Source organism: Thiomicrorhabdus sp., assembly GCF_041583835.1.
GTDB lineage: Bacteria > Pseudomonadota > Gammaproteobacteria > Thiomicrospirales > Thiomicrospiraceae > Thiomicrorhabdus.
Genome location: NZ_JBFHFC010000011.1, coordinates 1 through 57,671, shown reverse-complemented (window position 1 = coordinate 57,671; position 57,671 = coordinate 1). Strand labels below are relative to the sequence as shown.

The 57,671-nt window shown below is 48.9% G+C and carries 56 protein-coding genes (1 of these 56 running past the window's edge); 31 read left to right on the top strand and 25 right to left on the bottom strand.

From position 1 onward, the window contains the following. Nucleotides 1-860: the 3' portion of a GNAT family N-acyltransferase gene (locus ABY044_RS07480; protein WP_373019611.1), read on the top strand. 877 nt of this gene lie to the left of the window's left edge; 860 of the gene's 1,737 nt are visible here — the last part of the coding sequence; its start codon lies beyond the left edge, outside the window; the stop codon is at nt 858-860. A 207-nt stretch (nt 861-1,067) separates the two neighbouring features. Beyond that, entirely contained in the window at nt 1,068-2,351 is a 1,284-nt protein-coding gene (locus ABY044_RS07475) for a diguanylate cyclase (protein WP_373019601.1), read from the top strand. 24 nt (nt 2,352-2,375) lie between these two features. Here the strand turns inward: ABY044_RS07475 and fetB are convergent, their stop codons facing one another. Genes fetB through uvrD form a run of 3 tightly spaced genes read right to left on the bottom strand, consistent with a single transcriptional unit; the run spans nt 2,376 to nt 6,042 of the window. Continuing rightward, on the bottom strand, nt 2,376-3,170 hold the full coding sequence (gene fetB, locus ABY044_RS07470; RefSeq protein ID WP_373019600.1) for an iron export ABC transporter permease subunit FetB: 795 nt from the start codon (nt 3,168-3,170) through the stop codon (nt 2,376-2,378). Continuing rightward, nucleotides 3,167-3,787, bottom strand: a complete 621-nt coding sequence (locus tag ABY044_RS07465) for an ATP-binding cassette domain-containing protein (RefSeq protein ID WP_373019599.1) — start codon at nt 3,785-3,787, stop codon at nt 3,167-3,169. The genes fetB and ABY044_RS07465 overlap by 4 nt, the downstream gene beginning before the upstream one ends. Nucleotides 3,788-3,795: 8 nt before the next feature. Continuing rightward, nucleotides 3,796-6,042 carry a DNA helicase II gene (gene uvrD / locus ABY044_RS07460; protein WP_373019610.1) on the bottom strand — a complete coding sequence of 749 codons (2,247 nt, stop codon included), beginning with the start codon at nt 6,040-6,042 and terminating at the stop codon, nt 3,796-3,798. Nucleotides 6,043-6,436: 394 nt separating this feature from the next. Here uvrD and trxA point away from each other — a divergent pair, with 394 nt between their 5' ends. From trxA to hemE, 5 genes are all read left to right on the top strand, one after another. Continuing rightward, complete coding sequence (gene trxA / locus ABY044_RS07455; RefSeq protein WP_279420499.1) at nt 6,437-6,751, top strand: thioredoxin TrxA; 315 nt, start codon at nt 6,437-6,439, stop codon at nt 6,749-6,751. Nucleotides 6,752-6,878: 127 nt separating this feature from the next. Next, a complete protein-coding gene (gene rho / locus ABY044_RS07450; RefSeq protein WP_373019598.1) occupies nt 6,879-8,135 on the top strand; it encodes a transcription termination factor Rho in 1,257 nt (418 codons plus the stop codon). 176 nt (nt 8,136-8,311) lie between these two features. Continuing rightward, nucleotides 8,312-8,560 carry a type B 50S ribosomal protein L31 gene (locus ABY044_RS07445; protein ID WP_028485686.1) on the top strand — a complete coding sequence of 83 codons (249 nt, stop codon included), beginning with the start codon at nt 8,312-8,314 and terminating at the stop codon, nt 8,558-8,560. A 220-nt stretch (nt 8,561-8,780) separates the two neighbouring features. Then, nucleotides 8,781-9,587: a thermonuclease family protein gene (locus tag ABY044_RS07440; RefSeq protein ID WP_373019597.1), complete on the top strand. Its 807-nt coding sequence runs from the start codon at nt 8,781-8,783 to the stop codon at nt 9,585-9,587. A gap of 159 nt (nt 9,588-9,746) precedes the next feature. Beyond that, entirely contained in the window at nt 9,747-10,811 is a 1,065-nt protein-coding gene (hemE, locus tag ABY044_RS07435; RefSeq protein WP_373019596.1) for a uroporphyrinogen decarboxylase, read from the top strand. A 106-nt stretch (nt 10,812-10,917) separates the two neighbouring features. Here the strand turns inward: hemE and ABY044_RS07430 are convergent, their stop codons facing one another. The 3 genes from ABY044_RS07430 to mutY are packed head-to-tail and all read right to left on the bottom strand — an operon-like array spanning nt 10,918 to nt 13,469. After that, nucleotides 10,918-12,120 (bottom strand): EAL and HDOD domain-containing protein, encoded by a 1,203-nt coding sequence (locus tag ABY044_RS07430; protein ID WP_373019595.1) that lies wholly within the window; start codon nt 12,118-12,120, stop codon nt 10,918-10,920. 33 nt (nt 12,121-12,153) lie between these two features. Further along, nucleotides 12,154-12,423 carry an oxidative damage protection protein gene (locus ABY044_RS07425; RefSeq protein ID WP_373019594.1) on the bottom strand — a complete coding sequence of 90 codons (270 nt, stop codon included), beginning with the start codon at nt 12,421-12,423 and terminating at the stop codon, nt 12,154-12,156. Continuing rightward, nucleotides 12,420-13,469, bottom strand: coding sequence for an A/G-specific adenine glycosylase (gene mutY / locus ABY044_RS07420; protein ID WP_373019593.1), 1,050 nt, complete (start codon nt 13,467-13,469; stop codon nt 12,420-12,422). The genes ABY044_RS07425 and mutY overlap by 4 nt, the downstream gene beginning before the upstream one ends. 114 nt (nt 13,470-13,583) lie before the next feature. Here mutY and trmB point away from each other — a divergent pair, with 114 nt between their 5' ends. After that, on the top strand, nt 13,584-14,306 hold the full coding sequence (gene trmB / locus ABY044_RS07415; RefSeq protein ID WP_373019592.1) for a tRNA (guanosine(46)-N7)-methyltransferase TrmB: 723 nt from the start codon (nt 13,584-13,586) through the stop codon (nt 14,304-14,306). An 85-nt stretch (nt 14,307-14,391) separates the two neighbouring features. Here the strand turns inward: trmB and ABY044_RS07410 are convergent, their stop codons facing one another. Both ABY044_RS07410 and hemW read right to left on the bottom strand, forming a co-directional pair. Then, nucleotides 14,392-16,767 carry an AsmA family protein gene (locus ABY044_RS07410; RefSeq protein ID WP_373019591.1) on the bottom strand — a complete coding sequence of 792 codons (2,376 nt, stop codon included), beginning with the start codon at nt 16,765-16,767 and terminating at the stop codon, nt 14,392-14,394. Beyond that, nucleotides 16,764-17,912 (bottom strand): radical SAM family heme chaperone HemW, encoded by a 1,149-nt coding sequence (hemW, locus tag ABY044_RS07405; RefSeq protein WP_373019590.1) that lies wholly within the window; start codon nt 17,910-17,912, stop codon nt 16,764-16,766. The genes ABY044_RS07410 and hemW overlap by 4 nt, the downstream gene beginning before the upstream one ends. 280 nt (nt 17,913-18,192) lie before the next feature. On the opposite strand from hemW, the gene ABY044_RS07400 reads away from it, so the two are divergent. Together ABY044_RS07400 and ABY044_RS07395 are read left to right on the top strand one after the other, a co-directional pair. Next, nucleotides 18,193-18,579, top strand: a complete 387-nt coding sequence (locus ABY044_RS07400; RefSeq protein ID WP_373019589.1) for a hypothetical protein — start codon at nt 18,193-18,195, stop codon at nt 18,577-18,579. 156 nt (nt 18,580-18,735) lie between these two features. After that, nucleotides 18,736-20,133 (top strand): MBL fold metallo-hydrolase RNA specificity domain-containing protein, encoded by a 1,398-nt coding sequence (locus ABY044_RS07395; RefSeq protein WP_373019588.1) that lies wholly within the window; start codon nt 18,736-18,738, stop codon nt 20,131-20,133. A gap of 85 nt (nt 20,134-20,218) precedes the next feature. Here ABY044_RS07395 and rdgB read toward each other — a convergent pair whose 3' ends face one another. Beyond that, nucleotides 20,219-20,821, bottom strand: a complete 603-nt coding sequence (gene rdgB / locus ABY044_RS07390; RefSeq protein ID WP_373019587.1) for an RdgB/HAM1 family non-canonical purine NTP pyrophosphatase — start codon at nt 20,819-20,821, stop codon at nt 20,219-20,221. Between the two features lie 153 nt (nt 20,822-20,974). On the opposite strand from rdgB, the gene ABY044_RS07385 reads away from it, so the two are divergent. From ABY044_RS07385 to ABY044_RS07345, 9 genes are all read left to right on the top strand, one after another. Further along, nucleotides 20,975-21,844 carry a YicC/YloC family endoribonuclease gene (locus ABY044_RS07385; protein ID WP_373019586.1) on the top strand — a complete coding sequence of 290 codons (870 nt, stop codon included), beginning with the start codon at nt 20,975-20,977 and terminating at the stop codon, nt 21,842-21,844. A 144-nt stretch (nt 21,845-21,988) separates the two neighbouring features. Beyond that, the gene (locus ABY044_RS07380; protein WP_373019585.1) at nt 21,989-22,204 is read left to right on the top strand and encodes a hypothetical protein; all 216 of its coding nucleotides are present in this window, start codon (nt 21,989-21,991) and stop codon (nt 22,202-22,204) included. A 187-nt stretch (nt 22,205-22,391) separates the two neighbouring features. Next, the gene (locus ABY044_RS07375) at nt 22,392-24,803 is read left to right on the top strand and encodes a penicillin-binding protein 1A (RefSeq protein WP_373019584.1); all 2,412 of its coding nucleotides are present in this window, start codon (nt 22,392-22,394) and stop codon (nt 24,801-24,803) included. Nucleotides 24,804-24,850: 47 nt separating this feature from the next. Next, a complete protein-coding gene (locus tag ABY044_RS07370) occupies nt 24,851-25,735 on the top strand; it encodes a fructosamine kinase family protein (RefSeq protein ID WP_373019583.1) in 885 nt (294 codons plus the stop codon). A gap of 102 nt (nt 25,736-25,837) precedes the next feature. Continuing rightward, nucleotides 25,838-26,485, top strand: coding sequence for an adenylate kinase (adk, locus tag ABY044_RS07365; RefSeq protein WP_373019582.1), 648 nt, complete (start codon nt 25,838-25,840; stop codon nt 26,483-26,485). 205 nt (nt 26,486-26,690) lie between these two features. Beyond that, on the top strand, nt 26,691-27,290 hold the full coding sequence (locus ABY044_RS07360; RefSeq protein WP_373019581.1) for a helix-turn-helix domain-containing protein: 600 nt from the start codon (nt 26,691-26,693) through the stop codon (nt 27,288-27,290). A gap of 219 nt (nt 27,291-27,509) precedes the next feature. Beyond that, entirely contained in the window at nt 27,510-27,848 is a 339-nt protein-coding gene (locus tag ABY044_RS07355) for a P-II family nitrogen regulator (protein WP_373019580.1), read from the top strand. Nucleotides 27,849-27,867: 19 nt separating this feature from the next. After that, a complete protein-coding gene (locus ABY044_RS07350; RefSeq protein WP_373019579.1) occupies nt 27,868-29,121 on the top strand; it encodes an ammonium transporter in 1,254 nt (417 codons plus the stop codon). 138 nt (nt 29,122-29,259) lie between these two features. Then, complete coding sequence (locus ABY044_RS07345; protein WP_373019578.1) at nt 29,260-29,712, top strand: N-acetyltransferase family protein; 453 nt, start codon at nt 29,260-29,262, stop codon at nt 29,710-29,712. 100 nt (nt 29,713-29,812) lie between these two features. On the opposite strand, the gene ABY044_RS07340 is transcribed toward ABY044_RS07345, so the two are convergent. The 9 genes from ABY044_RS07340 to purU are packed head-to-tail and all read right to left on the bottom strand — an operon-like array spanning nt 29,813 to nt 39,882. After that, nucleotides 29,813-31,135 carry an FMN-binding glutamate synthase family protein gene (locus tag ABY044_RS07340; RefSeq protein ID WP_373019577.1) on the bottom strand — a complete coding sequence of 441 codons (1,323 nt, stop codon included), beginning with the start codon at nt 31,133-31,135 and terminating at the stop codon, nt 29,813-29,815. Between the two features lie 44 nt (nt 31,136-31,179). Further along, nucleotides 31,180-31,857, bottom strand: coding sequence for a protein glxC (locus tag ABY044_RS07335; RefSeq protein WP_373019576.1), 678 nt, complete (start codon nt 31,855-31,857; stop codon nt 31,180-31,182). A 33-nt stretch (nt 31,858-31,890) separates the two neighbouring features. Continuing rightward, a complete protein-coding gene (locus tag ABY044_RS07330) occupies nt 31,891-32,790 on the bottom strand; it encodes a glutamine amidotransferase family protein (RefSeq protein WP_373019575.1) in 900 nt (299 codons plus the stop codon). 12 nt (nt 32,791-32,802) lie between these two features. Then, the gene (gene glnT, locus ABY044_RS07325; protein ID WP_373019574.1) at nt 32,803-34,137 is read right to left on the bottom strand and encodes a type III glutamate--ammonia ligase; all 1,335 of its coding nucleotides are present in this window, start codon (nt 34,135-34,137) and stop codon (nt 32,803-32,805) included. A gap of 3 nt (nt 34,138-34,140) precedes the next feature. Next, nucleotides 34,141-34,614, bottom strand: a complete 474-nt coding sequence (locus ABY044_RS07320) for a hypothetical protein (RefSeq protein WP_373019573.1) — start codon at nt 34,612-34,614, stop codon at nt 34,141-34,143. Continuing rightward, the gene (locus tag ABY044_RS07315) at nt 34,611-37,496 is read right to left on the bottom strand and encodes a glycine cleavage T C-terminal barrel domain-containing protein (RefSeq protein WP_373019572.1); all 2,886 of its coding nucleotides are present in this window, start codon (nt 37,494-37,496) and stop codon (nt 34,611-34,613) included. The genes ABY044_RS07320 and ABY044_RS07315 overlap by 4 nt, the downstream gene beginning before the upstream one ends. Then, a complete protein-coding gene (locus ABY044_RS07310) occupies nt 37,486-37,767 on the bottom strand; it encodes a sarcosine oxidase subunit delta (RefSeq protein WP_373019571.1) in 282 nt (93 codons plus the stop codon). Before ABY044_RS07310 ends, ABY044_RS07315 begins: the two co-directional genes overlap by 11 nt. A gap of 9 nt (nt 37,768-37,776) precedes the next feature. After that, nucleotides 37,777-39,018: an FAD-dependent oxidoreductase gene (locus tag ABY044_RS07305; RefSeq protein WP_373019570.1), complete on the bottom strand. Its 1,242-nt coding sequence runs from the start codon at nt 39,016-39,018 to the stop codon at nt 37,777-37,779. 12 nt (nt 39,019-39,030) lie between these two features. Further along, entirely contained in the window at nt 39,031-39,882 is an 852-nt protein-coding gene (gene purU, locus ABY044_RS07300) for a formyltetrahydrofolate deformylase (RefSeq protein ID WP_373019569.1), read from the bottom strand. A 276-nt stretch (nt 39,883-40,158) separates the two neighbouring features. Here purU and ABY044_RS07295 point away from each other — a divergent pair, with 276 nt between their 5' ends. The 11 genes from ABY044_RS07295 (at nt 40,159) to ABY044_RS07245 (ending at nt 48,658) form a co-directional block, all read left to right on the top strand. Continuing rightward, a complete protein-coding gene (locus ABY044_RS07295; RefSeq protein ID WP_373019568.1) occupies nt 40,159-41,001 on the top strand; it encodes a MipA/OmpV family protein in 843 nt (280 codons plus the stop codon). Next, the gene (locus ABY044_RS07290) at nt 41,001-41,525 is read left to right on the top strand and encodes a hypothetical protein (RefSeq protein WP_373019567.1); all 525 of its coding nucleotides are present in this window, start codon (nt 41,001-41,003) and stop codon (nt 41,523-41,525) included. Before ABY044_RS07295 ends, ABY044_RS07290 begins: the two co-directional genes overlap by 1 nt. Before the next feature lie 43 nt (nt 41,526-41,568). Then, nucleotides 41,569-42,786, top strand: coding sequence for a beta-ketoacyl-ACP synthase (locus ABY044_RS07285; RefSeq protein ID WP_373019566.1), 1,218 nt, complete (start codon nt 41,569-41,571; stop codon nt 42,784-42,786). Continuing rightward, nucleotides 42,783-43,568: a beta-ketoacyl synthase chain length factor gene (locus ABY044_RS07280; RefSeq protein ID WP_373019565.1), complete on the top strand. Its 786-nt coding sequence runs from the start codon at nt 42,783-42,785 to the stop codon at nt 43,566-43,568. Before ABY044_RS07285 ends, ABY044_RS07280 begins: the two co-directional genes overlap by 4 nt. After that, on the top strand, nt 43,565-44,005 hold the full coding sequence (locus tag ABY044_RS07275) for a hypothetical protein (RefSeq protein ID WP_373019564.1): 441 nt from the start codon (nt 43,565-43,567) through the stop codon (nt 44,003-44,005). Before ABY044_RS07280 ends, ABY044_RS07275 begins: the two co-directional genes overlap by 4 nt. Nucleotides 44,006-44,025: 20 nt before the next feature. Further along, nucleotides 44,026-44,754, top strand: coding sequence for a 3-oxoacyl-ACP reductase FabG (gene fabG / locus ABY044_RS07270; protein ID WP_373019563.1), 729 nt, complete (start codon nt 44,026-44,028; stop codon nt 44,752-44,754). Between the two features lie 118 nt (nt 44,755-44,872). Then, a complete protein-coding gene (locus ABY044_RS07265; protein WP_373019562.1) occupies nt 44,873-45,445 on the top strand; it encodes a hypothetical protein in 573 nt (190 codons plus the stop codon). A 56-nt stretch (nt 45,446-45,501) separates the two neighbouring features. Next, a complete protein-coding gene (locus ABY044_RS07260; RefSeq protein WP_373019561.1) occupies nt 45,502-45,903 on the top strand; it encodes a hypothetical protein in 402 nt (133 codons plus the stop codon). Between the two features lie 4 nt (nt 45,904-45,907). Next, nucleotides 45,908-46,603 (top strand): YdcF family protein, encoded by a 696-nt coding sequence (locus ABY044_RS07255; RefSeq protein WP_373019560.1) that lies wholly within the window; start codon nt 45,908-45,910, stop codon nt 46,601-46,603. A gap of 2 nt (nt 46,604-46,605) precedes the next feature. Next, entirely contained in the window at nt 46,606-47,358 is a 753-nt protein-coding gene (locus ABY044_RS07250; RefSeq protein WP_373019559.1) for a glycosyltransferase family 2 protein, read from the top strand. A gap of 82 nt (nt 47,359-47,440) precedes the next feature. Beyond that, entirely contained in the window at nt 47,441-48,658 is a 1,218-nt protein-coding gene (locus tag ABY044_RS07245) for an NAD(P)/FAD-dependent oxidoreductase (RefSeq protein WP_373019558.1), read from the top strand. A 15-nt stretch (nt 48,659-48,673) separates the two neighbouring features. Here ABY044_RS07245 and ABY044_RS07240 read toward each other — a convergent pair whose 3' ends face one another. From ABY044_RS07240 to ABY044_RS07215, 6 genes are read right to left on the bottom strand one after another with little or no spacing between them, the layout of a single operon-like run. Then, nucleotides 48,674-50,995, bottom strand: coding sequence for an MMPL family transporter (locus tag ABY044_RS07240; RefSeq protein ID WP_373019557.1), 2,322 nt, complete (start codon nt 50,993-50,995; stop codon nt 48,674-48,676). Continuing rightward, the gene (locus ABY044_RS07235; protein ID WP_373019556.1) at nt 50,988-51,563 is read right to left on the bottom strand and encodes a LolA-related protein; all 576 of its coding nucleotides are present in this window, start codon (nt 51,561-51,563) and stop codon (nt 50,988-50,990) included. The genes ABY044_RS07240 and ABY044_RS07235 overlap by 8 nt, the downstream gene beginning before the upstream one ends. Next, nucleotides 51,553-52,455, bottom strand: coding sequence for a hypothetical protein (locus ABY044_RS07230; RefSeq protein WP_373019555.1), 903 nt, complete (start codon nt 52,453-52,455; stop codon nt 51,553-51,555). Before ABY044_RS07230 ends, ABY044_RS07235 begins: the two co-directional genes overlap by 11 nt. Beyond that, a complete protein-coding gene (locus ABY044_RS07225; protein WP_373019609.1) occupies nt 52,455-52,784 on the bottom strand; it encodes a hypothetical protein in 330 nt (109 codons plus the stop codon). Before ABY044_RS07225 ends, ABY044_RS07230 begins: the two co-directional genes overlap by 1 nt. Before the next feature lie 2 nt (nt 52,785-52,786). After that, the gene (locus tag ABY044_RS07220; protein WP_373019554.1) at nt 52,787-54,187 is read right to left on the bottom strand and encodes an AMP-binding protein; all 1,401 of its coding nucleotides are present in this window, start codon (nt 54,185-54,187) and stop codon (nt 52,787-52,789) included. Nucleotides 54,188-54,195: 8 nt separating this feature from the next. Then, entirely contained in the window at nt 54,196-54,456 is a 261-nt protein-coding gene (locus tag ABY044_RS07215) for a phosphopantetheine-binding protein (protein ID WP_373019553.1), read from the bottom strand. A gap of 336 nt (nt 54,457-54,792) precedes the next feature. Here ABY044_RS07215 and gpt point away from each other — a divergent pair, with 336 nt between their 5' ends. Continuing rightward, nucleotides 54,793-55,278, top strand: coding sequence for a xanthine phosphoribosyltransferase (gene gpt / locus ABY044_RS07210; protein WP_373019552.1), 486 nt, complete (start codon nt 54,793-54,795; stop codon nt 55,276-55,278). Nucleotides 55,279-55,413: 135 nt separating this feature from the next. Here the strand turns inward: gpt and ABY044_RS07205 are convergent. Continuing rightward, nucleotides 55,414-57,671, bottom strand: a 2,258-nt coding sequence (locus tag ABY044_RS07205; RefSeq protein WP_373019551.1) for an autotransporter domain-containing protein, incomplete at its 5' end; no start/stop codon positions are given.

Here is a 57,671-nt window from a genome sequence, read left to right as displayed (position 1 = left end):
CACTGAAAAAGACGCTTAAAAAGGCTCAACTGCTAGGCCAGACTCAGGACGGCAAAAAAATCTATTTGTACGATTTCGAAGCCGACTCGCCGGTGATGCACGAAATCGGCCGACTGCGCGAACTCACTTTCCGTTCGGTCGAAGAAGGCACCGGAACACCGATGGATTTGGATAAATACGACAGCCAATACCGTCATTTGGTGCTGTGGGATGAAGAGGAATTGGAGATTGTCGGCGCTTACCGCATCGGCGAATGTAAAAATCTGGTCGAAAAATACGGCATCCAAGGACTTTACACCAGCACCCTGTTCGACCTGAAACCGGAAATCGAAGCCTACTTGCCGAATGCCATCGAGCTGGGACGCAGTTTCGTACAACCACGATACTGGGGGAAACGCAGCTTGGATTACCTTTGGTACGGCATCGGCGCTTATGTCGCACAGCATCCCGAAATCAAATACCTGTTCGGTCCGGTCTCTTTAAGCGACGCTTACCCGCAAAACGCCCAGGAACTGATTATCGGTTTCTACCAGCAACAATTCGGTTCCAACCAGGATCTGGCAGCCGCCAAACGCCCGGTAAACCTGCGCAAGGAAAACCTGGAAATCGCGACAAACGTTTTCAGCGGCGAGTACAAGGACAGCTTCAAGAAATTGAACGCATTGTTGGAACTGGAAGGCGTTAAAGTGCCGACGCTGTTCAAACAATATGCCGAAGTGGCGGACGATAAAGGTTGTCGATTCATCGACTTCAGCATCGATCCGGATTTCAATGCCTGCATTGACGCTTTGATTCTGGTCGAACTCGACAAACTGAAACCAAAGAAACGCGAACGCTATTTGAATCCGATCGGAGTTTGATAGAAACGCCCGGCTTCAATAGAACCACTTCAATATCCAAACAACCCGGTCAAATGTCAGGCCGAGTTGTGCCGATTTAATTCCGAGATCGCATTCAAGCAATTGAAATTAATATTGATAACGATTCCGTTCCAAGGCGCTTGACCTGAATCCAATTTCCACTATAGTTATAAGATAAATATACATTTCATCCGAAGCCGGGGACAAATGAGAGAACTCATAAAACTTCGTTCAAGCAAACTCATTTTTGTCGTCTTTCTGTTGACCTTGATTCTTGTCAGCACCCTTGTCTTCACGGCTCAGGAAATCACCACCACCACACTCAAAAACGCCTCAGACGTAATCAATACGCAGTACCAAAAACAGCACAACTTGATGAATCTACACATCGCGGGCCAAAAACGCACCGTAGACATTCAACGGATTTTGCTGGCTGACGACCCTTTCGAAAAAGACGCCGCCCTCATGAGCTTTTACGAAGATGGCAAATTCTATACAGAGTACCGAGATAAATTGGCTCAACTTCTTAAAAACAACCCGCTTGAGCAAGAATGGCTCGACGAAATCAGCTCTATGGGAAAAGAAACCGGGCCGCTCCAAAATCAGATTGCCGACATCGCCATGAACGGCGATCGCCAAACCGCCAAACAACGACTGTTAACCGAAGGGCTCGAAAAACTGAATCGCTTCAGCGATAAGGTCAATGAATTTTCACTCAGCCAAGCCGAAGAGATCAAAAAATCGATCGCTCATGCCAACCATCAAGTCGACCGACTGATGCAAACCATCATCTTTTTAGCGACGGCACTGATCATTATCAGCATGCTGTTCTCGGTATTTTTAACACGTCGATTCAAACATGTTTATCGCAAGCTGAAAGAATCCAACGATACGCTGGACCAACAAGTAAAATCCCGAACTCAAGAACTGCTTGAAACCCAAAATGAATTACTTCAACAGAATAGAATTTTGGAACAGCTCTCGACCACCGACCCCCTCACCCAACTTTCAAACCGCCTCAAAATTGAACAGGTACTTGAAACTCAATACGACGACTTCCGAAAAACAGGCAAAATGTCGTGCCTGATGCTGATTGATTTAGATCATTTTAAAGAGGTTAACGATAACTACGGCCACCACGTCGGAGACGAAGTCTTACAGGAATTTGCCGAGCTGTTAAAACGAAGCTTTACCGATAATGCCCACATCGGTCGCTGGGGCGGTGAAGAGTTCATCGTAATACTGGAAGGTGTCGATGACGACAGCATGATACAACAAGCGGAACAATTAAGAACCGAAGTTGAACGCCACACTTTTCCGAGCATACCGAAAATCACCATCAGCGGCGGGATCGCCTGTATGCAAGATGCTAACGGTATTTCCGACTTAATCCACAAAGCGGATTTGGCGCTCTATGTTTCTAAAAACAAAGGGCGAAACCGCATTACCAGACAAAGCCCCGACATGCTTAATTATCCGGGTTGCTGCTAAAATCGATACTGATCGAATAATCCGCTAGCGGGTTTTACTGAGTTGTTCGAGCATTAACCTCTGACGTCCGTCAAACAGTCGACGACACGCCAGATTAACCGCAATCAACGTTCCGAAACCGGTCGAACTCGCCACTAGAAACATCACCATAATCTGATACTTCACCGCTTCCGACGGATCGGTTCCGGCTAGAATCTGCCCGGTCATCATCCCCGGCAAAGAAATGATACCCGCCGCAGCCAACATATTAATCACCGGCATCATCGCGGTATGCAAACTCTGTTCGCGAACGAACTGCATCGCTTGTTTAGCGGTTTTGCCTAATGCCAACTGCGCTTCAATCTGCGGCTTGAACTGTACGGCATTGCGCGTCAGACTATCGACTCCCAAGGCAATCGCGGTCATGCTGTTTCCCAACAACATTCCCAAAAGCGGAATCGCATATTGCGCCTGATACCAGGGCTGAGGCTCGATGATCAGCGTCAACACGCCCACCAGCAGAATCAATGACGTCAGAGAGATCGAAAATAATCCGATCCACAGACTGTACCCGCCCTTGAAGCTGTAATGTTGGCGCTTGGCAATTTCGTAGGCGGCGGCCATCAACATCACCAAACCAACCAGGGCGACCCAGATCCAATTGTCGGCATAGAATACCCAGCTCAGCCACACCCCCATGAAAAGCAACTGAACAACCATACGCAGGTTGGCCCACCAGAATTGTTTGACATGAGTGAAACCGTTCAACCACAGCAGACCGCCCAGCAGGATAATCAAAACAGAAAGGGTCGCCAGATCGACATAACTTAGAAAAATCATCGGCTTTCTCCCTTCAGTCTTTCGTACAATTCAAGGATGTTCCAGCGTTTGCCGTCCGAAGCCAGACGCTTACTTTGCATTTCGTCGTGACTGACCCAAAGTACCGTTGCCCGATGTTCTTTCACATATTCTTGAAGTAACTGTTCAACCTGGGCCGTACTCTCTGGATCGAGGTTTGCCGTGATTTCGTCCAACAGTAGAACTTTGGGCAGGTAAAGCAAGCCGCGTAATAACGCCAACCGCTGCTTTTCACCACTGGACAGGCTATTGATAGTGCGCTTCAAGTGCTCCGCACGCAAACCAATCGATTGCAACTGTTCTTCCGAAGGCAAAACATCGAAATGTTCTTCAACGGTCTCCCGCCACCAGGCCGTTTCGGCCGGAAAATACATCACCTGTCTGCGCCAATGTTCGGGACACATCGAATCCTGTGCCTGCGCATCCAGACTCACTTCGCCGCTATGCGGGATCAAGTCGGCCAACGCCCGCAATAAAACCGATTTCCCGGTTCCCGACGGCCCGAACAAAATTACCCACTCTTCCGCCGCCAGTTTAAAACTGACCTCGGCCGACATACCGAAGGCTTTGAGGCGATTAACTTCCAGAAGATCGCTCATAACATGACTCAGCACTTGTCCAATTTAGCGTAAGCCATTACCAACCACTTGGAACCGACGTCGTCAAAATGCACGTTAACGCTCGCATGATCGCCGCTGCCCTGAATCGTCAGCACAATGCCCTCGCCGAACTTAGCGTGCCTGACGCGATCGCCGATTTGATAACCGCTCTGATTCTCGGCCGCCAGCGCCGCACTGATATTGGCATTCATCGACGATTCCATGGTCGGCCTGACCGAACCGGACAAACGCACAAAATCGACGCATTCGGCCGGAATTTCCTTAATGAAACGCGATGGCGTCGGATAAAACTCGGAACCGTGCAGACGTCGACGGTTTGCAAAGGTGATAATCAACTGCTGCTCGGCACGCGTGATGCCAACATAAGCCAAACGGCGTTCCTCTTCCAATCGCGACGGGTCTTCCATCGACTGTTGCGACGGAAACAGTCCTTCCTCGACGCCGATCATGAATACCAACGGAAATTCCAATCCTTTAGCGGCGTGCAACGTCATCAACTGCACCGATGATTCCCATGCATCCGCCTGTTGCTCACCCGCTTCCAAAGCCGCTTGCGCTAAAAACTCGGACAGTGGATCGGTATGCACGGGCTGATCGCCGATGGTAACGCCAGCGGCCGCCTGGTTCGCCTGTTCTTCACTTTCCACACCCTCAATGCTTTCCTGTGGTTTGGACGCCTTAAACTGACTGACGGCGTTGATTAATTCGTCGATGTTCTCAAGACGGCTCTGGCCTTGCTCGGACGTATCCTTTTCGAAATGCGCCTGCAAACCGGATCGAGAAATCACGTGCATGACCAGATCCTGTAAATCCCGGTCTTTTGTGTTTTGCGCCATGTCGTCAATCAAATCCATAAAACCGCTCACGGATGTTTTGGCTCGCGCCGTCAACCCCTGTTCCGTAAGACGTTTCGCCGCTTCCCACATGGAGATCTGCTGATCGCGAGCCACATCACGAATGCCGTCCGCCGTTTTCTGTCCGATACCGCGCGGAGGATGGTTATACACACGCTCGAAAGCGGCATCGTCGTCACGGTTCAACAATAGACGCAAATAACTTAAAACATCCTTAATCTCGGCTCGATCGTAGAAACGCAAACCGCCATAGACCCGATAGGGAATCTGAGCATGCATCAACCCCTGCTCCATGACGCGTGATTGAGCATTGGAACGGTACAGTACCGCAACGTCGCTACGTGAACCGCCCTGCTCGCACCAAGCCTGTACCTGGTTGCAGACATAATTGGCCTCGTCCATTTCGTTAAAGGCCTCGTAAATACGAATCGGCGCACCTTCTTCTCCGGCACTCCACAACTGCTTGCCCATACGGGTGGTATTGTGTGAGATCAACGCATTGGCTGCCTTAAGGATAGTGCCGGTGGAACGGTAATTTTGTTCCAGACGCACAATCTTCACATTGGCGAAGTCTTCGTCGAACTGGCGAATGTTTTCCACCTTAGCGCCACGCCAACCGTAAATCGACTGGTCGTCGTCACCGACCACGAATAGTTTTCCGGAACCGCCGGCCAGCACACGCAACCAGGCATACTGCAACGAGTTGGTATCTTGAAACTCGTCCACCAAAATGTGTTTAAAACGCGCCTGATAGTGCGCCAGTACTTGAGGGTGTTTCAGCCATAGCTCATGGGCACGCAAAAGCAGCTCGGCAAAATCGACCAAACCGGAACGTTTGCACTGTTCCTCATAGGCCGCATAAATCTGCACCATCTTTGCCACAAACGGGTTATGGCCCGGATCAATGTGTTGAGGACGACGCCCTTCCTCTTTTTCACCATTAATAAAGGACTGTACTTGACGGTGCGGCCACTGCGCCTCATCCAACTCCATGCTCTTCAACAGACGTTTGATAACGCGCTTCTGATCGTCCGAATCCAAAATTTGAAAGTTCTGCGGCAGACCGACTTCTTGATAATGCTGACGTAAAAGACGATAAGCGATACCGTGAAAGGTTCCCATCGTCAGACCTTGAGCCTGCTGCCCGATCAACGCTTCGATACGGCCGCGCATTTCGTTAGAGGCTTTATTGGTAAAGGTCACGGCCAAAATATTGTAGGCCGACAACCCCAGCACTTCGATCAACCAGGCAATACGGTGAACCAAAACCCGGGTTTTACCGCTCCCGGCCCCAGCCAAAATCAAGGCGTGTTGATCATCGACCGTAACCGCTTCACGCTGGGCATCGTTCAAATCATTTAATATATAGGAGATATCCATAAATCCAGCCATTTTAGACCGCTTTAAGCGGCCTATCGCATCCAAAATCTAATCAAAAAAATCAATTGCCAATATCGTACGCTAATTTAAAGTCCTTTTGGTAAAGCAAAGCCCATATTGCGAAAAATCATGCCTAAAAAATATTAACATTTACTTAAATCAGGCCTTGCAATTTGAATTCTATTAATGTAATAATTAGGTAATTCTAAAATTCAAGACACTATATGGATGTCTCATTCCTCTTTTAAATTTCGAATTTAAAAAATGGACTTCCATCATCGATTCAGATAATTTCCATACGAATCTAATTTGACTTCTCCCAGAATGGCTAAAGGCAACAGGGATGAATCAGCATACTCGTATAGAATAAAAATATATATTTAGGAGTTAAAATATGATTTCAACCAGCGATGCGAATTTTGAAGCTGAAGTACTACAATCCGACATTCCAGTTCTAGTCGATTTTTGGGCTGAATGGTGTGGACCTTGTAAGATGATCGCTCCGATCCTAGATGAAATTTCCGGCGAATACGACGGGAAAGTAAAAGTTGCAAAATTAAACATCGATGAAAACCCTGCAACACCTCCAAAGTACGGTGTGCGTGGTATCCCGACTCTAATGTTGTTCAAAAATGGTGAAGTTGATGCGACTCAAGTGGGTGCATTATCAAAATCTCAACTTTGCGCTTTCCTAGACGGAAACCTATAAGATTGGCGGTGTCTCGATAATTTATCGAGGCACCTGATTTTCCCGATTCAACCTCCTTTCCATTTTTACCTTCTTCTTTAACCCCTTTGAATAATCCTTATTCACAATAAAGACCCAGATTTAACATATGAACTTAACAGATTTAAAACAACAATCCGTCGCCTCTTTGATTGATCTTTCTACCAGCATGGGTTTAGACAACCTAGCTCGCTTACGTAAACAGGACATTATTTTTGCCATCCTGAAAGCGCATGCGAAAAAAGGGGAAGATATCTACGGTCAAGGGGTTCTAGAAATTCTACCGGACGGTTTCGGCTTCCTTAGAACCGCTGACGGTTCCTACCTAGCCGGACCGGACGACCTTTATGTATCCCCTAGCCAGATCCGTCGTTTCGGGCTGCGCAAAGGGGATACCATTCAAGGTAAGATCCGTCCGCCAAAAGAAGGCGAACGTTATTTCGCGCTATTAAAAGTCGAGAAAATCAACTTTGAAGAGCCGGAAGTCGCCCGTAAGAAAATCGCTTTTGAAAACCTGACTCCGTTACATGCTGAAGAGCGCATGAAAATGGAAATCGGTAACGGCAGTACCGAAGACATTACACCTCGTATCATCGATATTGCAGCTCCTTTCGGTAAAGGTCAGCGTGGTTTGATCGTCGCTCCGCCAAAATCCGGTAAAACCGTTATTTTGCAGCAGATGGCACAATCCATCGCGGAAAACTATCCGGACTGCTACTTGATCGTTCTTTTGATCGACGAGCGTCCTGAAGAGGTAACGGAAATGCAGCGTACCGTTCGCGGCGAAGTTATTTCTTCGACATTCGACGAACCTGCAACCCGTCACGTGCAAGTTGCCGAGATGGTTATCGAAAAGGCCAAACGTCTTGTAGAGCACAAAACCGACGTCGTTATCCTGTTGGATTCGATTACGCGTTTGGCACGTGCCTACAACACCGTTACTCCGGCTTCGGGAAAAATCCTTTCCGGTGGTGTCGACGCCAACGCCCTGCACCGTCCGAAGCGTTTCTTCGGTGCGGCGCGTAACATCGAAGAAGGCGGTTCTTTAACCATTATCGCTACCGCTCTTGTTGATACGGGCTCTAAAATGGACGAGGTTATCTTCGAGGAATTCAAAGGTACCGGTAACATGGAACTTCATCTTTCTCGCAATATTGCAGAGAAACGTGTATTCCCTGCGATCAACCTGGAGAAATCAGGAACGCGTAAAGAAGAGTTGCTGACTTCTCAGGAAGAACTACAGAACATTTGGATTCTTCGTCGCTTCCTACAATCCATGAACGAAGTCGAGGCTATTGAAACCCTGATCGACCAGATGAAGGTAACCAAAACCAACGGCGACTTGTTCAGTGCGATGAAACGCTAAATTTAGATAACCGATGGGTTACGGCGCTTTAAAAGCCGCAACCCGTACCGATAAAAGAGTATTTTTTGCAATAAATTCAAACAGAAACTTAAATTTTTTCTGAAAAGAGATTTGCAATTTTCATTTTTATCACTATAATTCACTTTTTTTGAAAAACTAATTAATGGACCGTCATCATGCAAGCAGACATTCATCCAGAATATAACGAAGTCGTTTTCCAGGACATCTCTACTGGAGAAACATTCTTGACTCGTTCTACTATTGAAAAAACTTCTGGCGATACAATTACTTTAGACGGTAAAGAATATCCGCTAGTTCGTGTAGAAGTTTCTAGCGCTTCTCACCCTTTCTACACAGGTAAGCAAACACTTGTTGATACTGAAGGGCGTGTTGAGAAGTTCAAACAAAAATACGCACGTCGTTAAGCAAAACTTTTTTAAAGTTCGCTTTTCGGATAAAGCGCTGCAATCCAAAGCTTTCAAGCCGCGGATACAGCGCTTTTTTTATGTCTGAAATTTTCTCTTCTTCCGATCATCCCACTTCTTTTGCCCACAATGGCCTTGTAATTGCTACCTTTTCGTACACCGGATCTGCAAACAAAGGTCTTTTTGTATTTAACCGAAAATAGCCATACAATTATTCGATATGAAGACAATCCTTATTCTCTGTTTATCCATCGGCCTATTCGCTCTATCCAACACGAGCCAAGCGGATGACTGTGCGCCAAAATCGGACCTCACCTGGGCTAAAGCAACCTATGCAGAAAGCGGCGATACTGTTGTCATACAAGGCTCTCGCTTCCGTTTGATCGGCATCCAGGCACCCCAGATTCAGCAGAAACAGAAATTCTATACACCCGGTCAACCTCTGGCAAAAGAGGCTCAACTCTTTCTTAACAAACTGTTAGCCAATAACAATCTCGAAGTCGGAATTGAATACGATACAACCAAAGTAGATGCGTTTAACCACCAACTCGCCCACCTTTTCCTGAAAGACGGTACCAACATTCAAGAAAAACTAGTGGAGAGCGGTTACGTCCTGGCTTTTACCAGCCACCAGAACACATTGCATGCTCGCTGCTATTTTGCTGCCGAACAAAAGGCCCGCAAGAACGGTTATGCACTATGGGATATCGCGAAGAAAAATCCGGAACTGCATTTTCCGGTCGTCGAAAGCTCCGAACTCCGCAAAGAAGATGACGGCTTCCGCATCATCAGCGGCGTGGTTGAAAAGGTCGAACAATCCAGCACCAACTACATCATCAACCTCGACACCACCGGTATACGGGTTTCCAAAAGATATTGGGATCGTTTTGATTTCGATTCCCTCAAAGCGCTACTAGGCAAAAAAATCGAAGTCCGAGGGCAATCTTTCTTCTACAAAGGTGCAATGTTTGTCGTGATCGACAATCCCTATGCGATCAACCTACTCAATCCGTTAAACCGGCCATAGACTCTTTCTTGCCCTCTAAATTGACCGGCCCGGCGTTTTTTAGTTTCGGTGACCGCCTATTTCCGTTAAAATAGTCCGATTAACTTATTCGGATTAAACCGGATTATCCTAGGATGATCATGAGCTTAATCACCCCCTAATGGAATAAAGGAATTCTCAATGGCAGATCTTCAAAACGACCGTTTTTTACGTGCACTTCTTAAAGAACCCGTTGACCGCACTCCCGTCTGGATGATGCGCCAAGCCGGTCGCTATCTGCCTGAATACCGCGCAACCCGCAAACAGGCCGGATCGTTTATGGATTTGTGCCGCAATAAAGAACTGGCTTGCGAAGTAACCTTGCAGCCGTTGGAACGTTTCCCGCTGGATGCCGCTATTCTGTTTTCCGATATCCTGACTATTCCTGACGCAATGGGGCTTGGCTTACGCTTTGAAACCGGCGAAGGCCCTGTGTTCGACAAGCCGGTGCGCACCATGGCTGACGCCAAGAACCTGTTCGTACCGGATATGGGCTCGGACTTAGGCTATGTAATGGATGCCGTCAGCACGATTCGTAAAAACTTGAACGGTCGCGTTCCTTTGATCGGTTTCTCCGGTAGCCCGTGGACGTTGGCAACTTACATGGTTGAAGGCGGATCGAGCAAAACCTATTCTAAAATCAAAGCGATGATGTACGACGAGCCAGCGACCCTTCACCATATTCTGGATGTTTTGGCGGATTCGGTAATCGCTTACCTGAACGCACAAATCGAGTCCGGTGCGCAAGCGGTTCAGGTATTCGATACTTGGGGTGGTGTATTGACGCCGAGAGACTACCAAGAATTCTCGTTGCGTTACATGCATAAGATCGTAGACGGCCTGAAACGTGAAAACGAAGGTCGCAAAGTGCCGGTCATCCTATTCACCAAGGGCGGCGGACAATGGTTGGAAAAAATGGCGGCCACCGGAGCGGACGCATTAGGTCTGGATTGGACGACGGACATCGACGAAGCCCGCGCACGCGTCGGCGACAAAGTTGCGCTGCAAGGAAATATGGACCCAAGTATCCTTTATGCCAAGCCGGAACGCATTCGTGAAGAAGTGGCGACCATCCTTGCTAAATACGGCAAAGGTTCCGGACACGTCTTCAACTTAGGTCACGGCATCCACCCGGAAGTCGATCCTGAGCACGCTGGTGCGTTTATCAATGCGGTTGTTGAGCTAAGCCCTCAGTACCACCAATAAAACGTGTTCCACACCATAAAAAAAGCCCGGTAAAATCCGGGCTTTTTTATTTTCGAATCACGGGCAGAGTTACTGACTCGCCCTCAATCCGTCATTGAGCAAACCGCTAAAAAGAAACCTCTTCGGAAAACTGCATCGCCTTAAGATACAAGTTAGACAATTCGATTGCCGACAGACCTTCCGGAACATCGAATTCGGTCGACCCTTGCTCGATACCTTTAACTATTTTAAGCGCATAACCCAAATTACCCTCATGGTTTAACAGCGCATCGCGCATCGTCGCCGACAAGCTTAACCTTTCAAGCAACTCTTCCATATCGCTGTCCATAATCGCATCCAAACTGGAGAACAGCCCGGCGGTAAAATAGGTATCGACCGAAAATCCTTTTATCTTGCCTCCGGCCAATTCACAAAATTTTGCTCGCGTTAAAGCGGTTTTAAAGAGTTCAACCGGCTTATCGTCCATCCCCGACAGCACTAGCATACTGGTCCAACTCTTCAGCCTTTCCAGTCCGAAACGCATCACGGCATCATGGATTGAATTCACCTCAAATCCATTACGGTTGGTTTCAGAAGCGAATTTAAGCAGCTTCTGGCTTAAACTGACATCCTGGCTAATGATCTCCGACAACCTGCGCATATCAACATCAGGATCGTAGACATTTTTTAGAAGCGATAAAACACCGAGTTTATTGGTAGGGAGACGCTTTCCGGCGATGATTTTCGGCTTGGCGAAAAAATACCCTTGGAAATAGTCGAAACCGAGTTTTTTACAGTATTCGAACTGATTGCAGTTTTCGACTTTCTCAGCCAGCAATTTAATGCCTTTGGCTTTGAGTTTAGCACTGTGTTCAATTAAATCCTTGGCACCGACCTGTAAAATATCTACCTTGATAATATCGGCAAAATCTTCCAGCACCTTAAGCTCGGGATTAAACACGTAATCGTCTAAAGCGATGGTAAAACCCTTGTCTCGCAGCATGCCCAAACAGTGAATTAACTGCGGCGTCACCTCGACGTCTTCAAGAACTTCAATAACGATATGCTTACGGGGGAAAAAGGATTCATAATCCGGATTCAGCAACCCTTCGGTAAAATTGATAAACGCCTTTTGCTCACCGACAACGTCTCTAAGACCGATATCCCCGAAAGCATTAAGCATGACTTGAGCGGAGGCTTGATCTCCGCCAAGAATGACTGCCTGATTGTCCTTGTCATTCCCTCGAAATAACAATTCATAAGCAAACAACTTCATCTCTTTATCAAAGATAGGTTGCCTTCCTACATATACATCTACCAAATGGGCCATATCGTCTTTTACCGAGCCAGTTGATTCTATGCGTTACAACGCTTTGAACTCATCCGGCATATCAATGTCTTCGTCATTAAACAAAAACTTCTGCATCTCTTCCTGCAAAAAGCTTCGGGCCTTAGGATCCAAACTTGATAAACGATATTCGTTAATCAAAATAGTCTGCTGAGCCAACCACTGTTTCCATGCTTCTTTAGAGATGTTATCAAACACTTTCTGACCTAACTCACCCGGGAAAGGAAGGAAATCCAACCCTTCCATTTCTTCGCCCATTTTTGCGCACTTGACCATTCTTGTCATAATTCTCTCTCCAATTGTCCCAGCAAACTCTTCACCGGGGCAGGCAGGCCCAATTCGTTAGCCTGCTCAAGGTTATGCCACTCACCAAGCCAATCCGCAGGAACTTCTTGCACCTGCTCGAGCTTTACCGGCTCAATATCCAAATGATAATGGCTAAACGTGTGGCGGAATGATTCCCATTTTACCAAACTCTGCCTGGAACCTACACGACTTTGCAACGTCGGTCCCAGAGCCCTCTCAAGCTCATCGATAGAATCGTACTGCGGCAAGCTCCACAATCCGCCCCAAATCCCGCTTTGCGGTCTTTGCTCTAACCAAATTTGATTACGCTCATTAAGCAACATCAATAAATTGGCCTGCTTAACCGGCTTGGTTTTCTTAGGTTTTGAATAAGGGAAGTCCGTCACTCGATTCTGCTGCAAGGCGGCACACCCGGCCGCTAGCGGACAGGCTTCGCAATCGGGCTTGGAACGGGTACACAAAGTCGCCCCCAAATCCATGATCGCCTGGGTATAGTCGTCAAAACGTTGTTCGGGCGTGAACAATTCAGCCTGCTCCCACAAACGGCTTTCAATCGCCTTTTCGCCCGGCCACCCTTCCACTGCAAGGTAACGGCTCAAAACCCGCTTAACGTTTCCGTCTAAAATCGGATAACGTTTTTTGTGCGCGATCGATAAGATGGCACCGGCCGTCGATCTTCCGATGCCGGGCAATGCAACAATTTCGTCGAACTCGGCCGGAAACTCTCCGCCATATTCTTGCTCTATCATCTGTGCCGCTTTATGCAGGTTGCGTCCCCGGGCGTAATAACCCAACCCGGACCAATGCGCCAAAACCTCATCCTGAGAGGCATTCGCCAACTGCCGTAAACCGGGAAAAGATTGCATGAATCGTTGGTAATAGGGGATGACCGTTTTCACCTGGGTTTGCTGGAGCATGATTTCGGAAACCCAAACGCGATAAGCGGTTTTATCCTGCTGCCAAGGTAAATCATGGCGGCCATGTATATCGAACCAGGCTAATAATTTTTCGGAAAATTCGTGCATCTTAAAACTGTTTTCAATCCCAAAAAGAGCCGCTACTGCGGCATAAAAGATACGGTATACTATACCGAAATTTTACTTTTCACTTTTATTTAGATACTAAATAGACCCAGCCTCATGACAGATTCCACTAACGATACTCAAAACCAATCCACCACACCAGAGCAACGACGCATCAAAAGTTTCGTGTTACGCCAAGGACGCATGTCGCAATCGCAGCAACGCGCCATGGACAACAACTGGCCTAAATACGGATTGGAAGTCACGGATAAATTACTCGACTTAAGCGAACTATTCGGTCGTGAAGCGCCGACGATTGTAGAAATCGGTTTCGGCATGGGTAAAAGCCTGGCGGAAATGGCCGAAGCCAACCCTCAGCAAAACTACATCGGTATCGAAGTGCATAGACCGGGTGTCGGCGCTTTACTGAAACTGGTCGAAGAGAAAGGCCTGACCAATATCCGCGTTTTCAATCACGATGCGATCGAGGTCTTGGAAAAATGCATTCCAAAAGCAAGTTTGGCGGCAGTCTACCTGTTCTTCCCCGATCCATGGCATAAGAAACGCCACAATAAACGTCGTATCATCCAACCGCAATTCGTCAAAACTATTGCAGGCCACCTAAAACCGGGTGGACATTTCCATATGGCAACGGACTGGGAAGATTATGCAGAACACATGATGGAAGTGATGAGCGCGGCGGAAGACTTCCGTAATACTCAGGCTGAAGGCGAATACACGCCGCGCCCAGACTACCGCCCGCTGACTAAATTCGAACAACGCGGCCATAACCTGGGACACGGCGTTTGGGATTTGATTTTCGAGAAAGTCAGCGCTTAATCAAGCGCTCCTTTTACATATCGATCCTGTTCTTCCGGCGGCAAATTCGGAATACTCCGAAAATCCGCCCGAAAACGCTTGTTAACTACTGCAGCAAAGCCTTCAGCTGATTCACCAGCTTCTGCTGATTTGCCGGATCGTTAAGCAGGCTTTGCAAATTAACACTCCACTGCGCCTGCTCCAAAGGGCCTTTATAACGCAACGGCACTTTCATGCCTTTCAAATGCGCTAAAGCTTTCGGCGGATTCGTCACCAGCACTTTCAGATTCGAATCGATCGTCGCCTTATTCAAATCCAGAATACCGGCACCGTTTCCTTTAAAACGCGGAGCCGTCACGCTTAACGTTTTCGCTTTATAAATCCCTTGTTTAACGGAGCCCTTGAGTAGGATGTCGTTATAAGCCATCTTATCGTCGGCAGTGACGGTTTTACCCGACAACAACTTATCAAGATCAACGCCGTAAAAATGCCCTTTATCCAAAGACATATTCAGATCACCGTTCATATTCTGAGTAAGTGCTTGCGGATTGCTTCCCAAAGTCGACAAATTAAACCGGGAACTCATACGACCGTCTAAAGGCTTGGTCTGCCAGCCGTCTTGCAACAACATCCCCATCTCCACTTGCTGCAATTGACCTTGCCAGCGGAATGCCGGCGTCGTGCCGTTAACATCCATCTCTATTTTCGAACTCAATTGCCCTTGATACAGTTCCGCATCAAACGGCGCCAGTTTCAATTTGCCTTTTTGAGCCTGTAATTCCACCGTCAAGTTTTGCACCTTGACGCCGGAAGCCACCAAGTCTCCAATGACCAGCTTGCCGTTTGCATTGAGTTCTCTCAATGTGGAAATCGGCACCGCTAGCGGCAGATACGTTTCTCTTTGCGTATTGCTGCTCGCAATCTCTTTCGAAGGCCTTGTATCCGCCGTTTTCGCTTTTTCAGTATTCGGCACCTTAGTTTGCTTTTCGGCCAACATCGAGTAGGCACGATAATCGTCGAGGTTTAATTGATCGATACTGAAATCGTAAGCGTACTCGACTTTAGGCGTCGCTTTACGCCATAGTCGTCCTTTCAAAGTCGAATTGTCCCAAGTTAAAGCAACATTGTTTAAATCAAGCTTGTCCTCCGACAACTCCCAATCAACCTGCCCCTTAATTTCAGTTAAGGCCTTAGGGTTAACGAATTCGGGCATCCTGACACCCAAATGCCGCCCCCAACTCTGAACATTAAAACCATTTACGGTCATGGTCCCGTACAAGTTCGCCTGTCCACCATACTGCCCGGAAAACGAAGTCGTAATTCTTGAACCCAACGCATCCAACTGCACCCGACTGACCTGAATCTGATTATCGACCAAATTCAAACCGAACATCTCACCCTTGGTGACCAAACGCATTTCCGGTACTTTATACTCTTCCGGCAGACTCAGCTTAAACACGCCCTGCCAATCCGTCACCTGCCAGCGCGAAAAGTCCTTGTTAATATCCATAAATGCGGTCAAATCAAATTCGTAATGACGTTTTCTCAACGTATTGTGATAAGCAAAATCGGTACGAACCTGAAACGGCCGCCCTAACGTGACATCGAACGCCAACAGGTTCAACCCGGAAATCACTGCCTGATGATTGGATACGGCATCCTGCACCTCAAAATGGCCTTTTTTAACGACCACACTTTGAAAATGCCAACCAAATGCCTCTTCTTCGACTGGCTCGATGGCTGTGTCCACTTCCGCCACGGCATTTGAGGAATCCGCCTTTGCGGATTGAATGGAAGATGTTACGTCCGGCAAATCTTCTGCAGCCGGCAAGGCTTGTTTCTGTGCCGTACCGATTTCAGATTCCTGTGCGGAACCCTCTACCGATTGCGCGACACGAAACAGTTTTGGTAAATCCTCCAAAGTCGCATTGGCAAAACGCCGTTCAAACGTGTCATCGGCCATTCGACTATTAGGGGCGGTCAGCTGTGCCAATCTGTGCCAATTGTTGCCGTCTTTATCGATCAGCAACACGACACTCGGCTCAATCAACTCCAAACCGATCACGGACAAGCGCTTGAAAATAAACAAATCCCACAACGATACTTCAACCCGTACTTTCTTGATCGACATTAGATTCGGTTGAGCGAACTTGTCGGCAAACTTCTCTTCGTTCTTTAGCGAGACCTCTCCCAAAGTAAACGTGAACGGAAACATCGAAACCTCAATCGCACCTTCGATCTTCAGTTCATGTCCGCTACGCTGCGCCACTTCCTGCTCGATTTGCGGCTTATACTGATTGAAGTCGATTAAACTGATGGCTGCGGCAAAACCCAAAAACAATAAAATCGGAATGATCGCTCCGATCATAATCAAGCGATTGGACCACTTGAACAGCTTGGCGGAATGCGACGCTTTCATAGGCGCCTGGTTATCTGCCGTACTTTCAGCAGAAACCGGATTTGTATCTTCGTGTGAATTCATAAAAACAACCCTACCACATCATTCAAATATTGTTGACCCAAAGCGGTCAAACGCAAATGGTTATTTTCGATCTGCGCCCAACGCTTTGATTCCATCTCATCCAATTGCGACTGAATCAAACTTAACGGCAACCCGGTTCGGAGATTGAACAACTGCAAATCAAAACCGTCCTGCAAACGCAATGCATTTAACATGAATTCGAATACGGCATCCATCTCGCCGACCAACGTGATCCGTCCCGGATTCGGACGCATCATCTCTTCGACATAACCTCCGGGCGATGCCGGCATCTGAGTCCGCCAAATCTTGCCTTCCGGCGGCGAAGTGATTTTACCGTGTGCGCCCGCACCCAAACCGATGTAGTCACCAAATTCCCAGTAGTTCAAATTATGACGACAAGCGCGATTAGGCTGGGCATAAGCGGAAACTTCGTAATGCCGATAACCGGCTTCGGCCAAACGCTGCTGGCAGGCCTGCTGCATTTCCCACGCCAGATCTTCGTCCGGCAACACTGGTGGCTGCTTGTAAAACGGCGTGTTCGGTTCAAGGGTCAATTGATAGTGGGAAAGATGCGGCGGTTCAAATTCGATGGCGGTTTCAACATCCGCGATCGCCTGTTCCAAAGACTGGTTCGGCAAAGCGAACATCAAATCCAGATTGAAGTTTTCAAACCCCGCCTTACGCGCGGCTTCGATGGCTTTGTGCGCCTCTTGCGAACTGTGGATACGTCCCAAAGCTTGCAGCTTGTCGTCGGCAAAACTTTGGATACCCATGGAAAGCCGGTTGATTCCGGCCTGACGGAAACCGTCGAATTTACCGAAATCAACCGTCCCCGGATTGGCTTCCAAGGTAATTTCGATTTCCGGCCCGAATCCCAACAAAGCGCGCGCTTGCGACATAAAACGGTTCAGTCCGGCTTCGGAAATCAAACTCGGGGTGCCGCCGCCAAAAAAGATCGATTTGATAGGGCGTCCCCAGATAAGCGGCAACGTCTGCTCCAATTGTTTCAACATAGTTTCTATGTATGCGGCTTCGTCGGCATTTTGTTTCAGAGTGTGAGAATTGAAATCACAATATGGGCATTTCTGTACGCACCACGGATAGTGCACATATAAACTCAAAGGAATCGGTTGGGTAAAATTCACAAAAAACTCTCAAACAATAAAATCAACACGTCTGTATTTGCCGATTATTCTACTCCCTTTCACCTCTTCAATATCGGCTATTTTGCTAGGGTTATCATTTGTTTTTATGCTTAACAGTAGAAATTAAATGGTTGTTTTCATTGAAATTGAATTAAACATTAGGAGATACTTAATTATCACTATATGGACGATAATTTTTACTACTTTTCACGTCTACTTAGCGATTCATTAAATAAGCTTAACCGCTTTAACAGTCATCAAATATCCGCCGGAGGACTTCATGATGAATCTGAAAAATTGGATTTTAAGCGTTATCAACCTGACATTACTCACCTTAATCCTACCCGCGTACGCCGGCGAACCGCCAACCAGAGCCATACTTTTAAACGCCGTTCAAGGCGACAAACCGCAAAAAGTCTCCATGCGGGTTACCCAAGGTCAAGCCAAGGGGTGCATCCTGGAAGCCAACGCATTTTTAAACAAGCAACGTTTACGTTATGAATACGATTTATCCTCTTCCCAGTGCGTTAAGGACGGCCAGGTCATCCCTGTCGGCCGTGTCGTTCGAGGACAACACAACATCAAAGGCACCATGGCTAACAGCGGCATGGGGCGCGATTACCTGATATCCAACAAAGGGGTTAACGTCACGCTGGATTATCAATAATTACAACCAAAACTCTAAAGACGCCGCTCATAGCACTCATCACGAAAAAATCAGTGCGACGACAGAACCGACAGGCCTGTTGATTTTGCTCAAGTCATAAACAATCAATCGATGTTATAGTGGCGCGGCGTTTCAATTTACTTCAGGAACAGTTTCATGACTCCAATTCAATCTTTTGGCGCGGCGGAAACCGTCACCGGCTCCTGCCATTTTCTACAACTAAAGCACGGACCCAAAATCCTTGTCGACTGCGGTATGTTTCAAGGCCGTGTCGAAAAACGTTCTTCCGAGGAATTTGGATTTGACCCGAAAGAAGTGGATGTATTGCTGATTACCCATGCGCACCTCGATCACGTCGGACGCATACCGAAGTTGGTAAAAGAAGGCTTCGACGGCCGCATCATCACTCTGCGTTCGACGATGGAGCTAGCTGAAGTGGTTCTGCTCGACAGCGCCAAGATCGCCGAAGAAGATCATAAAACCGAACTGAAAAAAGCGCTGCGCCGCGGTGAAGAAGACCAGGTCAAAGAACCGCTCTACACCATCGAAGACGTACGTGACGTGTTCGACCTAAATATCCAGTACGCGGATTACGATAAACCGATCAACGTTACTAACGAGGTACAGGTCACGTTCCGCAACGCCGGTCATATTCTCGGCTCCTCTACCATTCAAATCGATTTCAAAGAAAACGGCGAAAGTAAGACCGTCGTTTTCAGCGGCGACCTGGGAAACCGTAACGATATGGTAATGCCGTCACCGTCACCGGTCGAACACGCCGACGCACTTTACATCGAATCGACCTACGGCGATCGCAACCATCGCTCGCTGGAATCCAGCATTGAAGAGTTCAAACAAGCGATTACAGAAACCTTGACCAATCAAGGGAACGTGATGATTCCGTCGTTTGCGATCGAACGTACTCAAGAGATCCTGGTACTGCTGAAACAGATGTATTACGACAAAGAACTGCCGCCGTGCAAAGTGTATGTCGATTCGCCGATGGCGATCCGCGCCACCGAGATCTATAATCGCTACCGCAACGACCTTAACCAGTCGGCAAATGAGCTATTCAATCGCGACGGTTCGGTATTCGATTTTCCTTATCTCGAGTACACCCTGAAAGGCGAAGATTCCATCCGCATCAACGATGAAGAAAGTGGCTGTATCATCATCGCTGGAAGCGGCATGTGCAGCGGCGGACGCATATTACATCACTTCAAACACCGCCTCTGGAACCAACGTAACAGCGTCTTGTTTGTCGGTTATCAGGCCGAAGGAACGCTTGGTCGAATACTGGTTGACGGTGCCGACGAGATTCGCATCTACCGAGAAAAAATCAAAGTACGCGCCAAAATTCATATGATCAACGGTTTCTCCGCCCATGCCGATCAAAACGAACTGATTCAGTGGATGCAGGAGTTTAAACAACTCGGCAAGGTATTTTTAATTCACGGCGAACGCGACAAACAAGAAATCTTCAAACAGGTCATTGAGGAAAAACTGGATAAAACCGTGCATATCGTCGAATATGCCGAAGAGGTCTGGATTTAAATAACATCACGTAAAACCAAACAGGCCCGGTTCGAAACATTCCGACCGGGCCTGTTCAGTTTGGAACACGGATTTTGATCGAATCCTAATAATGTCCCAACCCTTTGATTTGCTCTACCAACGCATTCAACGCCTGAGCACGATGGCTGACGCGGTTTTTCTCTTCCTTGGAGATTTCCGCCGCGGTTTTTCCAAGTTCCGGCAGAACAAAGATCGGGTCGTAACCGAACCCCCCGTCGCCTTTCGGTTCGTGGCCGATTTCGCCTTTCCAGCGACCCAATCCGATTAACGGCGTCGGATCGGCGGCGTGACGACAAAACACCATTGCACAATAGTAACTCGCCTGACGCATACACGGAGGCACCTCGTCCATATCCGCCAGCAGTTTCTGCAAGTTGTCTTCGTCACTGGCTTTCTGCCCCGCATAACGTGCCGAATAAATACCCGGACGTCCTTGCAGCGCCGTCACCTCAATACCGGAATCATCGGCAATCGCAGGCAAACCGGTTTGCTCGCAAGCAAAACGTGCTTTTAAAATCGCATTCTCGATAAACGACAATCCGGTCTCGTCGGCTTCACCTTTAAAGAACTCGAACTGCGGTTTCACCCCCCAACCCAAAGGCTGCAGGATTTCCGTCATTTCCTTAATTTTGCCTGCATTACCGGTAGCCAATACAACCTGATTCATTCCCTTCTCCAGTACATCCTTTAAAATTTAATCGGAATCAATCGCCGTAGCCGAGACGATGAACACTCGCACTGTTCCCTTTCTCTTAATAAGCGGTAGAATGGGATGCATTATAAACCAAGGCACTTTTAAGTGGGACGATGGAGTCTAACGATGAAAAGCATGACCGCTTTCGCACGCACGCAAATAACGACGGATTGGGGTAATTTCAGCTGGGAAATTCGTTCGGTCAATCAACGCTATCTGGAAACGTATTTCAAGCTACCGGACAACCAACGTCACCTTGAAATGAAAATCCGCGACCAACTCAAACAGTTACTCCATCGAGGTAAGGTCGAAGTCAGCCTAAAAGTATACGACAACCAATCCGATCAGGCATTCAAGGTCAATCAGGCCGTGCTTCAGCCCTTGTCGCAAGCGGTCTGTGAAGTACAGCAAACCTTAATGGAAGCGACTCAAGTCAATCCGTTGGAAATCCTTAACTGGCCGGGCGTGTTGGGCAGCGACGAACTTGACGAAACCGTCTTGGAGCAGCGCGAAACGGATCTTTTCGCAGGATTGCAGCAAACCATCACCGCCCTGAACGAACACCGTTTGCGGGAAGGGGCCGCCTTAAAAGAGATCATCCTGCAACGCTGCGATGCGATTGACGGTTATATCGACGAAGCGCAACAATTGCTACCGGAAATCATCGCCACTCAAACCGAAAAGTTAAGGCAGCGTATCGCCAGCCTACTGGAAGAGTTCGACGAAATGCGTGTACATCAGGAAGTGGCGATTCTGGCACAAAAGCTGGATGTGCATGAAGAGTTGGACCGCTTGCGCACGCATTTAACGGAAGTACGTCACGTCATGGAGTCGAAAGACGCTATTGGCCGCAGACTCGACTTTTTAATGCAGGAACTTAATCGCGAAGCCAATACGTTGGGTTCCAAATCGGCCGATAGCCGCACTTCGCAAATCGGCGTTGAACTCAAAGTACTGATCGAACAGATGCGCGAACAAGTGCAAAATATTGAATAATCAATTAATTAACATCCTGAACCGGAAATGGATTAGCTGTATTTCTTGATTGAAATCAATCATTTTTATTTGAAATTCGACTTTAACAAAAGTATAGTTCCAACTGTTATAAAACCAATAATATTTTATCTGAGGCGCATTACTATGAGTAATTTAATAAAAATGCTATTAACCATCGTTGTAGCGGTAGTGGTTCCTTTAGCTGTTCTACTAGGAATTTGGGCGGATATCCTGCCACAATCTATCCAGGTTGCTATCGGTGTCATCGGTGTTGTTTCTGCAATTGCCTTCATCCTAGTAGGTAACTTGTATTTGATGTGGAGCGACATCAAAAGCGGTCGTTACAGCAAGAACTCTTAAGCAACTCCCCTTTAAAGTAGCTTGAGAATTAAAAAGCCCGGCAAATGCCGGGCTTTTTGCATTTTAGAATCGATTACTTTTAATGTGTCCCATGCCTTTTCAAATAATAAGAAGGTATAATGACGACTGTTTTCAACGTCTGATAACTAATTAATAAACCAGTTAAAACGGCAAAACCAGAGCACTTATGAGCGACACAAACCCTCAATCACCAGATTCACAACCAGAAACGCCGACAAAGCCAAAACGTAAACTCAAACGCTTTGTCTGGTTGACCGTATTTATCAGTTTCTTCGTGACGCCGCTATTGGCGATGATGGTTTATGTGTTCACCGTCTATCCAACCCTGCCTGATGCAACCGCTTTAAAAGACGTTACCTATCAAGTGCCTCTTCGTATCGTCAGCGAAGACGGCAGACTGATTAGCGAGATCGGAACCAAAAAACGTATTCCTCTGGATTACACTGAAATTCCCGAGCGTATGACTCAAGCGATCATCTCCGCAGAAGACGAAAGCTTCTTCGAACACGGGGGGGTCGATTTCAAAGGTCTAGCACGTGCAGTTTACGAACTGGTCTCTACCGGAAGCAAGAAATCCGGGGGCTCGACCATCACCATGCAGGTGGCTCGTAACTTCTTCCTAACCAAAGAAAAGACCTATCTGCGCAAACTCAACGAGATCATTCTCGCGTATAAAATCGAAAATGAAATTACCAAACAGGAAATCCTGGCGCTCTACCTCAACAAAATTTTCCTAGGCTACCGCTCTTACGGAGTCGCCGCAGCGGCGCAAACCTACTATGGCAAGCCAATCAACGAACTGTCTCTGGACGAATACGCGATGATTGCCGGTTTACCGAAAGCGCCATCCGCCTACAATCCGATCGCCGATCCGGATCGAGCCAAGCTGCGCCGTAACTATGTATTGCGCCGTATGTACGAACAGGGCTTCATCACCGAAGAAGAGATGCAGCAGGCTCAGTCCGTCGAAGTCCATGCCCAACGCATTGGAGCACGTATCGACATTGAAGCCGGCTACGTTGCTGAAATGGCTCGCAGCTTTGCGGTAGAGCACTTCGGTGAAGACGCACTTAAACAAGGGCTGACTATCGTCACCAGCATCAACAGCCGTTTACAAAACGAAGCGAATCTGGCGGTTAGAGACGGATTGCAGGAATACGAACGCCGTCACGGTTACCGCGGCCCGATTAAACACCTGACACCGACTGAAATGAGCGACCGTGAAGCCTTGTTAGAGGTGCTTAACGAAGTGCCTAAATACGGCCACCTCAAAACCGGTATCGTTACCCAATTCGCTAAAACCGACACCAAAGTGTTAATGCTGGACGGAAAAGACATCAGCCTGCCTTTCGAAACCATGAAATGGGCGGCGCCTTACATCGACGTCAACCGAATGGGACCTGAACCGACCAAACCTCAGGATGTTTTGAAAGTCGGCGACATCATCTATTTACAGGAACTAAACGGTCAATGGCAACTGGCTCAAGACCCACAAACCGAAGCGGCTTTGATTTCGATTTCGCCTAAAGACGGACAAATTCTTGCACTCGTCGGAGGTTTCGACTACTTCCGCAGCAAGTTCAACCGTGTGGTTCAAGCCCAACGCCAACCGGGATCGAACTTCAAACCGTTCTTATATACAGCTGCCTTCGATAAAGGGCTGACCCCGGCAACCATCATCAACGATGCACCGGTTGTATTCCACGACCGTGCACTGGAAGACGTCTGGCGTCCGGAAAACTATTCGGGACAGTTCTACGGCCCGACCCGTTTGCGTAAAGCGTTGGCTTACTCGCGCAACCTGGTTTCAATCCGACTATTGCAACGAATCGGCATCAACTACACCGTCGATTACGTGCAGCGTTTCGGCTTGCCGGAAGAAGAGATGAACAAGCACCGCGACCTGTCGTTAGCCTTGGGTAGCGCGCAGTTCACGCCTTGGCAGATCGTGCAGGCTTATGCAACCTTCGCCAATACCGGTTATAAGATCAGCCCGTACCTGATTAAAGAGGTGCGCGACTTCAACGGCGACGTCATCTACCGCGCCCAACCGAAAACCGCTTGTGCGGTACAGTGTATGGAAGACGATCCGAACAGTGCGCCGCGCGTGATTAGTCCGCAAACCGCTTACATCACGACCTCGCTGATGCAGGATGTCATCAGATACGGTTCCGGCAGACAGGCCAATATCCTCAAACGCGAAGACATCGCCGGTAAAACCGGTACCACCAACGATCAAAAAGACGCGTGGTTCTCCGGTTTCAATCCGGATGTGGTAACGACGGTCTGGGTTGGATTCGACACACCGTCCACACTTGGACGCAGAGAAGTCGGCGGACGTGCTGCCTTGCCGATCTGGATCGATTACATGCGTGTCGCACTCGCGGATTCTCCAAACGTACCGTTTGCCCGTCCGGACGGACTGGTCAATGTGCCGATTAATCCGGACACCGGTGAAGCGGTTCCTGCCGACACGCCGGGCGCATTCTTCGAGGTCTTCAAAGAGGATAATGCACCCAAGGTTCCGGATATCACTCAAACCAAGATTCGTCAGATCACGGAAGAGTTATTCAAGTAATTGCCCATGCAATTCTGAATCTGCACGACAAAACGGGAGACTTACAAATGGATTGGTCCGATTTTTCAGATACGCTAAGTCAGTCTCTCGAACGCGATTTTCATATCGAAACGGCCGCTCCGGTTGCGGGCGGAGACATTCATCAAGCCTATCGACTCCATACCGCGCAAGGCAATTTTTTTGTCAAACTCAACCGTGCCGAAGCACTGCCGATGTTTAAGACCGAGGCCCACAACCTTGAGGCCATCGCCAAATCCGGCAGCATCCTATGCCCAAAACCCCTAGGATTCGGACTGCACAACCATCAGGCTTGGCTGTTGATGGAATATCTGCAATTAACTTCGCACGGCGACGATTTTCAACGCGGACGCGATCTGGCATTGATGCATCATCAAATACATCGAGACCCGCAACCTTTCGGCTGGTTTGAGGATAATTATATCGGCCATACTTTACAGTCCAATCGCTGGCACAGTGACTGGATAGGATTTTACGGCGAACAGCGCCTGCGTCCGCAACTGGAGTTAGCTCAATTGCGCGGCGCTTCGCGTTCGCTGTACGACCAAGGCGTTCTATTAATAGACAAACTGCCTGCCTGGTTCGAACACTACCTACCGGAAGCATCGCTGTTACACGGCGACCTATGGGGCGGCAACAGCGCCTTCACCGAACAAGGGGATGCAGTGATTTTCGATCCGGCCTGTTATTACGGCGATCGCGAAACCGATCTCGCTATGACCGAATTATTCGGCGGGTTTTCAGCGGTTTTTTACAGCGGTTACAATGAAGTCTTTCCGCTTGATGCCGGTTACCAACAGCGTAAACCGCTCTACAACCTCTACCATATTCTGAATCACTTTAACCTGTTCGGCGGCCATTACGAACACCAGGCGCAACGCACCATAGATCAATTATTGTCGTCAAAATCCTAGTGACCTCCGAACGGATTCAAGCGGCACTTTAAATCTCGTCATATAGCCGTATAATATGCCGCATATTTGAACCGATTATTCACTTAACCTCAGGAAATTCCAATGAAATTCATCCTTCTTGGCGCACCGGGAGCCGGTAAAGGCACTCAAGCTCAATTCTTAACCAAACAATTCAACATCCCTCAAATCTCGACCGGCGACATGCTGCGCGCTGCGATCAAAGCCGGCACGCCAATGGGCAAACTGGCTAAAGAGTTTATGGATGCCGGTAAATTGGTCACGGATGAAATCATTATCGGACTGGTTAAAGACCGCATCGCCGAAGAAGACTGCAAAAACGGTTTCTTGCTGGATGGCTTCCCGCGTACCGTACCTCAAGCGGACGCTCTAAAAGCTGCCGGCGTTGAAATCGATGCCGTCGTCGAGATCGACGTTCCGGACGAAGAGATCGTCAACCGTATGTCGGGGCGACGCGCTCACCTGGCTTCGGGCAGAACTTATCACACCGTCTACAATCCGCCTAAAGTGGACGGTAAAGACGACATTACCGGGGAAGACCTGGTGCAACGCGATGACGACAAGCCTGAAGTCGTTAAAGACCGTTTGAACGTCTACCATGAACAAACTGCACCGCTTATCGACTACTACACCGAGATGGCGGCAGATAATTCCGGCCTGACCTACGTGAAAGTAGACGGTACTCAAAGCATTGCCGATGTTGAAAAAGCAATTTTGACCGCTTTAAACTAAATCTTTAAAAGCCCGGTTGAAGCCGGGCTTTTTTATTTACGATCGTCGACAAAAAAGTACACTTCCCCCTCCAAACCAGCAAAAACGCTCCTCTTTTCCCACTCCTCAAGCTTTTTTCAAGCATCTTTTCAAAAGCCTCTGCGTCATTTTCTGTATAATTCGTTTTAACTTAATGACCAAAAAATCGTATTAAGGCAAAAACACTATGAGCGGAAAGCAAAATCAATCACTCGATATCTATATTGGCAAAGTCATTAACAACGTCAGAAAAAAACAAGGGCTGACTATCGCAGAAGTTTCGGATCAATCCGGTATCAGCCGCGGCATGTTAAGTAAAATCGAAAACGCTCAAGTTTCTCCCAGCCTGGATTCACTGTTAAAAATTTCACGCTCGCTCGGCGTACCTATCTCCTCTTTCTTCAAAGAGTTCGATTCCGACGAAGAAGGCGGCGCCCAACTGGTTAAGGCCGAAGAAGCCTTGGAAGTCGTGCGTAGAGGAACTAAAGTCGGTCACACTTATCAGCTGCTGGCTTACGATACAGGCCCACATAAAACCTTTGAACCTTTTTTGATCTCGCTCGACAATAAAAGCGAAATCTTTCCCGCTTTCAGTCATGAAGGCACGGTATTCATGCACCTACTAGAAGGTGAAATGATCTACCGCCACGGAAAACAGACCTATCATATGAAACCCGGCGACTCATTAACTTACGATGCTCGAATCTCTCATGGCCCGGAAGAACTCATCGAAGTTCCGATTCGCTTTTTGAACATCATCTACTACGGCAATAACGCACCAGACTGATTATTATTACAGTCATTATGGTGCACCTTTCTTTCTATCACCACGCCAACATCTAAAAATATTACATATCCCCTTGTTTTAAAAGGGAAAATATTTCCTGGAATTAAACTTTCTTATTCCTCCTGGGTATTTGTTCCATACCCACCTTAGAGCCAAATTACTTTTTCAATCAGTAAGTTGGCTCTTTTTCATTATTTCATTTACCGGAGGAGATCGTACATGAATTTAATTAAAGCGATCATCAACCCTTATAAGTTGGACGACGTTCGTGATGCCCTATCAGAATTGGGTACTTATGGACTTACTGCGATCGAAGTTAAGGGTTATGGTCGCCAAAAAGGTCAAAAAGAGATCTATCGCGGGGCGGAGTATGAAATCTCCTATGTTCCCAAGATAATGATTGAGGTTGCAGTGTCGGATGACGCCTTGGAAAAGGTCGTCACATGCATTGCAGAAACGGCGCGTACTGGAAAGATCGGTGATGGGAAAATTTTCGTTTTGCCATTAGAGCAGGTCATTCGAGTTCGTACATCAGAAACAGGGGATGAAGCTTTATAAGCGAATTTTGGAGTAAATTATGGAAGGAAATTTGTCACAGTTATCCTACGCACTGGATACCTTTTACTTTTTAATGAGCGCTGTGCTTGTCATGTGGATGGCCGCTGGTTTCGCAATGCTTGAAGCGGGGCTGGTTCGTAGCAAGAACACAGTTGAAATCTTAACCAAGAACGCACTGCTTTACAGTGTTGCGTGTACCATGTACCTGATCGTCGGTTACAACTTCATGTATCCTGGCGACCCAATCAGTGCATACCTACCTAACATTTCATTCATGTTGGGTGCAGATCACACTGTTGACGCTGTCGTTGCCGGCGGTGAAGGCGCTCCTTACTACTCAGCAATGTCTGACTTCATCTTCCAGGCTGTATTCGCCGCTGCAACAATGTCGATTGTTTCCGGTGCGATTGCCGAGCGTATGAAGCTATGGCCATTCCTAATCTTCGCGGTTGTTATGACTGCATTCATCTATCCGATGGAAGGTTACTGGAAATGGGGCGGCGGCTGGTTGGATCAGCTAGGTTTCCAAGATTTCGCCGGTTCTGTTGTTGTTCACATGGCTGGTGCAGCGGCGGCTTTGGCTGCGGTTATCCTAGTCGGTCCTCGTATTGGTAAATACGGTGAAAACGGTGAAGTGCGCGCGATTCCTGGTGCTAACCTACCAATGGCGACATTGGGTATGTTCATCCTTTGGATGGGTTGGTTCGGTTTCAACGGTGGTTCGGAACTTATGGTTTCGAACGTCGACGAAGCAAACGCTGTAGCGGCTGTTTTCGTTAACACCAACGCTGCTGCTGCCGGTGGTATGATCGCTGCTGCATTGCTAGGTCGTGTACTATTCGGTAAAACTGACCTTACAATGACAATCAACGGTGCGCTAGCCGGTCTTGTATCGATCACTGCAGAACCTTTAGCGCCGACTCCTGGTCTGGCTCTATTCATCGGTATCGTGGGTGGTCTGATCGTTGTATTGTCTGTTATCGCTATCGATAAGATGAAACTGGATGATCCTGTTGGTGCAATCTCTGTACACGGTACAGCGGGTATCTGGGGTATCTTCGCGGTACTATTCAGTAACTCAGACGCGACTTTCATGGGTCAGTTGATCGGTACGGTTGCGACATTCGCATGGATGTTCATCGCTTCTTTCGTGGTGCTATATATCATCAAGAAAACGATGGGACTTCGTCCTACTAAAGATCAGGAACTTGAGGGTCTGGACGTTGAAGAATGCGGTATGGAAGCATACCCTGAATTTGCTAATAAAAACTAACTCTAGAAAGAGAATAGCAAAATCGAAAAGCCGCAATTTATTGCGGCTTTTTGCTTTCTACGTTAAATATGCTTAACCAATCGGGCCTGTCTTAGACAGGCTTGATTGATTAAACATCTTTAAACAGGAAAACAATCGATGACGAACGTAGACATTAGACCGGCCGAACTCTCGGATATAACCGAAATGGTCGGCCTGCTTGAATCATTATTCGCATTGGAAGAGGACTTTGCTTTCGACGCCGCCAAACAAGCTAAAGGCATCCAACTGCTTCTTGAAGACGATCATTGCCGTTTTCAAGTGGCCGAATACGATGGCCGGGTGGTCGGAATGTGCAGTGCTCAATGGGTTTATTCCACCTCGGAAGGTGCCAAATCGGCTTGGATTGAAGACTTAGTGGTGGCCGGGGAAATGCGCGGCAGACAAATCGGAAAAAGACTGTTGGATTCGGTATTGGAGTGGAGTAAAGCTCAGGGATGCACCCGTGCGCAACTGGTGTACGATCAAGACAACCAACCGGCCATTGGATTTTACCGTCATCAGGGATGGCAGCAAACCAATCTCGGCGTGTTCAAATACAGTATCAAATGAACAATAATCAAGCATAAAAAAAGGGCGGAAAGTATTCACTTATCCGCCCTATCAAAAACCGGCTGGAACTTACCGGCTGAAACACCTTCTGAGGTAAAAATTAATAACGCAACTGTCCAGGAATCCAATCGGTTCCTGCCAGAGGCACACCGGCCATCGCAGCCGACTCGACCGTCAAGGCCACCAAATCCTCCGGCTCCAGGTTGTGTAGATGCGACTTACCGCAAGCACGCGCCAACGTCTGGGCTTCCATCGTCAATACATTCAGATAATTCGCCAAACGCTTGCCCGCTTCTTCCGGATTCAATCTGGCCGCTAAATCCGGATCCTGAGTAGAAATCCCCGCAGGACACTTACCTTCATGGTAGTCGTCGTAAAAACCGGCGTCCGAACCGATCTTCTGATATTCCTTGCTCCACTTCGGATGGTTACAACCTAGTGCCACCAGCGCGGCCGTACCGATCGCCACTGCGTCGGCACCCAACGCCATTGCTTTAGCCACATCGGCACCACTGCGGATACCACCGGAAACGATCAACTGTACCTTGCGGTGCATACCCATCTCCTGCAATGCTCTCACAGCCTGCGGAATCGCCGCCAAGGTCGGGATTCCGACGTGTTCGATGAAAACGTCCTGAGTCGCAGCGGTACCGCCCTGCATCCCGTCAACGACAATCACGTCCGCACCGGCTTTTACCGCCAGCTTGACGTCATAATAAGTACGGGTCGCACCGATCTTGATATAGATTGGGACTTGCCAATCGGTGATCTCCCGCAATTCCTGAATCTTAATCGCCAGATCGTCCGGGCCGGTCCAGTCAGGATGACGGCAGGCGCTTCGCTGATCGATCCCTTTCGGCAGGTCACGCATTTTAGCGACACGGTCGGTGATCTTCTGCCCTAACAGCATTCCACCGCCGCCCGGCTTGGCGCCCTGGCCTAATACCACCTCAATCGCATCCGCCTTACGCAAGTCGTCCGGGTTCATCCCGTAACGCGAAGGAAGATATTGATATACCAAAGTTTTTGAGTTACCGCGCTCTTCCGGCGTCATGCCGCCGTCACCGGTTGTGGTACTGGTACCGACCATGTTTGCACCACGTCCCAACGCTTCTTTGGCATTGGCGGACAAAGCACCGAAACTCATCCCGGCAATGGTGATCGGAATATCCAGCTTAATCGGTTTTTTGGCAAAACGCGTTCCCAATACCACATCGGTTCCGCACTTCTCGCGATACCCCTCCAAAGGATAACGCGACATACTCGCTCCCAGTAGAAGCAGGTCGTCAAAATGCGGGACCTTACGCTTCGCACCGAAACCTCGGATGTCATAGATACCGGTGTCGGCTGCACGTTGAATTTCGTGGATAACGTCACGTGTAAATGTTGCCGATTCAATCATTCCTGGTTGTTTAACAGTCATGTCAGACTCCTTTTCGTATTCTTTTAATGGGCACTGTGACGCTTTTAGTAAGCGGAAGCATTATCGACCTTGAAGTGATAAAGCTGTCTTGCCGATCCGTATCGGGTGAATTCTTCCGGTTTTTCATCGCAACCGGCCGCTTCCAATAATGCGCCCAGCTCTTCAATGTGTTCCGGACGCATCTCTTTCTTGACGCAATCCGCGCCTAGAGAAGCCACCTCGCCTTTCACGTAGATATGTACTTCGTATAGGGAGTCGCCCAAGGCTTCGCCCGCGTCTCCGCAGACCACCAGACAGCCCGATTGGCCCATAAACGAACTCATATGACCGACCGAGCCTTTAACCACAATATCGACGCCTTTCATTGAAATCCCGCAGCGAGCCGCCGCATCGCCGTCGATCACCAATAGTCCGCCGTGCGCGGTCGCACCGGCCGACTGGCTGGCATTGCCTTTAACGTGAACCCGGCCGGACATCATGTTTTCAGCCACACCCTGACCGACGTTACCGTTGATGGTGATATCCGCCTTCTGGTTCATACCGGCACAAAAATAACCGGCATGGCCGTTCAACGTAATCTTGGCAGGCCGATCCATTCCGACCGCCACATTGTGATCACCGCTCAAACTGTTTACCACCACCGTTTCTTCGGAGTTTTCAGGCAGATCGTGCAGTGCCTGATTCAACTCTCTGACGGTTTGTTTTTTTAAATCGAATTCCATGATCTTTCCTCATTCCTTAAACGGGCTGTATGCTTAGCCTTTGCCCCAAAAATAGACTTTGCCCGGTTCAGGCTCCCACAATTTCGCGGATTCAACGCCCGGCAAAGTCGACAAGGCGTTGTATTCCGAAGCCATCGCCACATAATCGTCGGTTTCGGCGATAACGGCCGGCTTGCAGGCAATCGGATCGCGCACTACGGCAAAGCCGTTTTGAGTGCCGACGGCAAAGGTGAAAAAGCCGTCCAGATCTTCGATGGCACCTTCAAGCGCCGCTTCAACACTTGCTCCCTCACGCAAACGCCAAGTTAAATACCCGGCGGCCACTTCGGAATCGTTTTCGGTTTCGAATTGAATGCCTTTCGCTTTCAACTCTTCACGTAAACGGTTATGGTTGGACAGGGAACCGTTGTGCACCAGGCACAGATCCTTTCCGGTCGAAAACGGATGGGAACCTTCCATGGAAACACCACTTTCAGTCGCCATCCGCGTATGGCCGATAATGTGCGATCCCTTCATGCCTTTAAGATTGAATTTCTTGGCAATCACTTCTGGAAGTCCGACTTCCTTAAGAATTTCGATCGAACGCCCCGCACTCATGATCTTGACGTCAGGCGCGTATTTTTCGATGGCTTCACGAGCCGCCATTTCTTCCGCTTCCAGCTTCAAAACCGCCGCATTGGCGTTGTGCAATACCGACACCGGCGTATCGAAGTCGGCTTCCAACTTGCCGGCCAAGTCATGCCACGGATAATGCTCGTCGGCATGCTGCAACGTGAACTTGATCATCTCTTTGGAGACTTCATCGCCGTAAATCGCAAAACCGGCACTGTCCGGCCCACGGTCGGTCATGGCCAACAACATCGGTTCGAACAGAGCGCCCAGCTGACTCTCCATGGCCGAATTCTTTAAATACAGTCCAACTATTCCGCACATACTCGCTCTCCTTTAAAAATATTCGACGTAACGGTTCAATTCCCAATCCGATACGTGTCGCTGATACTCGACCCATTCCATGCGTTTGATCTTGATAAATTCGTTAATGAAGTTCTCGCCGAACTGTTCGACAAACAACGGATCGCTTTCCAATTCGTTCAGTGCTTCAAACAAAGACTGAGGCAGGGTTTCAATGCCCATATCCTTAAGTTCTTCAAACGACAGGTCGTAGTGGTTGATGTTATGAGGTTCACCCGGGCTAAGCTTTTTAGCGATACCGTCCAGACCCGCTGCGATGATCGCCGCAGTCACCAGATAAGGGTTACAACCCGAATCCGGCAGACGGAACTCAAGACGTCCGTAAGGCACACGCACCATCGCCGAACGGTTGTTATCGCCGTAACTGATGAACGCCGGCGCCCAGGTCGCTCCCGAAAGCGAACGGCCAACCACCAGACGCTTGTAGGAGTTGACGGTCGGTGCGGCGAAGGCACAGATCGCCTTAGCGTGGTGGATCAGACCGCCCAGGAAGTAGTACGCCATTTCCGACAATCCCAGATTGTTGCTGTCGGAATCGTCCTTAAACAGGTTATTGCCTTGCGCATCGGTAATCGAAAGGTGGAAATGCAGTCCGTTACCGGTACGGTTGGCATTCGGCTTCGGCATGAACGAACAGATCATATTCATGTCGTTGGCGATCTCGCCCCCGGCCATTCTCACGAACGTGATGCGGTCGGCCGACGTTTTCGCATCCGTGTAGGTGTAATTGATCTCAAACTGGCCGTTTGCGTCCTCATGATCGATCTGATAAACGTCAAAGCCAACTTGCTGCAATGAATCGACAAACTTTTCCAGGAAAGCGCGTGAACGCGACATACCTTTGTAGTCGTAACAAGGCTTGTCCAATCTATCGGTATCGTCAAACGGCACCACACGACCCTCTTCGTCGCGCTTCAACAAGCTGAATTCCGGCTCGATTCCAGTATTCAACGTCCAGCCCAACTCGTCCAGACGCTCAATCTGTTTCTGCATGATGTAACGGGTGTCGTATTCATACGGTTTATCTTTCACATAACCGGTACAAGCGACTCTGGCGTATCCCGGCTGCCAAGGAACAATGCTCAACGTGCTCAGATCGGCTTTCGCCATATAGTCGTCCTGATGCGGTTCCAGACCTAGGCCCCAAACCGCGAATCCGGCGAATCCGGCACCGTCTTCCACAATCGCTTCAAGACAGTGAACCGGTACCGATTTGGTTTTAGCCGCTCCGTGAATGTCTACAAACTGCGCCAGAATAAATTTGATTTGGTTCTCTTCCAAGAACGCCTTAGCTTCTTCGATTGTCATTGCTCACTCCATTTTTAAGAAAGGGGATTCATCAATCTGCCGTTGCAGAGTCTCCAATAAGTAGTGACCGTAGGTAGGATCGCATCCCAGAACCAGTGGCTTATCCACTTCCGGAACCAACATCCAAACCGACACTCCGGCCATCGAAACCATCAAAAAATCACCCGGACGACTCTGTCTGAAGTCGAAGATACACACTTCCGACAACAAGCCTTTCCAGTTTCCTGACAGCTCAAACATGGCATCCCCTCTTTGGAATGCGTATTGGCCAGACTCGAGAGAATCAGACAGGTCGATCTCGGAACGGATCAACAACTCTTCTCTTCCAAGTTTGGCAATAAATTGATCTTCCGCTAAGTTTCGATAGCGGAACAACGCTAAATCCGACGATTCGAAACGCGTCAACACCTCGGATAAATTCGGTCCTCGAAGATGTTGCAGGTTGGCGGAATTCTTCACTCTTAAAGACACACTCATGCGACTTCCTCCTGCAACGTTTCTTGCGGTTTTTGCAACAATCCTTGCGGATCGTAAAACGGGGTTTCAACGACTTTCGCCTGAACCATTCGGCCGTTGCTCAAACGCATATGCAGTGTTGAACCAATCGCTTTCAAAGCCACGTCAACCATAGCCAATCCGATGTGTTTATCGAGCGCAGGACTGAAACCGATACTGGTAATACGACCGGCCATTTCTCCGTCTTCGATGACCAGATTCGACTCCAACGGCACATGTTCAGCCTGGTTCGACAGCAACTCGAAGCCGACCAGAGTACGCGACTGCATCACCTTCAACTTCGACAAACTCGGTTTGCCTAGGAAGTACGGCTTCTGTAAATGCACCGCCCATCCCATATCCGCTTCAAACGGATTGGTCAGACCGTCGGTATCCTGGCCGACGATAATGTGACCCTTTTCCAAACGCAGCAAACGCTGGGCTTCGACACCGAAAGGTCTGATTGAAAATTCTTCCCCGGCCTTCATAATCGTTTTCCAGATCGCCAAACCGTTCGACGCATCCGTATGGATCTCGTAACCGAGTTCGCCGACGAATCCAACACGGATTAAAGTCACCGGATAACCGCTTAGCTTCGCTTGACGCATCGCCAAATAAGGAAATCCTTCGTTACTCAAATCCAAATCGGTCAGCTTAGCCAAAACCTTGCGGCTGTTCGGGCCGGCCAAGTTCATTGCCGCCAACTGTCCGGTACGGTTCAATACCGTTGCACTCAACTTCCATTCAATGAGTTTTTTCTGAATCATGCGATAAGCCGAATCCGAACTGGTGGTCGTCGTGCTCACATAGAAGTGTTCCTCGCTGTAACGGATGGCGACGCCGTCGTCAATCACCACACCGGCATCGTCGACCATCAAAGCGTAACGGCTTGCACCGATTTTCATATTCGACATGCGCATGGTGTAGAGACGATCCATCAATTCCGCCGCATCCTGACCGAACACTTCCAATTTACCCAGCGTCGATACGTCGATCAGACCGGCGGAATTTCTCACCGCTTTCACTTCCGCTTCGATACACATCTTTCTCGGCAGTCCTGTACGGTAATATTCCGGTCTCAGCCAGGCTCCCGCTTCCATGAATTTCGCTTGCGCCTGCTGGTGGAAGGTATGAATCGGCGTCAATCTTTCCGGTCTGAAACGCATGCCCGCCAAGTGCGATACCGGCGTCGGATGGAACATCGGGCGGGCGGTCGTCGACCCGGTAGCATCAATCGACTGTCCGCGCGCTTTAGCCAGAATACGAATGCCGTTCATATTGCTGTGTTTCCCTTGGCTCGGCCCCATGCCGATGGTGGAGAAACGCTTCATCAACTCGATATTGTCAAACCCTTGGGCAATAGCGCCCTTCAAGTCTTTCAATTGCAAATCTTCATCGAAATCGACGAAGTTTTTGCCTTTTTCATGCTCCCAAATCGGGAACGGATGTGAATGCGCCTGTGCGGCACGGAAATCCAAACAATCGACCAAAGGTTCGCGTTTTGCATACAACGCGGCATTCAAACCGGCCTGTTCGCCGTCCTGAATTCGGTGCTCGATGTCGAACACGCCGTTGAGGCGGCCGCAGGCAAACACACCGTCCGGCAACAAGCTTGGTAACAACTGTTCCAGTGTCGAATCGTAAGAAAACCTGCCGCCCGCCTGATAGATCGGTGCGCCTGCCGGAGCCCAGCCGACACTCATCAACAAACCGTCGCACTCGAGCGTTTTCTGCTCGCCGTTTGCTTTGAAAACGATTCCCTCTAACGCCTGTTTACCGATCGCTTCAACCATCTCGACGTTTTTATAAATGATTATTCCGCTGCTCTCCGCTTCTTGCACCCAACGACAGAGGCGCTCTCCGGTATCAAGAATAGCCTTGACTTCAATCCCGGATTGCTGCATATCCAATGCGGCTCGGTAACCTTCGGCATTCGCGGTTAACACCACCGCTGTGTTGCAAGGTTTCACCGCATAACGACTGATCAGACGTTGCGCCGCACTGGCGTTCATCACGCCGGGAAGATCGTTGTTACGGAAAACCGCAGGTTGTTCGAATACACCGGTCGCCACGACCACGGATTGTGCCGACAACTTAATCAAACCTTGCGGGGTATTGATCGCCAGCCAGTGGTCTCCGTAATAACCGGCAACATACGCCGAAGACACTACTTGAATATTAGGATGGGAAGCGATGCCTTGTTTGAGACGCTTGCGGTTAGAAACCTGTTCCGGTTCATTGGCATATTGATAATCCAACGAACCGCCGATAAAGGCGTTTTCGTCGATTAGGCAGACATCCACCCCTTGTTCGGCCGCTTTCAATGCCGCAGCCATACCGGACGGACCGGCACCGATCACGGCCACGTCGCAATGCAGGTAACGCTTGGGCTTACGTTCTTCGCCCCAAGCGGTATCGACCTTGCCTAGTCCCGCCATGGTACGGATCAAGGATTCCCATTTGGGAAACAGGAACTTAGGCGAATAGAACGCCTTGTAGTAGAAACCGACCGGCAGGAATTTTCCGATCCATTCGACCAGCGTTCCCTTATCGTGCTTTAAAGAACCGAACGTATTGACGGCGCGAACGTTCATGTAATCTTCAATCTGGGTAACGTCACCGCGGATATTCGGATAATCTTTTGACTGAAACAGTGCATTGATATCGTGGTTTGCGAAACTCAACAGCCCTCTTCTGCGGTGGTATTTGAAGCTTCTACCGAGTGTTTTCACACCGTTAGCCCATAAAGCACCGCTGATCACATCGCCTTTGAATCCTTCGTAAACCTCACCTTCGAATTCAAACTCGATGATCTGTTTGCGATCAAGCCATTCGTAAGGCTGTGGTGGCAATCTAAGCTTCATTTAAAGCCCCCTTGGTGCAGACTTCGGTTGCAAGTTCAACCTGGCTGATGACGTCAGTCAGGGTATTTCTGGTAAAAATGAACCACATACCCGTCGGACGGTGATACCACCATTCCTGTTGAGTTTTCGGTTCGCTATGACGATGAAAGACATAGTCCGCCCACTGCTTATCGGAAACGGTTTCAAAATCCGGTTCGTTTCGTAATGCGCCGCCATAGGTAAACTCACTCAACGCGCGGTTGCCGATATGCGGACAGCTGACAAATTTCATAAGACCTCCCTAATGACCGACCGAAGCGGCCCCTTTTTCGCCTACCAACGCAAACTCTTCAAACCTAGAAAGGTTGAACGGCTTGATCAGATCGTGATTGCGATCGTTGGCGACCGTATACGCCATGGTCTTACCGCTGACCGGCGTGGCCTTGAATCCCCAGGTTCCCCAACCGGCATCTAAATAGAAGCCTTCCAGATCGGTTTTGCCCATGATCGGCGCAAAATCCGGCGTGATGTCGCTCATCCCCGCCCACTGGCGCATGATCTTCACGCGACTGGTAAACGGAAACAGATCCATCATCTGATCGGTCAAACCTTCGACGAAATCGAGCGTCGAGCGGGTGGAGTGCAATTCGGCCGGATCGACCGAGGCGCCCATGACCAATTCGCCGCGTGACGACTGGCTGACATAAACGTGCAAACTACCCGACACGACAATCGTATTCATAAACGGCTTCACCGGTTCGGTAACGCAGGCTTGCAAAGGGAAGACTTCGATCGGCGTCTGCATATCGACCATTTTGGTGATTCTCGGCGTCGATCCCGCCACCATCGAAATCACTTTGGAGGTTTCAATGAAGCCGCGGTTGGTTTGCACCCCCACCACTTTTCCGTCTTTGGTTTTGATCTCGGTTACTTGGGTTTTCTGATGAATTTCGACACCGCGCATCTGCGCACCGCGCGCATAGCCCCAAGCTACCGCATCGTGTCTCGCGACCGATCCCGGTGCGTGGTACAGCGCGCCCATAACCGGATGTTGACCGTTACACTGAACGTCCATATAGGGAATGTCTTTCTGAATGGTCTCGACGTCCACCACTTCACTGTCGATGCCGTAATGCTTGTTCACTTCCGCACGCCAGCGCATCGTACGCATCGCGCTGTCGGTATGTGCCAAGGTGAAATGTCCGCGGTTCGAATAGAAGATGTTCAAGTCGAATTCGTCGCTCAAATCTTCAAACAGTTTCACGCTCTGGTCGTAGAATTTGACCCCTTCGGCCGTCAGATAGTTGGAACGGACGATGGTGGTGTTTCGACCCGTGTTCCCGCCGCCGATATAGCCCTGCTCCAATACGGCAACATTGGTGATGCCGTGTTCTTTCGCCAAATAATAAGCGCAAGCCATACCATGTCCGCCGCCGCCGATAATGACGACGTCATATGCCTTCTTCAGCGGCTTTTCGTCAGGGAAGAAACGAGGTTCTTCCTCCGGCTTCTGCCACGCATATTTCAACAATCTCAAAGGCATCTCGGTCGCTCCTTACGCAAACACTATGGTTTTATTGCCGTGCACCAGTACGCGGTCTTCAAGGTGATATTTCAAACCTCTTGCCAGTACGTTCTTTTCAACATCTTTACCTAAAACCACCATCTCTTCGGCGGATTCACTATGGGTCACGCGACTCACGTCCTGCTCGATGATCGGACCGGCGTCCAGATCCTTGGTGACGTAATGGCAGGTCGCTCCAATCAATTTCACGCCACGCTCGTAGGCCTGATGATAAGGTTTTGCGCCAATGAAAGAAGGTAAGAAACTGTGATGGATATTAATGATCTGACTCGGATATTTGTCGCATAGATCGGGGGGAATAATCTGCATATAGCGTGCAAGAACGATCGTATCCACCTCATAATGCTCGATCCATCGATTGATCTCCGCAAACACCTGCGGCTTGTTGTTGGCCGCTACCGGAATATGGTGATAAGGAATACCGTGCCACTCCACAAAATCCTTGAGATCGGCATGATTGGAAATAACCGCGGGAATCTCGTAATCGATCTCCCCACTCTTCCAGCGATATAACAAATCGGCCAAACAGTGATCCTGCTTACTCACCATAATCAAAACGCGTTTTTTTCGTTTTGGAGAGGTCAACTTCCATTCCATTTCAAATTCGTCGGCAATCACCGAAAACTCTTTTTCAAATTGCGACTCATCCATATGAATATCGGCGATTTCATTGCGCATAAAAAACCATCCCAACGCAGCATCCGCATGATGATTCGCCTCGGTAATCAAACACCCGCGATCCGCCAGAAAATTCGAAACCTTGGCCACGATTCCGATCTTATCCGGACATGAAATGGTCAAAACATAAGAACTTGTTCGCATTTATTTCTCTCCAAGAAACTTTTTTTATATATAGTAACAACAAATATAATTCTTTCAAAGAACTTTTTATTCTTTATGTGAATGCAGATAAACAGACATTAATTGTTGCTAAAAACAGCACAACGTCAGACACAAGCGACTTAAATCCACTCGAAATAAAGATGAGTACCCAAAAAGCGAAAAGAGGAGGTCCGTGAATATAGATTCCGTATTCAACAGAAATAAAACACGTTAAGATAATCTCATTAACCTAAATCGAATTAGCACACGACTTCCATGCATTTATTTATCAGAGCGCTGGCTTTCTTCTTAGTAACAAGCACAACAACCGGTTTTGCCGCCGAGCGCACACAAAATCTACCCAAATGGGAATTCGGCCTGGGACCGTCGCTACTCTCCTACCCCGACTATCCCGGCTCGAAAGAACAAAACAATCTGATTTTGCCATTCCCCTACATCACTTATCGGGGCGAAGAGTTCTCGATTGAACAAAAAGAGATCAAAAAAGCGTTATTTGATTTTGATCGAATGACCTTGGACTTAAGCATTTCCGGTTCTATTCCCGTCTCCAGCAAGGACAACGCCTTACGTGACGGAATGCATGACTTGGATGCCTCCATCGAATTCGGTCCGGTGATGAGTTACCGTCTTTACAGACAAGGGTTAAATGATGTGCAGTTTGAATTACCGGTTCGCTGGGTCATCGCTTCCGACTTCCATTCGGTGCATGAAGAGGGCTGGGTCACTAGCCTGGGACTCTATTATTACTATCGCCGTAACTTTGCCGATCGTCAGCGCCTGAAACTGACGTTCGGCGCGGCCGCGAATTTCGGTACCGATCGATTCCACAATTACTTCTACGGCGTCTCCGAAGATGAAGCCACCGACACCCGACCGGCCTATAGCACATCGGGGGGACTTTCCGGTTTTACCTATACATTGGGTTTGAACTGGCATATCAACGATTTTTGGGTGGGCGGATTCTATAAACTAAAGGATATGCACCAGGCCGTCTATAAAGACAGTCCTTTAATGGAAACCTACCGTTCGGAAACATTCGGCATCGTCGCCACCTGGAATTTCTATACCTCGAAAGAAACCGTTAAAGGTCTGGAGTAGTGAAAACAAAACCGCTTATCTCCGGACTCGTCATCCTAAGCCTGCTTCTGCTTCTATACTTGTCGTCGGGTTGGCTGAAAACACTGATGCAATTTCTGACTTTAGGCATTTTATTGATGGTTTACAGCCTCTTCATAAGCAGCCTGTTACCGAAGAAAACGCCTCTAATCAGTCGTTATGCCTTATTGATGGATGACTCGGTCGGAAAGGATGAATTGAACTACACTCGCAAAGTGACCTGGGCATGGGTCATTCTCCTGACTTGGATTTTGGTTGCCAAAGCAGACGCTCTTTTTTTTCAACAGACCTGGCTTGAAACTCCGTTTTCAAATCATCTGGATATCCTCTCTTTTGCCGGCATGGCCGTCCTCTTCCTAGGCGAGTTCTATCTGCGCAAACGGCTCTTTCCAAATAAAGACCACGGTTCGATCGGCCGCTTCGTCGGCGACATTTCGAAAATCTCACTGAAAACAATTTGGCAATTTCAACCACAACACTCCCCCGATCAAAAAAATAGCGTTTAAAATACGCATAATTCTTATAGAACCAAGACTGTGAACACCCAGTATGATGAAATACGCCATTCAAATTACAGCCTCTAGTCTCGTCAGCGCCATGGGAAGCGGAAAAAACGCTCATCTATCCGCTTTGAAAAGCCACCAAACCGGCTTAAAGAACACCCTCGTTTCACTTGATCCCAGACTGGATTCTTTTTACGGTGAAGTCACGCAAGTGAACCAAGTTGAACTCCCCGAGGCATTACAGAAATATCATTGCCGCAACAATCAACTGGCGTGGATGGCATTGCAAACGGACCAATTTTTCGAAGCGGTCGAAGCCGCCAAACAAAAATACGGCGCCTCCCGAATCGGATTGGCTGTCGGCACCAGTACCTCCGGCATTTTGGAAACCGAACAGGCCTGGCAACATAAATCACCGGAAGGCGAATTCGATGCAGGCTACCACTACGAAACCACACACAGGATGAATTCATTAGCCGACTTCTGTGCAGATGCCTTGGAAATCTACGGCCCCAGAATCGTCATTTCCACCGCCTGCTCGTCGAGTGCGAAAGTGTTCGCTTCGGCCTCGCGCTGGATCGACCACGACTTAGTGGATGCGGTGATTGTCGGCGGAGTGGACACGCTTTGCCTGACCACCATCCACGGCTTCAATGCGCTCGGTCTGGTCAACCCGGACATCGTTAAACCGTTGAATTGCGACCGCAAGGGCATCAACATCGGCGAGGCAGGCGGTTTCATGCTGTTGGAAAAAGTCGACGGCAACTCAACAAACATTCAATTGAGCGGATTTGGCGAAAGCAGCGACGCCTATCACATCTCCACGCCGCACCCTCAAGGGCAAGGCGCCAAAAACGCCATGGAAGAAGCCCTACAGATGGCTGGCCTGAATAGTTCGCAGATCGATTACCTGAACCTGCACGGCACTGGAACCCAAAGCAACGACCGGGCGGAAGCCCGTGCCGTCAACGGCTTGTTCGGCGAGAACAAACCGATGCTGAGTTCCACTAAAGGCTATACCGGACACACGCTTGGCGCCGCCGGAATCACCGAAGCCGTATTCTGCCAACTGGCTTTGGAAAACCAATTGGCCTTTCCTAACCTGAATCTGGAATCGCTCGATCCCGAATTAAATCTGAACCCGATCACCGAAACCACAACCACCGAAATCCGACACTGCATGAGCAACTCGTTCGGCTTCGGCGGTAACAATGCCAGCTTGATTTTCAGCTTGGCTCAAAATGCCGAAGGAGCGCGCCGATGATCGCTTACATCGAAAGCATCGGGCTTCAAGCTCCCGGGCTGGAAGGCTGGCAGGCTTCGCAAGACGTTTTACGTGACGCACAACCCTATCAGTCGGTACCGTTATCTAAATACAGCCCGCAGTTTTTACCGGCCAATGAACGCCGACGCACCACCGACACCATTAAACTGGCCTTGCGCACGGCGGAAGAAGCGGTGGAAAACTACAGCGAAGAACAGATCTCGCAAATGCCGACCCTGTTCGCCTGTGTGGACGGCGATACCACAATTTCGGCAAAAATGGTCGAAGCGGTGATGGCGGAAGAGCCGATGATTTCACCGATCCATTTCCACAACTCGGTTCATAATGCCCCTGCCGGATACTGGATGATTGGAAAACACAACCAACAGGCGGCTTCGGCCATTTCGGCGGGCGATTATCAGATCGCCAACACCTTGATCGAAACGCTCACCCAGCTTTCCGCTGCGCATCCGAAAGTCATGCTGGTGGTTTACGATCTGCCGATCGACCCGGAAATCAAAAAACACTCGCCCGACTTCCAAGCGTTTGCATTTTCCATGGTTCTCAGCCTGCAACCCACGCCCGATAGCATCGCCGAAATCGAGTTGACCCTGTCAGATGAAATGCCTCAAAACGATCCGGTCAAAGCATTTCCTGAAAACAAAGCGGCGGAATTTCTGCCGGTATTGAAAAGCATCGCCAAGCGACAGTCGGGAGCGTTCCGCTTTCCGCTGTCCGCAAAACAGGCTATCCGCCTCAACCTGACTCCGAGCGGCCAATGACCCAGACAGTTCTCTACGGCTTCGACGAGATCGACGCGCTGATTCCACACAGCGGCGACATGTGCCTGTGGGACAGCGTACTGGCGTTTGACGAAGAGAACATTCAATGCCGCACCGCCAGGCATCTTGATGAACATCACCCGCTCAAAGAAGACGGTGTGCTGTCCAAAATTCATTTAATCGAATTCGGAGCGCAATCCATCGCAATCCATGGCGGCTTACAGGCGAAACAGCAAGACGCACCGAAATTAGGTTATCTCGCCAGCGTCAAGAACGTCGAGTTCGGCGAATTCGATCAGACCACACCTTTTTTATTTGTACAGGCGACCCAGCTCATGGCGGACGATCAGTCCAAACTGTACCAATTTGAAGTGACCGACCAACAACAACGTCCGCTGTGTTCGGGACGGGCCTTGGTCATTCACCCGCAAGAATAGAAGTGTAAAGGCTAGAGACTATGCAAACATCCAAAAGAGCTTTGATTACCGGAGGCAGCGGCGATATCGGATCTGCAATCGCCAGACAACTCGCCGAAGACGGCTTTGAAGTGATCGTCCACGCCAACAATAACTTGGCCAAAGCCAAAGCCATCGTCGAGCAACTTGAACAAGACGGCTTCAAGGCGCAAGCCGTACAATTCGACGTCACCCAACCCGAAGAGGTCGCTTCGGCTGTGGAAAAGCTGTTGGAAAACGGGACAGTTCAGGTCATCGTCAACAATGCCGGGATTCATGACGATGCCGTCATGGCCGGTATGACACATGAACAATGGCAGCAGGTGATCGATGTTTCACTGAATGGTTTCTTTAACGTAACTCAACCGTTGCTGTTACCGATGATCCGTACACGATGGGGGCGGATCATCAACATCGCATCAATTGCAGGGGTCACAGGCAACCGCGGTCAAGCCAACTACGCCGCAGCCAAAGCCGGCCTGATCGGCGCCAGCAAATCATTGGCATTGGAACTGGCATCACGCAAAATCACCGTCAACGTGGTCGCGCCCGGCATTATCGAGGGCGAAATGACCCAAGACGTCTTTCCGCCGGAAACCGTCAAGAAGATGGTTCCCATGCAACGCACCGGCCAACCTGAAGAGATCGCCTATGCCGTCAGCTTCCTGGCTTCGGACAAGGCCGCTTACATCACCAACCAAGTCATTCAAGTGAATGGCGGGATGGCTTAAACAGCAAAACGCAACAAATGAATCCAAATGATTCCACTTTTCAAAATCGGGTATAAGTGGTAACTTATGCGTACCTAAAGTGTATTAGGTCTTATACAGTGAAATCAACGAGGATTACATGAAAAAACTACAATTAACTATTCTTGCATTATCAACTTCTGTTCTAGTCGCCTGCGGCGGAACTCCGACTAAGCCGTCTAACGATTCGTCAGCCGCTCAAAGCGCCGTTGACAGTGATAAAGTCACCGTTGTTTCGGTGCCTCAAGTCGCCCAAATCGATAAAACCAAAGGGCCATTTAGTCAGGCAGCCTTATCGGAATGTACACTGACCACCCAATACACTCAACTACTTCAGGAACATGCTAGCGAAAGCGGTATTAATGTAACGGTTGTCGATACCCAGGAACCAACCCAACAGGGCTATTTCCTATTACCGACCTTTACAAGAATTGACAGTAAGGGCAACCCTTTCATTGGTCATCACAAATACACCGAAATGCGTTTAACGCTTTATAAAGACGGAAAAAAAGTTTCCACAGCAGACTTTGGTCGTCTATCCGGCGGTGGTTTATTTGCGGGGTATAAAGGGTCTTGCTCGGTACTCGGACGTACCGTTGAAGCCAATGCCGAAGACACTGTCATGTGGCTGCACTCTCCGGTTCAAGGCGCACGTTTCGGAGACTTAAATTAACCGTTGATCCGATTCACAACTTCATTTACATTAATTCCACCAAACAGGGAAAATCAATGAAATATTTTGCAATTAAAAGCGCTTTTTTCGCAACTTTAATCACTTTTATCTTAACGTTGTCGGGCTGTACGGCTCAACCTGTGCACGAATATGAAGCTCAACCGGTTCCGACCAACATCAAATCCGCGGAACAGGTTAAACAAGCGATTCGCCAAGCAGGCTTGGGACTTGGCTGGATGATCTCCGATAACGGTGACAACCAATTAAAAGGTACCCTGAATCTGCGTAAACACCAGGCCGTCATCTCAATCCCGTACTCTGCTACAGAATATAGCCTGCTATACAAATCCAGCGTGGCTCTAGACTACAATCCGGAAGAAAGAACCATCCACAGAAACTTCAATGGCTGGATGCAAAATCTGAACAACCGAATTCAAGTACAATTGAGCGGAATGTAAATTAATGCGCTTAACCTCAAGCGCAACCCAAGAAGGGATGGACTGGGACGGCCTGTTGATGCTGTCTCTATCTATCCTTTCTGCGTTATTAACGTTAGGATTTTTCTGGTTCTGGCGTGCCTTCCAATGTTATCGAATCGCGCAATCCGCCGGAACCACATTCCCCGAAAAGGCTTCCATGCCACTGATTGTTTTCGGCAAGCAACTTCAAGGCAATCGTCTGGATGAAGACTTTAAGACCCGCCTGAACCGCGTGTCGACACTTCAAAACACAACACCTATCGAGCAGAAGATTTTCCTATTGGGCGGAATCACAAATCAGAACACCCTCTCCGAAGCACAGGCAGGCGCCGATACCTTACTGACAAACCAACCCGAACTTGCCGATAAACTGGTCTTGGAAGAATCCTCAAGAAACACTCTGGAAAACCTGAAACAGGCTAGAATCTATCTAAAAGAACACGATTTGCCTTTAAAGGCGGGACTGATCACCAACCGTTATCATCTTTACCGATGCCTGGTGATGGCGAAAGGACTCGGACTGGATGGGTTTCTCATCGCGGCCGAAGACTCTTTTGTTGCGGACTTTAACAACCTTTACAAAATCTTCATAGAAGCTTTTTTTATTCACTGGTACCATACCGGCTCTTTTATCAGCCGACGACTTAACCACAAACGGATGCTCAGCAAAATTCACTGACTATGACTACAGCCAACCCAAACTTCGCCATCATTATTCCGGCTTATAACGAATCTCTGACCATTCAAACGGTTGCCACATCGGCGCTTAAGTATTCTCCTTGGGTCATCGTGATCGACGACGCATCAAAAGATAATACCGCCGAACTGGCCAAACAAACTGACGCCTTCGTCATCGAACATGAGCAGAACCAAGGTAAAGCGGGTGCCATGCTCTCCGGCTTCAACAAAGCGATTGAGTTGGGTGCGGATTATGTCATTACCATTGACGGTGACGGACAGCACAGCCCGGACAATATCCCTCAACTGCAAGCGGCCTACGCTCAACATCCTGAGCACCTGATTATCGCGGCCAGACTGAAAAACCGTGAAAACGCTCCCAAAGCCCGTCTAATCGCCAATAAAATCGCCGATTTCTGGGTCAGCTGGGCAGCCTCCAAACCAATTGCAGACAGCCAATCGGGCTTTCGCCTCTATCCGATTCGCTTACTGAAAGAAATGCAGACCCGGGCCAATAACCCTTCGGGCTTCGTATTTGAAAGCGAAGTTCTGATCGACGCATCCCGCCAGGGATTTGATTTTGTGTTCGTCCCGATTGAGTCCAGCTATCCGGAACTACGACGCGCCAGCCATTTCCGTCCGGGCTTCGACATTACTCAAATCACGTTTATGGTGGCGAAGAAACTTCTCAAACGTGCACTGAACCTGCCAGGACTGTTCAATTCGCTCACCAAAAAGCCGACTATTTTCGAGTGACGGCGCTTTAACCTTTTTCCGTTCCGAACCCTTAACTAAAAACAAAACGATTTCGGACGATAAAAACCGTAAAGGATATATTTTGAAAACCTGCGATGTCTTTATTATTGGCGGCGGCCCGGCCGGATCGATCGCCGCAGCCAAACTGGTTCAGGCCGGTTATTCGGTCAAACTGGTGGAACGCCAGACCTTCCCGCGCTTTGTTATCGGCGAATCGCTTCTGCCACGTTGCAACCAGCTTCTAAACGAAGCCAACATGCTCGAATCGATCGAAAACGCCAACTTCCAATTCAAAGGCGGCGTCGCGTTTCAGGATCAGAGCAAATTCGAAATCTTCCATTTCGACGACAATCTCGGCGAACCTTTCAACAGCTCGTTTCAGGTCAAACGCGAGACCTTCGACCACGAATTATTAAAGGATGCCGAGCGTAAGGGAGCAGACGTCGAATTCGAATCCGAAGTCACCGCTTACGATCCCGAACAAAACATCGTAACGGTCAAAACCAAACAGGGTGACATCGAAACCTATCAGGCCAGAAAAGTCATCGATGCTTCCGGATACGGGCGCGTACTGCCGCGCTTATTGGACTTGGATGCCAAACCGAAACAAGCGCTGCGACGCGCCACCTTCTGCCGGGTGAAGGGCGATATCCGTCCCGAGGACGGCACGGACGGCTACATCTATGTCGACGTGCACGGCGATAACGATGCCTGGATCTGGAACATTCCTTTCAACGACGGCATCACCTCGGTGGGCATCGTCTGTACGGAGGCGTTTTTCCAATCGTTCAACTTATCCGAAGCGGAATTCTGGGATCACATCATTGAAACCACGCCCGGTTCGAAACATCGCTACCAAAACGCCGTCAAAATCAATGAGGTCAATTCATTGAGCGGCTATTCCGCCGCCGTGAAGAAACTCTATGGAGACAATTTCGTGTTGGTGGGCAACGCTTCGGAGTTCTTGGATCCGGTCTTCAGTTCCGGTGTTACGCTGGCGTTGGAATCCGGCTCTGTCGCCGCCGATTTGACGATCAAGGAATTACAGGGCGAACAGGTTGACTGGCAAGCCGAATACGAAGATTACATGATGCTGGGCATCGACGTATTCCGCGAATTCGTCAACGCCTGGTACGACGGTCGTCTACAAACCATCTTCTTTGCCGCCGACAAGGAACCGAAGATCAAGCAATCGATCACATCGGTACTCAGCGGTTACGTTTGGAACAAAAACAACTTCTTCGTCAAAAACTCGGGCGTGGCAGTCGATACTCTGGTGGCGATGATCGAATCGAACTGATCCGCCAGGATTGATTCACACTCGATGATATAAACGCGCCGTCAGATAAATCCACAATACGCCCAACACCAAAGTTTGCCCGATTGCGACCAGAATCGGGATTTGGGTAAACATCAAAAATCCGAATGAAATCACCGTGGTCATCAGAGCCACCGGCACCGATTCCAGACTTTCCGGAGTGCGCTTGGCCTCTTGGGCGAATAAACTGTAATCCAGTCCGATGGCCACCACCAATAAAACCGACAGCATGTGAAATACCGTCAACGCCTGCCCCAATCCGATCAAGCTCGAAAACGTCAAACCCACACCCAAAACCACCGGAATCAAAACTTGCCGGGCCTGCTCAAAATCACGTTTGCGCCACAGTAAAAACAGAGCGATGACCGAGATAAACATCAACATCACCCAGCCAAGCTGATTTCTAAGTTCGTATACCGAATCTGCCACAAACTGCCGCTGATGAAAATACGGCAAACCATGTTGATGACTCCATCGTTTCAGCGCCTCCGGTTGTTTGACATCCTGCAGCAAGACCTTGCCGACAATCTGCCCGTCGATCGACGACACCAGGATCGGCAACAAGGCTTTCTGCCAATCCAACGCCAGAGTCTGGTAACGATCAAAATTCATTGCCGGCAGTTGCTTGCTATCACTGACACGGCTAAAAAACTCTTTGAAATGCTTAGCTTTCAACGGCGTATCGGCTGCGATTATCTGCGATTGCAATTCGGCGGTTTCGGGCAGCGATTTTTGCCGTTGGTGCTGTAAAGATTGGCTGGGCAGAAAATCAGCCAACATCATAAAACCGCTCATAACGCCATCCTGTTGCAACGCCAACAACGCCGACTTTATCTGCTCTTGCTGCTGCAACAAATTTTCCACATTGTCCGCACGCATCAGCAAGAACTGCCCCGCTTCGGCTTGCTGAAACTGCGTTCGCAACTGACCGTCCTGAGTCAGTAGCGTTTGCGGAACGGGACTTAAACTTGCCAGATCGTCCTGCCAATTAAACGGCTTGACGATCGCCGTAAACACACTCGCTACCAACAAAACCAACAGGATACGTCCGGCATAAGGAAGAAGCATTTCAAAAAACCGCTCTACGGAACGTTTTAAAATTTTCGGCAGGTGCATTCGGTTTTCTTGGGTTGGATTCGCTGGAATCGCTTCATGCCACTGAAATTGCCACATCACGCCTCGTGTAATCAGCAATGCGGTCAATATGCCGACACTGGCGAAGACCGCTATTTGCTGAATACCGGTAATGTCCAATAAACCGAGACTAAGGAAACCGATTAAACTGGTGACGCCTCCCAAGCGGATGATCGGCCAGATTCGGTTCGCCGCATCGGCTCCCTTTTTGATTGCCGTAAAAGCATGAATCGGATAATCCACCGTCACCCCGATCAACACCACTCCCAGCGCCAGTGTTAAAACTTCAATCGAACCGAACAACACATTCACGCTGATTGCCGCAAACAACGTCGCGCCTGCCAACGGTACGAAACTCAATCCGACCCAAACGCCATTGCGGAAAACGAAGGTTAAAAACAGCAAAATCGTCAAGGCGGCTAAAATCGATAACGTCTGTAATTCGCCCTGCATTTTTTCTCTGGCCTGCAAAGCGATCAGCCCGGCACTGGAAAGTTGTGCCTGTACCGCCGAGCCGGTCTTCTCGGTAATAAAACGATCGACGAAAGGACGAATCGATTTCAGCGCATCGGCATCGTTTGCTTTTAAACTCACCAATAACAACGCATGTTGTGACGGAGATGATTCAGAGGTAGGCAGTAGCCATACACCGTCCGTCGTCGGAATTTGAGACTCGGTCTGACCGGCACGTAAATAATGCAGCCATTGTTGCGTTGGATCGCTCAGTACGGTTTTCTTATCCAACACGACACCGAGTTGCCACGCCTGCCACAATTGCTGAATCCGGGCGGTTAAGCCGTCTGCCGAAAAATCGGTGAACAGGTAACGGTAATCCCGTAACGGACTGCTTTGCCAACGACTCAACGGCGGAGGCGAATTGTCCACGTTCTGCACCCATTCCTGATCTGCCAAAGCCTGTTTCAACTGCCGACTGAAAGCTGCCAAGGCATGTACATCCGTTCGCGGCGAAGCGGAAAGCGAAATCATCACCGGTTGATTGCCGGAACCGGCATTGAGCATCTGTTCAAGCGTGCCCATTAACAACGATTGTTCGGCATCCTGCGACTTAGGGAAAAATGCCGTCAATTGATTCTGTAAAGTCATCTTCGGCCAAGCGAAAACGGCCGTCAGCGCCAACAGCGCGACCAAACCGATTATGGGTAGATACGCTTTCAAGTTATTCATCTTTCAAACGATACAGGCGCCAGTCGCCGCTATTGAAATCCAGTTTGATACTTTGGACCCGGGTTTGATTATCGACCGTTTTACCGGTTACCGTGATACGGCTCGCCGTCAAATTCATAGTTGACTTAGGTTCGAGCACCATCTGCCATACCTCCGTCGAAAGCGTCTCGACGGAAACCTGATAGTTTGTTTCCAAAGCTTGCGGACGGCCGGATATCAGATTTTGTAACGGTGCGAGAAACTGCGCCACTTCCGGCAATTGATTCAGACCGGTTTGCAGTTTTCGTTGAGGGAAATCGATGACAAGTAAATCGTTTTTGAGCCTTAAGCTGCCTTTAATGGGCGAAAGATATTCAATCGCAAACGACTGTGCGTTCTCAAAATGAAAGCGCCCTTGATAGACCGATTTGATTTCCAATAGCTCGTCAAAACGTTCTTCGGTAAAAAGCTGGTTTTCAACCGGCTGCGGCCAGGATTGATAAAGCTGTTCCTTATCCACAGCCAGCACAACATGCGCACTGCAAGTCCAAAGACAGATCAACAACCACAGCGCGCGCTTAATCCGCATCGGTCTTTTCCGTGTCTAACCAGTAATGGTAGAAGTTAAACCAGTTGTATGGGGAAATCCGGCATTGCTCTTCTACCCGATTCATATAAACCTGCGCCATCTCCTGCAAACTCATCTGCTTATCAAACAGGAGTTGGTCGCTATGAACGTGGTATTTGTTTCCCCCTTCATAACGACCGAAGAAAACGTTAATCGGAATATTGAAACGCTTTGCTAACTTAAACCCCGAAACCGGAACGGCAATGCGGTCGTTAAAGAATTTGACGGTCACGGTGGCTTCATCTCCCACCGCCCGATCCTTGAGCATGGCGACCGAATTTCCGGTTTCAAGCGCTTCATGGATGTCGAAAATCGTCTTCATACCGCTGTACGGAATGACATTCTCGGCCAACCCCGGATTGAGTTCGTTCAGCAGACTCACCAACGCCTGATTCTGATCGACCTTCAACACGATTTTAATCTTGATGCCGTACTGGTCCAACGATAAAGCCCGAATAGCATCCAAGCTACCGAAGTGTGCCCCCAAATAAAGCTGGGACGGATTGTCCGCCATTGAATCAAGCCATTGCTCTAGATTCTCGTACTCCACCTCAAAGCCGTCGATACGACCGGTAAGGAAATAAACGCGGTCGAGAATGGTGGTCGCAAACCAGAGGAAATGTTTGTATACATCCGAAAAGCGGGCAGGTCTGCCCAAAGCCTGATTTAAATAATGGCGGGATGCCGCTTTTTGCTGCTTTGAAATCAACAGATAAAACACGGTGATCGGATGCAGAAGAAGGCCTACCGCCCATCGCGGCAGCAACAACGCCAATCTACGGATAACTCTTAACCAGAAACCGGAAGTTCGTTCTTTTTGAGCGGTCCAGTCCGTTGGTCTATTTGCTGACATTAGCCTTTTCGCTCCAATAAAAACTGACCGGATGCCGCTAGCAAGTCAGCCTCCGTAAACAGTTTAAAGTTGGCTTTTAATTGACCTTGGCTCTTCGCTCCCACCACGTCCAGTGCGATGCGAACCGATTGTTCCGGCAAAACCGGCTGATTAAATTTCGCTTGTACGACTTTCAAGATTTCAATCCCGCGATAATTGGCCTTTAACAAACGCTCGACTTCCGCCAACAAGATCACCCCCGGTACAATCGGATGACCCGGAAAATGACCGGCAATACTTGGATGGCTGTGCGGAATCACAAAAGAGCCTGTTAAATCGCCTTTCTCCATTATCACCCTTTAACCTCTCCTTTTGCCTGATTCAGCAAGTCGAGCAGCGCATGAACCGGCACCTTGCCCATTTCATTACGCGGGATTCGCTCAACAAAGTGAACCGGCCGGGGTAAAAACACCGCATCCATCGATTTAGCCAGTTGTTGACGGATGGCCTGTGAAGATTCATCGGAAACCACAAATGCCTGTAAACGTTCACTGTCTTCCGGCTTCCAAAAAACACCGTCCTCAACCTGAGGAAGATTTTGCAAAATTCGGTTTAAATCCGCCAAGGATGCACGTTTCCCCGCAACTTTAATCAAATCCGACTGACGCCCCAACACACTGAACTCGGTAGGCGATAAAAGCTGAATCTTATCCTGTAACGGATGCCGCTCGTCTAAATCCTGGATGATTACATCATAGCCGTCCGTACTATCGTTCTTTTGCAAACGATTATGTTCGTAAAGTCGCCAAGCTTCGAACACTAATGTTTCACGTGAAGCAATCGAAGCGGTTTCGGTACTGCCAAACACCTCAAAAACCCGTGCCCGCATTTTCCTACTGACGGTTTTAGCCAACTCCACATCCAACGGAGCCGTCGCCGACAACACTTTTAAGCCTTCCGAACCATCTTGAAAATCTGCGTTTTGCACAGACCAATCCGTGTCGAACTGCGCCAGTTTTTTCAGATGCAAAGGCGTCGAAACCAACCATACCGGCTGGTGCACCAGGTTAATGGCAAATTTAATATCTTCGGCAAACAACGGACGACCGGACCACACCTGTAATTTTGAAAACAACGGCCAGAATATCGTGGTTTCCAAACCGAACATATGCTGACTAGGCACCGTTGCCACCACACACCCCGGCGTCTTGTTTTCATTGAGTTCAAACCGTGCGATCGCCTTAGCAGCCAACACCATCATTTGATGCCAGGTTTTAACGACTTTTTTAGCCTTGCCTGTCGAACCGGAGGTATACAGCCATATCTGCGCATCCGTTAATGTCTGCAGCTTTGGCTGCAATAACGTTTCATTCACCAGATCTGCCGACATCAACGTTTCGAGATCGATAGAAGCCAGAGCATTGCGATCCGCAACTTGATCGCCAACAATCAGCTTGCGTTCACTTTCAATCTCGTCGAGAAGTCCGTTCACGGTATTCTCGGCCGTATTCGGCGGTAAGATCGTCACCCCGTTTTGAAACGCCACCGCCAACAACACCACTAGAAATTCATGCCGCCGTGTATATAAATTCATTACCACGGGGGCTTCCGGTAGATCGGAGCTTAACCGAAACGCAGCGGAAACAATCTGGTGGCGGGAGTATTTACCCTCCTCCAAAAGCACAAAAGGGTCGTCCGAAAACAACCCTTGTAGCATCGACTCTCTCGCCGATTCCAATAACGAACGCGACACTGGCGTATTTAAGCCGGTTTATTGGCTTGAACAAAGTCCGTTAGGGCCGCTACCGAAGAAAAGATTTCGCCGACATTCTGATCGTCCGATTTGATCTTGATTCCGTAGCGTTTGTTCAACTCCAGAGATATCTCCAAAGCATCAATTGAATCCAAACCCAACCCGTCATTAAAAATCGGTTCATTAGGGTCAATCTCTTCCAAAGAAACGTCTTCTAAATTTACCGATTCGATAATCATTTGAGCAATTTCGGCCTGTTCTGGAGTCATGTTCTATCCTTAATCTTTTATTTTTATCGAATTATTATAAATGGCAATGCACTTAAAAATAAGCTATTTAACGACAGTCACTAGCAGTTATAGCATTACAAATCACCAATCCGGAGGCTGGGTATTTTAATTCCATAACGGCATTGTGACTAGAGATAACACTTTTTCCGGCTAAAGACTTAAATTCGCCACTTGATCAAAACCGTAAATAAACCTGTTTTACAAATATCGGCGGCGTATAAAACCAGTGTTTTTTTAAATATAAATGCCGTGCTTCAACCTATTGAAATACAAGGAATACGGTATAATTATTGAAATTAAAAAAAGTAATTCACTATGAGCAACCAAGTCAAAAAACACATCATCTCCTGGGATCAACTTCACCGGGATTGCCGCGCCTTAACCCATGAACTCGTCGCCTTAGGTCACAAATGGGACGGTATCATCGCCATTACCCGTGGCGGCATGATTCCGGCAGGCATTATTGCCCGAGAATTGGGCATTCGAGTAGTGGATACCATTTCCGTTCGAACCTATAGCCACAAAGAAATTAGCGAACCGGTCGTGCTGAACGATGTAACGGCAACGACGGATGGTGAAAACTATCTATTGATTGATGATTTAGTTGATACAGGAAAGACGGCTAAGTTTGTAAGAGAGCGCTTGCCTAAAGCTTATTTTGCAACCGTTTATGCAAAGCCGGAAGGACGTCCGTTAGTCGATAACTTTATTACCGAAATCCCTCAAGACACATGGATTTATTTTCCTTGGGATCTGGATCTGGATTACGTTAAACCCATCTCCAAGCACGCCGACGAATAAGCCAATGAAAAATGGCCTGTCTCGGTTACAGGTCATCTTACACGGCCAGCCCTCAACTAAATAACTTCGCCACTCTAATCTGGGCGATTTTAATTAACTCCGTAACGACAAGCGCCCATTCAGAAATAGACAGCTTTACCAAGCCATTCTATAAGTAGCGGAGAAGTCTTGACGTTCGTCGGAACCTGCAATTTCTCCCTGATAACCCAGAGTCAAAGAGGCGGTATCAGAAAGCTGCATATTAAGCCCCAATCCGACTCTGGCCCGATCACGGTCAAGCTTGGAACCGTCTAAACTAAAGGTCGTTTCCGGTGTCGGAGCAAAACCGGCACGGAGGACAGCCGTATCATCGAGATATTCATGTACCCAAGCCAGTTCGACGGAAGGGCGGACGCGATAGCCTTTATTGGTCGTCCAAGTTTGCTCTATACGGGCACCGATGGCGGAGCGCAGAGAGTTCTGAGTGTTGTCGGCTACCTTAAGATTGGCCTCTCCCGCTCCACGCTCGGTAAAACCTTCATGGTAAAGGTGTGCGTATTCAATCCCCGCATAGGGCGTGACGCTACCGGTCTCATTGATGGCAAACCGGCGACCGCCTTCAATCGCCATATTACCTGTCCAGGAATTGTAATCGGATTTGGCGATGCTGTTTGTCAACCCGACGATGACTTGACGATCGGCTTCGGTGTTATGGTATCCAATTCCAGCCATTCCGCTGACGTAATAGTCGTCTTCAAGTCGCTTCTTACCATATAAGGCCGCTTGGTAGGTTGAGACATTCATGCTTCCTAGATCAACATCGACATCGGTTCGGGTTTGTCCGAAAGCGGCACCCAACGTCAGCTTGTCATCCAGCTTGTAATCGGCACCGATGGCGACACCGCTGGCATTGTAATCCGCACCGCTGACATTAAGGGTGTCGTCAATGTTGCCATAGTTTGCCACACCGCGAATCCACCACTCTTTTTCAGCAGGTGGGTTACTATCAAATAATTGCGAACCCGCATCGGTCATGGTCTCGCCGTCGTTATAAGCCAGCATACGATCGCTTTCTTTAGCAGCAAGCAGTGGAGACGGGGTATTTATACGATCAAACAGCAAGCCCTTGAACTGGTTGACGGATTGCAGGGAAACTTGATTACTGTAGGTGTGCTGAACACCACTTAGGGCATCATAAGCTTGTCTTGCGCCAGCAGCCGTCAAATTATTGAGGTTGCTTAACACCGTATCCACACTAGTAGTGCCCGTGTTGAACAACTGATCCAGCATGGTACCGACTGCGACTTGGTTAGGGGTTGTGGACACCGAAGCATAATCGGATGTATTGCGACGCAAATTCAGCAAAACGTTATTGGCGTCGTAAGTTAACGTCGGTGTCAGGAAGGCCAGTGTCGAGCTGACGCTGTCAAACGTTGTACCGCCCAAGCCGCCCGCTGCGGTCAGGATGGTGTAATCGGTACTAAGGTTATAAGTACCGGCTTCCGGAATCACCTGAACCGAACCGTTCGTCAAAGTGGCTGTGCCCGTCGCATTGATATAATCGGAATTGCCTGCCGCATCCACTTCCACCGCATATACGCCGCCGGCAGAAAAATCCACATCTCCGGCTACGTTCAAAGTCCCTATGGAGTTACCTGGAGCAAGCGTACCGCCATTGAGCGAAATTCCGCCAATCGTACCGGAACCGCCCAAGGTGCCGCTTGTATTGACGATCGCTCTGGAATTGGCCGCTGAACCATTGACGGACAGAATTCCGTCGTTAATCGTGGTATCGCCACTATAGGTATTCAGTCCGGTTAAATTGAGACGCCCGGCATTCGATTTAACCAGGCTACCGGTACCGCTTATAGCTCCGGCGTAGATGCCCGATGCACTTTGGTCAAATGCGACATTCGCATTGTTCACGATGTCGCCCTGCAATGAGTCGGTCGTGCCTTGTAAGGTTCCGCCATTGACGGTGGTTCCACCGCTGTAGGTGTTCGTTCCGGTTAAGGTCAATACACCCGTATTCGACTTGATCAGATGACCTGTACCACCCATGGCGCCGGCATAAGTACCGGATGCACTTTGATCAAATGCGACATTCGCATTGTTCACGATGTCGCCCTGCAATGAGTCGGTCGTGCCTTGCAAGGTTCCGCCACTCACTGTAGTTCCGCCGCTGTAGGTATTCGTTCCCGTTAGGGTCACTACGCCCGTATTCGACTTAATCAGATGACCTGTGCCACCCATAGCGCCGGCATAAGTACCGGATGCACTTTGGTCAAACGCAACATTCGCATTGTTCACGATGTCGCCCTGCAATGAGTCGGTCGTGCCTTGCAAGGTTCCGCCACTCACTGTAGTTCCGCCGCTGTAGGTATTCGTTCCCGTTAGGGTCACTACGCCCGTAT

Bases quoted from the DNA above. Each gene is read 5' to 3' on its own strand.
- ABY044_RS07475 (WP_373019601.1), top strand. From the start codon at position 1,068: ATGAGAGAACTCATAAAACTTCGTTCAAGCAAACTCATTTTTGTCGTC.
- fetB (WP_373019600.1), bottom strand. From the start codon at position 3,170: ATGATTTTTCTAAGTTATGTCGATCTGGCGACCCTTTCTGTTTTGATT.
- ABY044_RS07465 (WP_373019599.1), bottom strand. From the start codon at position 3,787: ATGAGCGATCTTCTGGAAGTTAATCGCCTCAAAGCCTTCGGTATGTCG.
- uvrD (WP_373019610.1), bottom strand. From the start codon at position 6,042: ATGGATATCTCCTATATATTAAATGATTTGAACGATGCCCAGCGTGAA.
- trxA (WP_279420499.1), top strand. From the start codon at position 6,437: ATGATTTCAACCAGCGATGCGAATTTTGAAGCTGAAGTACTACAATCC.
- rho (WP_373019598.1), top strand. From the start codon at position 6,879: ATGAACTTAACAGATTTAAAACAACAATCCGTCGCCTCTTTGATTGAT.
- ABY044_RS07445 (WP_028485686.1), top strand. From the start codon at position 8,312: ATGCAAGCAGACATTCATCCAGAATATAACGAAGTCGTTTTCCAGGAC.
- ABY044_RS07440 (WP_373019597.1), top strand. From the start codon at position 8,781: ATGAAGACAATCCTTATTCTCTGTTTATCCATCGGCCTATTCGCTCTA.
- hemE (WP_373019596.1), top strand. From the start codon at position 9,747: ATGGCAGATCTTCAAAACGACCGTTTTTTACGTGCACTTCTTAAAGAA.
- ABY044_RS07430 (WP_373019595.1), bottom strand. From the start codon at position 12,120: ATGGCCCATTTGGTAGATGTATATGTAGGAAGGCAACCTATCTTTGAT.
- ABY044_RS07425 (WP_373019594.1), bottom strand. From the start codon at position 12,423: ATGACAAGAATGGTCAAGTGCGCAAAAATGGGCGAAGAAATGGAAGGG.
- mutY (WP_373019593.1), bottom strand. From the start codon at position 13,469: ATGCACGAATTTTCCGAAAAATTATTAGCCTGGTTCGATATACATGGC.
- trmB (WP_373019592.1), top strand. From the start codon at position 13,584: ATGACAGATTCCACTAACGATACTCAAAACCAATCCACCACACCAGAG.
- ABY044_RS07410 (WP_373019591.1), bottom strand. From the start codon at position 16,767: ATGAATTCACACGAAGATACAAATCCGGTTTCTGCTGAAAGTACGGCA.
- ABY044_RS07400 (WP_373019589.1), top strand. From the start codon at position 18,193: ATGATGAATCTGAAAAATTGGATTTTAAGCGTTATCAACCTGACATTA.
- ABY044_RS07395 (WP_373019588.1), top strand. From the start codon at position 18,736: ATGACTCCAATTCAATCTTTTGGCGCGGCGGAAACCGTCACCGGCTCC.
- rdgB (WP_373019587.1), bottom strand. From the start codon at position 20,821: ATGAATCAGGTTGTATTGGCTACCGGTAATGCAGGCAAAATTAAGGAA.
- ABY044_RS07385 (WP_373019586.1), top strand. From the start codon at position 20,975: ATGAAAAGCATGACCGCTTTCGCACGCACGCAAATAACGACGGATTGG.
- ABY044_RS07380 (WP_373019585.1), top strand. From the start codon at position 21,989: ATGAGTAATTTAATAAAAATGCTATTAACCATCGTTGTAGCGGTAGTG.
- ABY044_RS07375 (WP_373019584.1), top strand. From the start codon at position 22,392: ATGAGCGACACAAACCCTCAATCACCAGATTCACAACCAGAAACGCCG.
- ABY044_RS07370 (WP_373019583.1), top strand. From the start codon at position 24,851: ATGGATTGGTCCGATTTTTCAGATACGCTAAGTCAGTCTCTCGAACGC.
- adk (WP_373019582.1), top strand. From the start codon at position 25,838: ATGAAATTCATCCTTCTTGGCGCACCGGGAGCCGGTAAAGGCACTCAA.
- ABY044_RS07360 (WP_373019581.1), top strand. From the start codon at position 26,691: ATGAGCGGAAAGCAAAATCAATCACTCGATATCTATATTGGCAAAGTC.
- ABY044_RS07355 (WP_373019580.1), top strand. From the start codon at position 27,510: ATGAATTTAATTAAAGCGATCATCAACCCTTATAAGTTGGACGACGTT.
- ABY044_RS07350 (WP_373019579.1), top strand. From the start codon at position 27,868: ATGGAAGGAAATTTGTCACAGTTATCCTACGCACTGGATACCTTTTAC.
- ABY044_RS07345 (WP_373019578.1), top strand. From the start codon at position 29,260: ATGACGAACGTAGACATTAGACCGGCCGAACTCTCGGATATAACCGAA.
- ABY044_RS07340 (WP_373019577.1), bottom strand. From the start codon at position 31,135: ATGACTGTTAAACAACCAGGAATGATTGAATCGGCAACATTTACACGT.
- ABY044_RS07335 (WP_373019576.1), bottom strand. From the start codon at position 31,857: ATGGAATTCGATTTAAAAAAACAAACCGTCAGAGAGTTGAATCAGGCA.
- ABY044_RS07330 (WP_373019575.1), bottom strand. From the start codon at position 32,790: ATGTGCGGAATAGTTGGACTGTATTTAAAGAATTCGGCCATGGAGAGT.
- glnT (WP_373019574.1), bottom strand. From the start codon at position 34,137: ATGACAATCGAAGAAGCTAAGGCGTTCTTGGAAGAGAACCAAATCAAA.
- ABY044_RS07320 (WP_373019573.1), bottom strand. From the start codon at position 34,614: ATGAGTGTGTCTTTAAGAGTGAAGAATTCCGCCAACCTGCAACATCTT.
- ABY044_RS07315 (WP_373019572.1), bottom strand. From the start codon at position 37,496: ATGAAGCTTAGATTGCCACCACAGCCTTACGAATGGCTTGATCGCAAA.
- ABY044_RS07310 (WP_373019571.1), bottom strand. From the start codon at position 37,767: ATGAAATTTGTCAGCTGTCCGCATATCGGCAACCGCGCGTTGAGTGAG.
- ABY044_RS07305 (WP_373019570.1), bottom strand. From the start codon at position 39,018: ATGCCTTTGAGATTGTTGAAATATGCGTGGCAGAAGCCGGAGGAAGAA.
- purU (WP_373019569.1), bottom strand. From the start codon at position 39,882: ATGCGAACAAGTTCTTATGTTTTGACCATTTCATGTCCGGATAAGATC.
- ABY044_RS07295 (WP_373019568.1), top strand. From the start codon at position 40,159: ATGCATTTATTTATCAGAGCGCTGGCTTTCTTCTTAGTAACAAGCACA.
- ABY044_RS07285 (WP_373019566.1), top strand. From the start codon at position 41,569: ATGATGAAATACGCCATTCAAATTACAGCCTCTAGTCTCGTCAGCGCC.
- ABY044_RS07280 (WP_373019565.1), top strand. From the start codon at position 42,783: ATGATCGCTTACATCGAAAGCATCGGGCTTCAAGCTCCCGGGCTGGAA.
- ABY044_RS07275 (WP_373019564.1), top strand. From the start codon at position 43,565: ATGACCCAGACAGTTCTCTACGGCTTCGACGAGATCGACGCGCTGATT.
- fabG (WP_373019563.1), top strand. From the start codon at position 44,026: ATGCAAACATCCAAAAGAGCTTTGATTACCGGAGGCAGCGGCGATATC.
- ABY044_RS07265 (WP_373019562.1), top strand. From the start codon at position 44,873: ATGAAAAAACTACAATTAACTATTCTTGCATTATCAACTTCTGTTCTA.
- ABY044_RS07260 (WP_373019561.1), top strand. From the start codon at position 45,502: ATGAAATATTTTGCAATTAAAAGCGCTTTTTTCGCAACTTTAATCACT.
- ABY044_RS07255 (WP_373019560.1), top strand. From the start codon at position 45,908: ATGCGCTTAACCTCAAGCGCAACCCAAGAAGGGATGGACTGGGACGGC.
- ABY044_RS07250 (WP_373019559.1), top strand. From the start codon at position 46,606: ATGACTACAGCCAACCCAAACTTCGCCATCATTATTCCGGCTTATAAC.
- ABY044_RS07240 (WP_373019557.1), bottom strand. From the start codon at position 50,995: ATGAATAACTTGAAAGCGTATCTACCCATAATCGGTTTGGTCGCGCTG.
- ABY044_RS07235 (WP_373019556.1), bottom strand. From the start codon at position 51,563: ATGCGGATTAAGCGCGCGCTGTGGTTGTTGATCTGTCTTTGGACTTGC.
- ABY044_RS07230 (WP_373019555.1), bottom strand. From the start codon at position 52,455: ATGTCAGCAAATAGACCAACGGACTGGACCGCTCAAAAAGAACGAACT.
- ABY044_RS07225 (WP_373019609.1), bottom strand. From the start codon at position 52,784: ATGGAGAAAGGCGATTTAACAGGCTCTTTTGTGATTCCGCACAGCCAT.
- ABY044_RS07215 (WP_373019553.1), bottom strand. From the start codon at position 54,456: ATGACTCCAGAACAGGCCGAAATTGCTCAAATGATTATCGAATCGGTA.
- gpt (WP_373019552.1), top strand. From the start codon at position 54,793: ATGAGCAACCAAGTCAAAAAACACATCATCTCCTGGGATCAACTTCAC.